This is a genomic window from uncultured Phycicoccus sp. (assembly GCF_947495705.1).
In the GTDB taxonomy this organism is placed as follows: domain Bacteria; phylum Actinomycetota; class Actinomycetes; order Actinomycetales; family Dermatophilaceae; genus Phycicoccus.
Genome location: NZ_CANLZR010000012.1, coordinates 1 through 56,189, shown reverse-complemented (window position 1 = coordinate 56,189; position 56,189 = coordinate 1). Strand labels below are relative to the sequence as shown.

Sequence of the window (56,189 nt, the reverse complement as noted above, 5' to 3'; positions counted from 1 at the left end):
GGGCGAGGGGAGGTAGTCCACGACGGCGTCGAGCATCGGCTGGACGCCGCGGTTCTTGAACGCCGAGCCGCAGAGGACCGGGTAGACCTCGGAGGCGATGGTGAGCTTGCGGATGCCGGCCTTGATCTCCTCCGGGGAGAGCTCGCCACCCTCGAGGTACTTCTCCATGAGGGCGTCGTCGGCCTCGGCGACCCGCTCGATGAGGTGGTGGCGGTACTCCTCCACCTTGTCCATGAGGTCGGCCGGGATCTCCTGGATCTCGTACTTCGCGCCGAGGGTCACATCGCCCTTGGCGTCGCCCTCCCAGACGAGCGCGCGCTTGTAGATGAGGTCGACGACGCCGATGAAGTCGTTCTCGGCCCCGATCGGCAGCTGGAGCACGAGGGGCTCGGCACCGAGGCGGTCCTTGATGGTGTCGACGGTGAAGTAGAAGTCCGCGCCGAGCTTGTCCATCTTGTTGACGAAGCAGATGCGGGGCACGCCGTACTTGTCGGCCTGGCGCCACACGGTCTCGGACTGCGGCTCGACACCCTCCTTGCCGTCGAACACGGCGACGGCGCCGTCGAGGACGCGCAGCGAGCGCTCGACCTCGACGGTGAAGTCGACGTGCCCGGGGGTGTCGATGATGTTGATCTGGTGGTCCTCCCAGAAGGAGGTGACCGCCGCGGAGGTGATGGTGATCCCCCGCTCCTTCTCCTGCTCCATCCAGTCGGTGGTCGAGGCGCCGTCGTGCGTCTCGCCCATCTTCCGGTTGACGCCGGTGTAGAAGAGGATGCGCTCCGTCGCCGTCGTCTTGCCGGCGTCGATGTGCGCCATGATGCCGATGTTGCGGACCTTCGTGAGGTCCGTCAGGACGTCCTGTGCCACGTTCTGTGCTCTCGTCTCGTCGCTTCGGGGGGTGCGGTCCGGTGGCGCCCGTGGGCGGTCACCGGTGGGCCGGGGAGCCGGCCGCCGGTGGGCGGCCGGGCTCCCCGGTGATGGTCACCAGCGGTAGTGCGCGAAGGCCTTGTTCGACTCGGCCATCTTGTGGGTGTCCTCACGACGCTTCACCGCGGCACCGAGGCCGTTGGACGCGTCGAGGATCTCGTTCATGAGCCGCTCGGTCATCGTCTTCTCGCGCCGCTGACGCGAGTAGCCGACGAGCCAGCGCAGCGACAGGGTCGTCGCCCGGTTGGGCTTGACCTCGATCGGGACCTGGTAGGTCGCACCGCCGACGCGGCGGGACTTGACCTCAAGGGTCGGCTTGATGTTGTCGAGCGCGCGCTTGAGCGTCTGCACCGGGTCGGTGCCGGTCTTCTGCTGGCAGCCCTCGAGCGCGCCGTAGACGATGCGCTCGGCGGTGGACTTCTTGCCGTCGAGGAGGACCTTGTTGACGAGCGCGGTCACCAGCGGGGACTGGTGGACCGGGTCGATGACGAGCGGCCGCTTCGGAGCGGGACCCTTACGAGGCATCAGCCCTTCACCTTCTTCGCGCCGTAGCGGCTCCGCGCCTGCTGACGGTTCTTGACGCCCTGGGTGTCGAGGGCGCCGCGGATGATCTTGTAGCGCACGCCTGGCAGGTCCTTCACGCGACCGCCGCGGACGAGCACCATCGAGTGCTCCTGGAGGTTGTGGCCGACACCGGGGATGTAGGCGGTGACCTCGATGCCGCTCGTGAGGCGCACGCGGGCGACCTTGCGGAGGGCGGAGTTCGGCTTCTTCGGGGTGGTGGTGTACACACGCGTGCACACGCCGCGGCGCTGCGGAGAGCCCTTGAGGGCAGGAGTCTTGACCTTGGTGGTCTTGTCCTGCCGGCCCTTGCGCACCAGCTGGTTGATGGTAGGCAACCTGAGTCCTTCGTCTGGTCTGGTCAAGCGGCGGCGTGGGTGCCGTCGCTCCTTGTCATGGCCGCTGCTCGACCCCCGCGTTCGGGTGTGTCGCACCGGCTGCTCTTCCCTGCATTCCCCATGCGCCACCCCCGGGAGGGTGGTGTGGTCGGGGCGCCCGGCAAGAGGTGGGCGAGGCCGCGTCCGGTGCCTCTCGGCGATGTCCGCGACTCCAGGGTCTGGACCTAGCCAGACACGATGACCCAGACTACCGGCCGGTGCGGAGCCCCTCCAAATCGCGGGCGCCCGGGGCCCCTGCTCAGAGGACGATGTACTGGCGGCCGTCGAGGGACTCACGGGCGGCGTCGAGGTGCCCGGCGTGCGTGGCCGTCTCGACGAGGACGTGGAGGACGATGCTGCGCACGTCGGGGAAGTGCATGCCCGCCTCGCTCCACCACGCCTCGGGGCGCGCGGGCGGGGCGTCCAGCGGGGTGGCCGCGAGGATGCCGTCGGAGACGGCGATCGCGGCGCGGTAGGCCTCGACGACGTCGCCGGCGGCTTCGTCGTCCCCGACGTGCCAGTCCGCGTTCTCGCCCTCGGGCCAGTAGTCCAGCGACCCGCCGGCGACGACGACCTCGAACCAGTACCGCTCGTCGGAGAGGGTGAGGTGGCGCACGAGGCCCAGGGGCGTCCAGCCCGACGGCAGCACCGCGGTCCGCAGCTGCTCGTCGGCGAGCCCGTCGAGCTGGGACAGGACGTGCCGGCGCTGGGCCGACAGGTGCCGGGTCAGCAGGGCGCGGTCCGGCTCGTCGGTCACGGCTGCTCCATCCGGTCGAAGGCGGGCGCGTACCGGAACGGGCCGGCGAGGTAGGGCCGCCAGGCCTGGAGGGGTCGCACCTGGAAGAACCGGTCCGGCCAGGGCCCCGGCGCCCCCACTCCCCGCCCGGCGGCGGTCTCGAAGCCGAAGATCGCGTAGTACTCCGGGTCGCCGAGGAGGACGAGGGAGGGCTCCCGGCGCTGGTCGGCGGTGACGACCACCGCGGCGACGAGCGCCGAGCCGATGCCCTGGCCCTGCAGGTCCGGGCGGACGGCCAGCGGCCCGAGGCCCACGGACGGCCCCTCCCCCATCGTCGCCCGGCTGCACACGACGACCCCGGCGACGCCGGCGTCGAGCTCGGCGACGAAGGTCAGCTCGGCCAGCACGTCCCCGTCGGCCCGGAGCCCGTCGACGAGCGCCGCCTCGGCCGACCGGCGCGCGCCCGGCGGCACGGGGAACGCCGCGTCGAGCAGCGCCGCCACGTCGTCGTGGTCGGCTGGGGTCTCGGGGCGGATGACGAGGTCGGGGCGCACCGGGTCATCCTCCCCCGCCGTCGCGCCCGCGCGCCAACGTGTAGAGGGCGTACTCGAAGGTGCGGCCCTCGCGGCTCACCGCGAGCACCTCCTCGTCGGCGACGTCACCGCGTTCCCCGATGCCGGCCAGCCGGTGCAGCAGCTCGGGCGCCCGGTGCGAGGACCACACGACGAGGAGGCCGCCGGGGCGCAGCGCTGCCCGGCAGGACCGGAGCGTGTCGGCCTCGTAGAGAGGGGCGTTCGTGGCGTGGACGAGGAAGCCCGGGCCGTTGTCGACGTCGAGCAGGATCGCGTCCCACGGCCCCTGCGGTGGCACCGTCCCGTCGAGGACCCGGGCGACGTCGCCGACGTGCAGGGCACAGCGTGGCCCCTCCAGGCCCGCGAGCTCCGCGACGACGCCGGCCCGCGCCCAGCGCACGAGGGGCGCGGCCAGCTCGACGACGTCGACGTGCGCGACGCGCGGGTCGTCCAGGACCGCCCGGGTGGTGAACCCGAGGCCCAGCCCGCCGACGAGGACCCGCCGCGGGTCGGGGTGGCGGCGCAGGGTCCCGGCGAGCAGCACCTCGGTCGAGGTGTCGACGGTGTCCATCGCGAAGGCGCCGTCGACGACGAGCTCGAGCACCTCGCCCCGGCGGCGGAGCGCGACCTCGCCGTCCGGGGTGTCCTCGCGCGCCACCGTCACGACCTCGCCCACGTCCCGGACCCTAGGGCGCGGCGCCGCACCGCGCACCCCCCGCAACGCCGACGGGCGGGCACCCGGTGGTCTCCCACCGTGGTGCCCGCCCGTGCGGACGTCAGCGACGTATCAGAGCCGGTCGAGACCGAGCTCGGAGTCGTCGAGGCGCACGGCCTCGCCGGAGCCCGGGCCGAACGAGAACGCGTAGTCCTCGTAGTTCGGCATCGAGTACATCGCCGCCTTGGCCTCCTCGGTGGGCTCGACCGCGATGTTGCGGTACCGGGGAAGGCCGGTACCCGCGGGGATGAGCTTGCCGAGGATGACGTTCTCCTTGAGGCCGAGCAGCGGGTCGGACTTGCCCTCCATCGCCGCCTCGGTGAGGACGCGGGTCGTCTCCTGGAAGGACGCCGCCGACAGCCACGACTCGGTCGCGAGCGAGGCCTTCGTGATGCCCATGAGCTCGGGACGGCCGGAGGCGGGCTTGCCACCCTCGGACACGACCCGGCGGTTCTCGGACTCGAAGCGCCCACGCTCGGCGAGCATGCCCGGGAGCAGGTCGGCGTCGCCCTCCTCGATGATCGTGATCCGGCGCAGCATCTGCCGGACGATGACCTCGATGTGCTTGTCGTGGATCGACACACCCTGCTGGCGGTAGACGCGCTGCACCTCGTCGACGAGGTGCTCCTGCGTCTTGCGCGGCCCGAGGATCCGAAGGACCTGCTTGGGGTCGATCGAGCCCTGGGTCAGCTGGGTGCCGACCTCGACGTGCTGGCCGTCGGAGACGAGCAGCCGCGCCCGCTTGGTGACCGGGTAGGCGTGCTCCTCGGAGCCGTCGTCCGGGGTGACCAGGATGCGCCGTGCCTTGTCGGTCTCCTCGATGGTCACCCGGCCGGAGGCCTCGGCGATCGGCGAGACACCCTTGGGCGTACGCGCCTCGAAGAGCTCGACGACACGCGGCAGACCCTGGGTGATGTCGTCACCGGCCACACCACCGGTGTGGAAGGTCCGCATCGTCAGCTGGGTGCCCGGCTCACCGATGGACTGCGCCGCGATGATGCCGACGGCCTCACCGATGTCGACGAGCTTGCCCGTGGCGAGCGAGCGGCCGTAGCACTTGGCACAGGTGCCGACCTTGGAGTCGCAGGTGAGCACGGAGCGCACCTTGACCGAGTCGACGCCGGCCGCGAACAGCGCACCGATGACGACGTCCCCGAGGTCGATGCCGGCCTGCGCCAGCACCTCCTTGCCCTGGACGACGTCCTCGGCGAGCGAGCGGGCGTAGACCGAGGTCTCGACGTCGTCGTGGACCGTGCGGGTCCCGGTGCGCTCGTCGGTGGCCGCGATCGGCATGGGCAGGCCACGCTCGGTGCCGCAGTCGTCCTCACGGACGATGACGTCCTGCGAGACGTCGACGAGGCGCCGGGTGAGGTACCCGGAGTCGGCGGTCCGCAGCGCGGTGTCGGCCAGACCCTTACGCGAGCCGTGCGTCGAGATGAAGAACTCGAGCACCGTGAGGCCCTCGCGGAAGTTCGCGCGGATCGGGCGCGGGATGATGTCGCCCTTCGGGTTGGACACCAGCCCTCGCATACCGGCGATCTGCCGCAGCTGCATCCAGTTACCACGAGCACCCGAGCTGACCATCCGGTAGATGGTGTTGCTCCGCGGGATGTTGGCTTCCATCTCCTTGGCGACCTCGTTCGTCGCCTGGGTCCAGATCTCGATGAGCTCCTGGCGGCGCTCGTCGTCGGTGATGAGACCGCGCTCGTACTGGGTCTGGACCTTGGTCGCCTTGTCCTCGTAGGCCTCGAGGATCTCGATCTTGCGGGGCGGGGTGACGACGTCGGAGATGGCCACCGTGATGCCCGAGCGGGTCGCCCAGTGGAAGCCGTACTCCTTGAGCGCGTCGAGGCTCGCCGCGACCTGCACCTTGCTGTAGCGCTCGGCGAGGTCGTTGACGATCGTCGACAGCCGCTTCTTGTCGACCTGGTCGTTGACGAACGGGTAGTCCTCGGGCAGCGTCTCGTTGAAGAGCGCGCGGCCGAGGGTCGTCTCGAGCGTCAGGGCCTTCGCGAACCCGGACTCGTCGACCTCGACACCCTCGGGCAGCTCCGACAGCGGGGTCGGGACGAGGTGCTCGAGGCGGATCTTGACGACCGAACCGAGCTCGATCTCGCCCGCGTCGAAGGCCATCCGCGCCTCGGCCGGGCCGCTGAAGTAGCGCCCGGCGCCCTTGCCGTCCTCCACCTCGGAGGTGAGGTGGTACAGGCCAATGATCATGTCCTGGGTGGGCATGGTCACGGGGCGGCCGTCGGCCGGCTTGAGGATGTTGTTCGAGGACAGCATGAGGATGCGGGCCTCGGCCTGGGCCTCCGCCGACAGCGGCACGTGCACGGCCATCTGGTCACCGTCGAAGTCCGCGTTGAACGCGGTGCAGACGAGCGGGTGGATCTGGATGGCCTTGCCCTCGACGAGCTGCGGCTCGAAGGCCTGGATGCCGAGGCGGTGCAGCGTGGGCGCACGGTTGAGCAGCACGGGGTGCTCGGTGATGACCTCTTCGAGGACGTCCCACACGACCGGGCGCTGACGCTCGACCATCCGCTTGGCCGACTTGATGTTCTGGGCGTGGTCGAGGTCGACGAGCCGCTTCATGACGAAGGGCTTGAACAGCTCGAGCGCCATCTGCTTCGGCAGGCCGCACTGGTGCAGCTTGAGCTGCGGGCCGACGACGATGACCGAACGGCCCGAGTAGTCGACGCGCTTGCCGAGCAGGTTCTGGCGGAACCGGCCCTGCTTGCCCTTGAGCATGTCCGAGAGCGACTTCAGCGGCCGGTTGCCCGGCCCGGTGACCGGGCGGCCACGGCGGCCGTTGTCGAAGAGGCTGTCGACGGCCTCCTGGAGCATCCGCTTCTCGTTGTTGACGATGATCTCGGGCGCACCGAGGTCCAGGAGCCGCTTGAGGCGGTTGTTCCGGTTGATGACCCGGCGGTACAGGTCGTTGAGGTCGGAGGTCGCGAAGCGCCCACCGTCGAGCTGCACCATCGGGCGCAGGTCCGGCGGGATGACCGGGATGGCGTCCAGGACCATGCCCGCGGGCTGGTTCGTCGTCGTCATGAAGGCGGAGACGACCTTGAGCCGCTTGAGGGCGCGGGTCTTGCGCTGGCCCTTGCCGGTGGTGATGGTCTCGCGCAGCGACTCCGACTCGGCGTCGAGGTCGAAGGTCTCGAGGCGCTTCTGGATCGCCGCGGCGCCCATGCCGCCCTCGAAGTAGAGACCGAAGCGGTCCCGCATCTCGCGGTAGAGGACCTCGTCGCCCTCGAGGTCCTGGACCTTGAGGTTCTTGAAGCGGTCCCAGACCTGCTCGAGGCGCTCGACCTGGGCGTCGGCGCGGCGGCGGATCGCGTTCATCTCGCGCTCGGCGGAGTCGCGGACCTTGCGCTTGGCGTCGGACTTGGCGCCGTCGGCCTCGAGGGCCGCGATGTCGGACTCGAGCTTCTTGGCGCGGGCCTCGACGTCGGCGTCGCGACGGTTCTCGATCTCCTTCTTCTCGACCTGGATCTGGGCCTCGAGCGAGGGCAGGTCGGCGTGCCGCTGGTCCTCGTCGACGCTCGTGATCATGTAGGCCGCGAAGTAGATGACCTTCTCGAGGTCCTTCGGGGCGAGGTCGAGGAGGTACCCGAGCCGGCTCGGGACACCCTTGAAGTACCAGATGTGGGTGACGGGCGCGGCGAGCTCGATGTGGCCCATCCGCTCACGCCGCACGGCGGCGCGGGTGACCTCGACGCCACAGCGCTCGCAGATGATGCCCTTGAAGCGGACCCGCTTGTACTTGCCGCAGGCGCACTCCCAGTCCCGGGTGGGGCCGAAGATCTTCTCGCAGAAGAGGCCGTCCTTCTCGGGCTTGAGGGTGCGGTAGTTGATCGTCTCGGGCTTCTTGACCTCGCCGTGGCTCCAGGCACGGATGGCGTCGGCCGTCGCGAGGCCGATGCGGAGCTCGTCGAAGAAGTTGACGTCGAGCACGTGGTTCCTTCTCTCGTTATTGCGAAATCTGTGGTCTGACTGAGGTGAGTCGGGCGGGGTCCCCGGCCCGGTCGCTGCTGCGACCGGGCCGGGTCACCTGTCAGACCTCTTCGACGCTGCTCGGCTCGCGCCGGGACAGGTCGATGCCGAGCTCCTCGGCGGCACGGAAGACGTCGTCCTCCGCGTCGTGCATCTCGATCGTGCTGCCGTCGCTGGACAGCACCTCGACGTTGAGGCAGAGGCTCTGCATCTCCTTGATGAGCACCTTGAAGGACTCGGGGATGCCGGGCTCGGGGATGTTGTCGCCCTTGACGATGGCCTCGTACACCTTGACGCGGCCGTTGACGTCGTCGGACTTGATGGTGAGCAGCTCCTGCAGCGCGTAGGCCGCGCCGTACGCCTCGAGGGCCCAGACCTCCATCTCACCGAAGCGCTGGCCACCGAACTGGGCCTTACCGCCGAGCGGCTGCTGGGTGATCATCGAGTACGGCCCGGTGCTGCGCGCGTGGATCTTGTCGTCCACGAGGTGGTGCAGCTTGAGGATGTACATGTAGCCCACGGACACCGGCTCCGGGAACGGCTCGCCGGAGCGGCCGTCGAAGAGGCGGGCCTTGCCGGTGCCGTCGATGAGGCGCACGTCGTCGCGGGTCGGCAGGGTGCTGTCGAGCAGCCCGACGATCTCGTTCTCACGGCAGCCGTCGAAGACCGGCGAGGCGACGCGGGTCCCGGCCGGCGCCTGGCGGGCGTCCTCCGGGATCAGCTCGGCCCACTCCGGGTTGCCCTCGATGTTCCACCCGCGGCTGGCGGCCCAGCCGAGGTGCAGCTCGAGGATCTGGCCGACGTTCATACGACCGGGCACACCGAGCGGGTTGAGCACGACGTCGACGGGGGTGCCGTCCTCGAGGAAGGGCATGTCCTCGACCGGGAGGATCTTGGAGATGACGCCCTTGTTGCCGTGCCGGCCGGCGAGCTTGTCGCCGTCGGTGATCTTCCGCTTGTTCGCGACGTAGACGCGGACCAGCTGGTTGACGCCGGGGGGCAGCTCGTCGCCCTCGTCCTTGTCGAAGACCTTGACGCCGATGACGGTGCCGGTCTCGCCGTGGGGGACCTTGAGGGAGGTGTCGCGGACCTCGCGGGCCTTCTCGCCGAAGATCGCGCGGAGCAGTCGCTCCTCGGGCGTCAGCTCGGTCTCACCCTTGGGCGTGACCTTGCCGACGAGGAGGTCGCCGTCGCGGACCTCGGCACCGATCCGGATGATGCCGCGCTCGTCGAGGTCGGCGAGGACGTCCTCGCTGACGTTCGGGATGTCGCGGGTGATCTCCTCGGGCCCGAGCTTGGTGTCGCGGGCGTCGACCTCGTGCTCCTCGATGTGGATCGAGGAGAGGACGTCGTCCTGCACCAGGCGCTGGCTGAGGATGATCGCGTCCTCGTAGTTGTGGCCCTCCCACGGCATGAACGCCACGAGCAGGTTGCGCCCGAGCGCCATCTCGCCACCCTCGGTCGCGGGACCGTCGGCGATGAGCTGGCCGGCCTCGACCCGCTGGCCCTCGTCGACCCGGACGACCTGGTTGTAGCTGTTGCCCTGGTTCGAGCGGTCGAACTTCGCGATCCGGTAGGTGCGGGTCGTGCCGTCGTCACCGGCGACGGTGACGAGGTCGGCGGAGACCTCGGTGACGACACCGGCCTTCTCGGCGACGACGACGTCACCGGAGTCGACCGCAGCGCGGAGCTCCATGCCGGTCCCGACGAGCGGGGCCTCGGCCCGCACGAGCGGGACGGCCTGACGCTGCATGTTCGAGCCCATGAGGGCGCGGTTGGCGTCGTCGTGCTCGAGGAACGGGATGAGCGCGGTGGCCGCCGAGACCATCTGGCGCGGCGAGACGTCGATGTAGTCGACGTCGTCACCGGGGATGTACTCGACCTCGCCGCCCTTGACCCGGACGAGCACGCGCTCGTGGGCGAAGCGGGTGCCGTCCTCGGTGAGGGTGGCGTTCGCCTGCGCGATGACGTGCTCGTCCTCCTCGTCGGCGGACAGGTAGTGGATGTCGTCGGTGATGCGGCCGTCGACGACCTTGCGGTACGGGGTCTCGATGAAGCCGAAGGAGTTGATCCGCCCGTAGGACGCGAGCGAGCCGATGAGGCCGATGTTCGGACCCTCAGGGGTCTCGATCGGGCACATCCGGCCGTAGTGCGACGGGTGGACGTCACGGACCTCCATGCCGGCGCGGTCACGGGAGAGACCGCCCGGGCCGAGCGCCGACAGGCGACGCTTGTGCGTCAGGCCGGCGAGCGGGTTGTTCTGGTCCATGAACTGGGAGAGCTGGCTGGTGCCGAAGAACTCCTTGATGGACGCCACGACCGGGCGGATGTTGATCAGCGTCTGCGGCGTGATGGCCTCGACGTCCTGGGTCGTCATCCGCTCGCGCACGACGCGCTCCATCCGGGACAGGCCGGTGCGGACCTGGTTCTGGATGAGCTCGCCGACGTTGCGCAGGCGACGGTTGCCGAAGTGGTCGATGTCGTCGGTCTCGACGCGCACGTCGACCGCCTCGCCGCGACGCTGACCCGGGAGGGTCTCCTCGCCGGCGTGGAGGGCGACGATGTACTTGATCGTCGCGACGATGTCCTCGAGGGCGAGCGTCGAGGTCGACAGCTCGGCGTCGACCCCGAGCTTCTTGTTGATCTTGTACCGGCCGACCTTCGCGAGGTCGTAGCGCTTGCCGTTGAAGTAGAGGTTGTCGAGCAGGGTCTGCGCGGCCTCCTTGGTCGGCGGCTCGCCCGGACGCAGCTTGCGGTAGATGTCGAGCAGGGCGTCGTCCTGGTCGGTGGTGTTGTCCTTCTCGAGGGTCAGCCGCATCGACTCGTAGTCGCCGAACTGCTCGAGGATCTCGGCCTCGGACATGCCGAGGGCCTTGAGGAGCACCGTGACCGACTGCTTGCGCTTGCGGTCGACGCGCACGCCGACCATGTCGCGCTTGTCGATCTCGAACTCGAGCCACGCACCGCGGCTCGGGATGACCTTGGCCGTGTAGACGTCCTTGTCGGAGGTCTTGTCGGCGGTGCGCTCGAAGTACACGCCGGGGCTGCGGACGAGCTGGGAGACGACGACCCGCTCGGTGCCGTTGATGATGAAGGTGCCGCGCTCGGTCATGAGCGGGAAGTCACCCATGAACACCGTCTGGCTCTTGATCTCGCCGGTGGTGTTGTTCATGAACTCGGCGGTGACGAACAGCGGCGCCGAGTAGGTCTGGTCGCGCTCCTTGCACTCCTCGATGGAGTACTTGACCTCCTCGAAGCGGTGGTCGCGGAAGCTGAGCGACATGGAGCCGCTGAAGTCCTCGATCGGCGAGATCTCCTCGAAGATCTCCTCGAGGCCGGAGCGCTCGGGGACGTCGTCGCGACCGGCCTCGAGGGCGGCGGCGACACGCTCCTGCCAGCGCTCGTTGCCGAGGAGCCAGTCGAAGCTCTCGGTCTGCAGCGCGAGGAGGTCTGGGACCTCCAGGGGCTCACGGATCTTGGCGAAGGACAGACGGCCCGAAGCCGTCAGAGCGGAGTTCACAGTGTTCGACGTGGTGCGCGAGGCAGCCAAGGAGGGTTCCTTCCACGGGCCTGATGAGCGGTGCGGTCGGCCACTCCCGACCCACCGGACGTCGTGATCCGTGACCGTCGAAGGTCTCCCGGGACAGCCGGGGGCATGGCGACGGACACGGCTCAGCGATGAGCGGAGGAAGGTAGGGGGCAGCGCAAAGAGATAGCATACCCGAAGGAGGCAGCACCGTCCAACCGGGTCAAGCCCCTACGGGCTCCCGGTGCGGCGGCCCGCAGAGCGGGCGACGCAGACAGGATGGCCCCGGACCGGCCCCCCGTCAAGCGATACGGGCTTTTCGGCGCGCCCCGCAGGCCGCGGACCGCGTGGTCAGAAGGCCGACAGCTGCTCGATGAGCCACCGGTCCTGCACCCGCTTCATCGTCGCGATGACCCGGTTCTGGTCGATGGAGGGCTGCTCCTCGCCCTCGGCGGTCTTCGCCTGGTTGACGAACACCTGGACCGTCACGGTGTCGGGCGTCTGGCCCATGACCCCGGCCTCGTAGGACCGCGCCTGCACCACCGCCTTCTCCTTCTCGGCGACCGGGGCGATGGTCTGCTCCATCGTCTCGGCGTACTCGGTGCGGAACTCGCCGGTGAGCAGCGCGGAGTTCTGCCGGGCCTGGTCCGCGAGGGTCCGGTAGTCGTAGGACAGCAGCTGCTCCAGGGCCGCGGTGGCCGCAGCCGTGGCGGCCCGGGCGTCCCGGTCCCGGGCGCCGTGGTCGCGCAGGCCGACCGCGGCCACCAGGGCGAAGGCGAGGAGCGCGACGACGAGGGCCACGAGGGGCGCGCGCAGGTCGGCCGGCGTGAGGGTCCGCGGCGCCTCCGGCCCGGCCTCGACGGCCACCGGTGCGTCCTCGGCACGGTCCGCCGTCAGCGTCCCCACCTGCGGCGATGCATCCGGCTCGGCGCCGACGGCACGACCGTGCCGACGGCGCTGGCCCGCGACCCGGGGCCGGCGACGGTCATCCGACGAACTCAAGGCGCTCCACCTTCCACGTGCCGCCGACCTCGCGCAGGCCGAGCTTGAGCCGGTACGTCTTGGTCTCCCCGTCGGGGATGTTCGTGTTCGTCGTCGGGGCGACCACGCCGACGATCACCTGCGCCGAGTCGCGGTCCCCCGAGACGAGGGCGGCCTCGGCCCGCTCGACCGTCGAGGTGGACTCGTTGTCGACGACGACGGCGCGCAGGTCGGCCAGGCTCGAGGTGTAGCCGTCGAGGAACTCGCCGGTCGCGCCGGCCTTGACCCGGGCGGTGTCCTCGTCGACGGTGCGGTGGTCGAGGGTCGCGAAGTTGACGGCGAGCTGCCGGCCGGCCGCGAGCGCCTCGCGGTGGGCCTGCTCGACCTGCCGCGCGTCGTACCAGGCCCGGCCGCCGGTGGCGGCGACGGCGACGGTGGCGGCGACGACGACGAGGACCAGGGCCCACAGCACGGGTCGCCAGAGGGCACGGACCGGGCGGTTCATCGGGCGGCCTCCTCCATGATCCAGGACCAGTCACCGGTGCCGCTGCCCGCGGGAGCGAGGGGGACCGACACGAAGGCGGCCTCGCCGTAGGCGCTCGTCCCGAGCGGCACCGGGTCCGAACCATAGGCCATCGCCAGGCTGGCGCTGCCGACGGGGCGCCGGCCCGGGGCGTTCTGGGCGCCGCGCACCGACGAGGCCGACCCACGCGGCAGGGTGCAGCGGGCGTCGGTGTTGACCGGGGGCAGGTTGGTCGTCCGGTTGGGGTTGGTCTTCGTCGTCCCGCCGTAGCCGCGGGTGCACGGCGGCGGGTCCTCGTGGAGCTGCATCCCGAAGTGAGCGGTGCCGTCGCCGGGCACGACGGTGAAGCCGCCGGCGACGACGTCCGGGTAGGTGATGAGCAGCTGGTCGATGCCGTCGACGCGGGCGCTCGTCACCTGGCCGACGGTGACGAGGTTGGCGATGAGCGTGCCGAGCGAGTCCCGGTTCTCGCGGACGACGGCCTCGAGCTCGGCGGAGGCGACCGTGCCGCGGTCGAGGATGACCCGCAGGTCCGGGTCGGACGCCTCGAGGGTCTGGGAGATCCGGGCGAGGTTGCCCGAGAAGCTGAGAATCCGGCTCGAGGTGTCGCGCTGGGTGTCGAGCACGGTCTTTCCGGACTTCAGGAGGGCGATCGTGTCGGGCAGGGCCTCGATGGCGCTCTCGGTGAGCAGGTTCCCGTCGTCGATGAGCCGGGCAAGGTCCGGGCCGGTGCCCTCGAAGCCGGTGCCGAGCTCGTCGACGACGGTCACGAGGTCCTCCTTGGGCACCGAGCGCACCGTGCGGTCGATGTCGAGGAGGAGGGTCTCGATCGGCAGCGGCGTCTCGGTGTCGGCGCGGGCGATGACGTCACCGTCCGCGAGGTACGGCCCGCCCGCGGAGCGCGGCTGGAGGTCGAGGTACTGCTCCCCCACCGCCGACCGGTTCTCGACGACCGCCCGGGTGTCCGCGGGCACCTCGGTGCCGCTCTCGAGCCGGGCGTGCACCCGGACCCCGTCGGCGCCCAGGGTCAGCCGCGACACCCGGCCCACCCGCACCCCGCGGTAGGTGACCTCCGCGCCCTCGAAGATGCCGCCGGAGCGGGCCAGGTCGGCGACGACGGTGGGCCCGGTGCCGAAGAGACGCTCGGTGAGGCCCACGTAGTTCGCCGACAGGTAGGACGTCGCGACGACCGTGATGACCGCGAACATGGCGAGCTGGACCTTCGTGAGCCGGCGGATCATCGCATGCCTCCGGTGTACAGAGCCGTCCACGACATGTCCGACCCCGAGGTGCTGCTGCTGAAGCAGACCGGCGGGCACAGCCCGCCCCCGGAGCGGGTGGGCACCGGCAGGCTCGAGGTGGGCACGGGAAGGCTCGGGACCGTGATCGTCGGGACGGGCAGGCTCGGGGTCGGCAGCGACGTCGGCAGGGTGGGCGTCGGCAGCGTCGGCCCGCCGGTGGGGGTCGGCAGGGTGAGCCCGCGCAGGTCGAGGTCGGAGGTGACCCGCAGGTTCGTGTAGTCGCCCTTGATGGTGCCGACCGCGGCATCCGGGAAGGGGTAGGTGAGGAGCAGCTCGAGCGACTGGGGCAGGTCGTCGCCGGCCTTGTTCAGCTGGCTCAGGATCGGCTCGAGGGCGGCGAGGTTGGCCAGCACGTCCTCGCGGGAGGCGCGGATCACCGTGCTCCCGACGTCGCCGAGCCGGCTGAGCGCCGTGAGCATCTCGGTGAGCTGCTCCCGTTGGTCGGCCAGGACCTTCAGCCCCTCGGGGGTCTCGCGGAGCACGGCCTCGAGCTCGTCGGACCGTTCGGCGAGGTCGGCGCTCAGCCGGTCGATGCCCTCGATGGCCCGGATGATGTCGGCCTTCTGCTCGTCGAGCCCGCCGACGAAGGTGTCGAGCTCGGCGATGAGGCTCTTGATGTCCTCGTCGTTGCCGCGCATCGCGTTGTTCAGCTCGGACTCGATGATCTTGAGCTGGCCGACCCCACCGCCGTTGAGGAGCATCGACAGGGCGGCGAGGACCTCCTCGACCTCCGGGTTGCGGCCGGTGCGCTCGAGCGGGATGAGGTCGCCGTCGCCGAGCCGCCCGCTGCCCCCGCCGTCGGGGCGTTCGAGCGCGATGTACTTCTCGCCGAGGAGCGAGGTCTGCTTGAGCTCGGCGCGGGTGTCGTCGGGCAGCTCGGCCGCGTCGGGGATGCGCATCGTCACCCGGGCCGTCCACCCGTCGAGCTCGATGTCGGTGACCTCGCCGATGGTCACCTCGTCGACCTTGACCGACGACCGGGGCACGAGGTCGAGGACGTCGGCGAACTCCGCCCGGACCGTGATGGCCCGGCCCTCGATGCTGGGGCCTCCGGGCAGCGGGAGGTCGGAGACCCCGTCGCAGGCCGTGAGGGCCAGGGCGAGGACCGCCGCGAGGGCGGTGAGGGCGCGGCTGGTGTGGGTCATCCGAGGAGCCCTCCGAGCGTGGGGTCGGCGCTGCGCAGCAGCGGGGCAGCGGCTCCCCCGGAGGTCCGGGACCCGTCCGGGATCTCGAGGTCGAGCAGGCCCGAGCGCTCGCACAGGTCGGAGTTCCCGGTGCCGGTGGGACCGGTGATGAGCGCGCAGAGGAAGAGCCCGGGCTCGTCGGCACCCTGGACCGAGGCGCGGGTGTCGAGGGTCCCGTTGGCGGCGTTGTAGGCGAGCTGGAGGTTCGAGAGCGCGACCGGGCCGGCGTCGAGGGTCTCGGCGAGCGCCGTGCGCTTCTCGGCCACCGCGCCGGTGACGTCGGCCAGGGCCGTGACGTCGTCCTTGAGCACGGCCCGGTTGTCCCGGACGAAGGTCGAGATCTCCTCGAGGGCGACGGCGAGGTTGGCCAGCGCCGCCGAGAGGTCGTCGCGCTCGTCGTCCAGGGCGGTCGAGACCGAGTCGAGGTTCGCGTTCAGCCGGCGGACCTGCTTGTCGTTGGTGGCGAGGGTCTCGGAGAAGGTGTTGAGGTTCTTCACCGTCGAGAAGAGGTCGCCGCGCCCCTGCGAGAAGGTCTGGACCGCGAGGGAGAGGTTCTCGGTGGTGTCGTGCAGCGCCTGCCCGTTGCCGTCGAGGTTCGCGGCGCCGGTGCGCAGGACCCGGGTGAGCGCGCCGTCGGAGTTCGCGCCCTCCGGCCCGAGCGCGACCATGAGGTCGTCCATGCTCTGGCTCACCCGGTCGAGCTCGACCGGCACGGCGGTGCGCTCCAGCGGGATCGTGCTCCCGCTGCGCATCCGGGGGCCGTCGGTGTACACCGGCAGCAGCTGGACGTACCGGTCGCTGACGAGCGACGGGGCGACGACGGCGGCCTGCGCGTCGGCCGGCACGGGGTGTTCGGGGGTGAACTCGAGCTCGACGTGGACGAGGTCGCCGCGGGGCTCGACGCGGGTGACCTCACCGACCTTGACGCCGAGGATGCGCACGTCGGAGCCGGGGAACAGCCCGACGGCCCGGGTGAACTCGGCACTGACGCGCACCGGCTCGGTGCGCGGCCAGAAGACGACGGCGGCGGCGACGAGCGCGACGGCGACCGCCCCGGCGACGAGGGCCGTGGACCGGGGCACGGCGCGCAGCCGGGTCGCGACGGCCGCGGGCAGCTGCGGGCGGCGCACCCAGGAGGGCAGGCTGCGGCTCATCCGCCCACCGTCCCCACCGGAACCGTGAGGTTCTGGATGTAGGTGTCGAACCAGCGGCCGTTGCCGAGGGTGTTGGCGAACAGCCGGGTGAACGGGGCCATCGCCTCGATCGTCGCCTGGAGGTCCGCCTCGTGCTTCTGGAGGGTGGCGAGCACCTTCTTGAGCTCCTCGAGCGCCGGCCGCAGCTCGGCGCGGTTGTCCCGGACCAGGCCGGTCACCTGCTTCGCCAGCGCGTTGGTGTTGGTGAACAGGGTGTGGATCGCCTCGCGGCGCCGGTCGAGCTCGGCGACGAGGAGGTCGGCGTCCTTGATGAGCCGGTCGACGGCCTCGTTCTGCTCGGCGACGGTGCCGGTGACCGAGTTCGCCGAGCGCAGCAGCTCGCGGAGCTTCTCGTCCCGGCTCGCGATGGTGCGCGACAGCCGGCTCAGCCCGTCCAGGGCCGTCCGCACGTTCTCGGGGGTGTCGGCGAACTCGGTCGCGAGGACGTCGAGGGACGCGGCGAGCTGCTCGGTGTCGATCCGCTCGGTGGTCCGGGTGAGGTCGGAGAACGCGGTGACGACGTCGTAGGACGACACGGTCCGCTCGAGCGGGATCTGGGTGCCCTCCTCCATCTGCCCGCTCCCCCGCGGCTCGAGGGCGACGAACTTCTCGCCGAGCAGGGTCTTGATCCGCACGGAGGCGGCGGTGTCGGGGCCGAAGCTCACGTCCTCGGTGACCCGGAAGTCGACCCGGACGTGGGAGCCCTCGAGGTCGACGCCGGTGATGTCGCCGACCTTGACCCCGGCGATCCGGACGTCGTCGCCGTCCCGGAGCCCGCCGGCCTCGGTGAACGCCGCGCTGTACTCGTCGCCGCCGCCGATGAGCGGGAGGCTGGCGGCGTTGAACGCCAGCACCAGGAGGACCGCGATGACGGCGAGGCCGGCGAGGCCGAGCCGCACCGTGTTGCGGTCCCGGGGGGCGCGGGTCAGGACGCGGGGCATCACGAGCACCTCGCAGCCGAGACGTTGTAGCCGAGGTTCCCGGGCGTCGGGCCGGTGGGCAGCACGAGGTTCTCCACGTCGAAGCGGCACAGGTAGAAGTTGAACCACGAGCCGTAGGTGGCGGTGCGGGTGATCGTCGAGATCTTGCCCGGGGCGGTCTCGGCGAACTTCTCGAAGGCGGCCGTGTTCTGCGGCTCGTTGAGGGTCCCCGCGAGCCGGCGCAGGTTCGCCACGTCGCTCTTGATGTCGGGGCGCCCGGCCTGCAGGAGGCTCGCGGTGTCGCCGGTGAGCCGGTTGATGTTGGTCAGGGACGCCCCGATGGCCTCCCGGTCCTGCGCGAGGCCGGAGACGAACCGCTGCAGCTGGGCCAGCAGCTCGGCGAAGGCGGCGTCGTTGGCCTCGACGGTCGTGAGCACCGTCGTGAGGTTGTCGATGGTGCGGCCGATGACCTCGTCGCGGTCGGCGAGCGCCCGGGTGAGCGAGGCGGTCTGGCCGAGCAGGGAGTCGATGTTGCCGCCCTCGCCCTGGAGCACCGAGATGATCTGGGCCGACAGCTCGTTGACGTCGGCCGGGGACAGCGCGGCGAAGAGCGGTTTGAACCCGTTGAACAGCAGCGTGAGGTCGAGTGCCGGGTGGGTCCGGTCGAGCGGGATCGTCCCGTTCTCGGGCAGCGTCGCGGCGTCGCCCGGCTCCTGGGTGAGTGCGATGTACCGCTCGCCGACGAGGTTGCGGTACTTGATCGTGGCGACCGTGCCGCGGGTGAGCGAGGTCCTGCGGAGCACCTCGAACCTCACCTCGGCGTTGGTCCGGTCGCCCGCCACGGTGATGTCCTTGACGGTGCCGACGCGCACGCCGGCGATGCGCACGTCCTGGCCGGACGCCAGCCCGGTGACGTCCTCGAAGACGGCGGTGTAGCTGGCCTTGTCGCCGGGCAGGATGTTCGCGATGGTCGCCGCGAGCACCCCCGTGGCCAGCACGGTGACGACGACGAAGACGACGAGCTTGACCAGGCTCGGGGTGGTCCTCACTGGTTCACCACCTTCCCGCGGAGCATCGGCCCGGCGAGGAGGGTGGTCAGGGCCGAGGGCTCACCCGTCCCGTGGGCGGCCAGGGCGATCGCGACGACCTGCTGCTCCTGGCGCGTGCCGGCGAGGCCCGAGTCGACGCCGGGGACGGCGACACCGGCCCGGGCGAGGAGCGCCGACGGCAGCGCCGAGCCGGAGCCACCGCCGTAGCCGTCGGCGAAGGTGTACCCGGGGCGGGGGTTGCGCTGCCCGGTCTTCGGGGACGGCAGGTCGTAGCACGTCGGCCCGCGGTCGTCGTTCCACGCCGGCTCGTCGCCGGGGCGGTACCCGCCTCGCTGCGGCGGGGTCTCGAGGGTGATGTGGAACTGCGAGTCCGAGAACACCTCGCGGATCCGCGGCAGCCAGGTGACCATGCCGGTCGCCAGGCAGGGGTAGACGGGGGCGTGCTTGGCGAGCACGGCGAGCGTGGGCCGCTGGACCCGGCCGACCTGGATGATCCGGTCGTCGTTCTTCTCGAGGAACTCCGCGGTGGTGTTCGCGAAGCCGGCGGTCCCGGCGAGGAACCCGGCCAGCTGGCCCTTCTTCTCGACGATGGTCGTGTTCGTCGTGCGGAGGGCGTCCATCGCGGTCAGCAGGTCCGGGGCGGCCTCGGCGTAGGTGCTCGCGAGGTCGGCGAGGCCGCTGATGTCGGCCTGGATGAGCGGCATCTGCGGGTTGAGCTCGGTGAAGTACCGGTTCACGAGGACGAGGTTCTGGCCGAGCGTGGTCCCCCGGCCGTCGAGCGCGGTGGCGAGGGCGTTGAGGGTGGCCGCGAGCTTCTCGGGCTTGACCGTGCGCAGCAGCGGGAGGAGCTCCTCGAAGACGCGCTCGAGCTCGATGGCGACGCTGCTGCGGTCCTGGGGGATGACGTCGCCCTCGCGGATCGGGCGCCCGGCCTCCCCTGCGGGGGCCACGAGGTCGACGTACCGCTCACCGAAGAGGGTCTTGGGCAGGAGCCGGGCACTGACGCCGGCGGGGATGAGGTGGACGCGCTCGGGCTGCAGGGCGAGGGTGAGCGTCGCGCCGTCCGGCCCGGAGGCGATCGCGCGGACCTCGCCGACGATGACCCCGCGGACCTTGACGTCGGCGGCCTCCTGCATCTGGTTGCCGATGCGGTCGCTGCGCAGCGTCACCGTGACGACGTCGGTGAACGCCTTCTGGAACGTCGCGATCGACAGGCTGACGAGCAGGGCGAGCACGACGAGGAAGGCGACGCCGTAGGAGCGTTCGCGCAGGCCGGCGAGGAGTCCGCGGGTCATCCGGCGATCCTCACCGTCGTCGTCGCGCCCCAGATGGCGAGGCTCACGAAGAAGTCCACGATGTTGATCGCGACGATCGAGGTCCGCACCGCCCGGCCGACCGCGACCCCGACCCCGGCGGGCCCGCCGCTGGCGGTGTACCCGTAGTAGCAGTGGATCCCGATGATGACGATGGCGAAGATCAGGACCTTGCCGAAGGACCAGAGGATGTCCTCGGGGGGCAGGAACAGCTGGAAGTAGTGGTCGTAGGTGCCCTGGGACTGCCCGAAGTACTCGGTGACGATGAAGCGGGTCGCGGCGTACGAGGACAGCAGCCCGACGACGTACAGCGGGATGACTGCGACGAAGCCTGCGATCATCCGGGTCGTCACGAGGAACGGCAGGCTGGGCACGCCCATGACCTCGAGGGCGTCGACCTCCTCGCTGATCCGCATCGCCCCGAGCTGGGCGGTGAAGCCGCACCCGACGGTGGCCGCGAGCGCCAGCCCGGCGACGAGCGGGGCGATCTCGCGGGTGTTGAGGTAGGCGGACACGAAGCCGGCGAACGCCCCGGTGCCGAGCTGGTCGAGCGCGCTGTAGCCCTGCAGCCCGACCTGCGAGCCGGTGAAGAACGCGAGGAACCCGAGCACCCCGACGGTGCCGCCGACGACGGTGAGCGCGCCGGTGCCGAGCGAGACCTCGGCGAGGAGCCGGACGACCTCCTTGCGGTAGCGCATGAGGGTCCGCGGCACCCAGCGGATCGAGAGCACGTAGAAGCGCATCTGCTCGCTGAGGGAGTCGAGCAGGCGGACGGGGGCCTGGGCGGCGGTGCTGAGTCGGGTCATCGGCGTCAGATCTTCTGGGGGACGACCTGGAAGTAGACCGCGCTGATGACGAAGTTGACGACGAACAGGAGCATGAAGGTGATGACGACGCTCTGGTTCACCGCGTCGCCGACCCCCTTGGGGCCACCCCCCGCGGTCAGGCCCTTGTAGGAGGCGACGAGGGCGGCGATCGCCCCGAAGATCAGCGCCTTGATCTCGGAGGTCACGAGGTCCGCCGTCTGAGCGAGCGCCGTGAACGAGGCGAGGTAGGCCCCCGGCGTGCCGCCCTGGACCTGGACGTTGAAGAAGTAGCCGCCGGCGACCCCGACGACGGAGACGAGCCCGTTGAGCAGGGCCGCGACGAGCATCGTCGCGAGGACGCGCGGGACGACGAGACGCTGGATCGGGCTGATCCCGAGCACCTCCATCGCGTCGATCTCCTCGCGGATCTTGCGCGAGCCGAGGTCGGCGCAGATGGCGGAGCCGCCCGCTCCCGCGACGAGGAGTGCGGTGACCAGCGGCGAGGCCTCGCGCACCACGGCCAGGACGGACGCGGCGCCGGTGAAGGACTGCGCGCCGAGCTGGCGGGTCAGGGTGCCCAGCTGGAGGGCGATGACCGCGCCGAACGGGATCGAGACCAGCGCCGTGGGGACGATCGTCACGGACGCCACGAACCACGCCTGCTGGATGAACTCCCTGAGCTGGAACGGGCGGCGCGGCGTCGCCTTCACGACGTCGACGACGAGCCCGAAGAACGAACCGGCCTCGCGGACCCCCCTCGCCACCGCCGTCATGCGCCGACCCCGGAGCGGACGCCGGGGACCCCCGCGGTGGAGGAGGTGAAGCTGCCCGGGGGCGGGGTGACCCCGTGCTCGCGGCACCACGCGCCGGCCTCGCGCTCGGCCCGCCGGGGCGTGCCGTCGCTTGTCGACAGCTGGAGCGGGATGGGCGGCAGCGGCGGCAGCTCCTGGCCGGACTCGGCGGCGAGCTCGTCGGCGTCCTTCTCCTCGGACATGCCGATCGGGCCGATCGTCTGGGCGTTGAGGAACTGCCGGACGACGGGCTCCTCGGACGACAGCAGCATCTCGCGGGGCCCGAACATCGCGAGGTGCTTGTGGTAGAGCAGCCCGATGTTGTCGGGCACCGTGCGGGCAGTGTTGATGTCGTGGGTGACGATGAGGAACGTCGCGTCGATCTGCGCGTTGAGGTCGACGAACAGCTGGTTGATGTAGGAGGTGCGGACCGGGTCGAGGCCGGAGTCGGGCTCGTCGATGAGGAGGATCTCGGGGTCGAGCACGAGCGCCCGCGCGAGGCCGGCCCGCTTGCGCATCCCGCCGGAGATCTCGCCCGGCAGCTTCGTCTCGGCGCCGGAGAGCCCGACGAGCTCCATCTTCTCGCGGACGACGGCCGCGATCTCCTTCTCGCTCTTGCGGGTGTGCTCGCGCAGCGGGAAGGCGACGTTGTCGAACAGGCTCATCGAGCCGAAGAGGGCGCCGTCCTGGAACAGCACCCCGAACAGCTTGCGGACCTCGTAGAGGGCGTCCCCCCGCAGCTGGACGAGGTCCTGCCCCTCGATGACGATGGACCCGGCCTCGGGGCGGATGAGCCCGACGAGCGTCTTGAGGAACACCGACTTGCCGGTCCCCGAGGGCCCGAGGAGCACGCTGATCTCCCCGGCGGGGAGGGTGAGGGTGACGTCGTCCCAGATGAGCTGGCTGCCGAACTGCTTGGTCAGCCCGCTCACCGCGATCTCGACGCCCATGTCGACCCTTCTTCATCGTCCGGCCACGCGACGCGCCAGGAAGTTACCGATCGGTATCCCCCGGGCGCCGGTCCATCAGACCATGTGGGCGGCTCTGGGGCAGCGTTAGAAACTGACCATTTCCTCGGCACGGAGGTCAGCCACACCCGGCCCGGGACACAGCGATGGGGCCCGACGTGATGTCGGGCCCCACCGGTGGTGTGGCGTCAGTCCCCCGCAGGGGACGGGCTCACTTGAGGGTGACGGTGGCGCCGGCGCCCTCGAGCTGCTCCTTGGCCTTGTCGGCCGCGGCCTTGTCGACCTTCTCGAGGACGGCCTTGGGGGCGCCGTCGACGAGGTCCTTGGCCTCCTTGAGACCGAGGGAGGTCAGCGCGCGGACCTCCTTGATGACGGCGATCTTCTTGTCGCCGGCAGCCTCGAGGACGACGTCGAACTCGTCCTGCTCGGCGGCCTCGGCGGCGTCGCCGCCACCGGCGGCGGGGGCGGCGGCACCGGCGACCGCGACGGGCGCGGCGGCGGTGACGTTGAAGGTGTCCTCGAACTGCTTGACGAACTCGGAGAGCTCGATGAGGGTCATCTCCTTGAAGGCGTCAAGGAGCTCGTCGGTGCTGAGCTTGGCCATGATGGTCCTTTCGTGCTGAATATGCCGTGAGTGGCGGGTTGTGTGGTGGGCCGGCCCGAAGGGTCAGCCCGCGTCGCCACCCTCGGCGACGTCGGTGGCCTCGGCCGCGGGGGCCTCGGCGGGGGTCTCATCCGCAGCCGCGGCCGGGGCGTCGGCGGCAGCAGCCACCGGACCCTCGGTCTCGACCTTCGCCCGCAGCGCGTCGACCGTGCGAGCGGCCTTCGAGAGCGGAGCAGCGAACAGGTAGACAGCCTGGCTGAGCGAGGCGTTCATGGCGCCGGCCAGCTTGGCGAGGAGCACCTCGCGGGACTCGAGGTCCGCGAGCTTGGTGATCTCCGCGGCGGAGAGGGTCTTGCCCTCGAGCACGCCGCCCTTGATCACCAGGAGGGGGTTGGCCTTGGCGAAGTCACGCAGACCCTTGGCAGCCTCCACCGGGTCGCCCTCGACGAAGGCGATCGCGGACGGGCCGACGAGCTGACCGTCGAACGCGGTCACCCCGGCGTCCTTGGCGGCGAGCTCGGTCAGCGTGTTCTTGACCACGGCGTAGGTCGCGTTGCCACGCAGGGAGTTGCGCAGCTCGGTGAGCTGAGCCACCGAGAGTCCCCGGTACTCCGTGAGGACGGCAGCGTTGGAGCTCTTGAACTTCTCCGAGAGCTCGGCGACAGCCGCAGTCTTGTCGGCACGTGACATTCGGGCCTCCTTCCGTCGGGTCGGACCGTCGGGCGAGGGGCCTGCACAAGGGAAGAGCCCCGGCACAGGGCACGGGGCTCGTCAGGTCTCGCGGCTCGCGCAGAGGTGCCTGGGCGATGGCGTTCGTGAACGTCGTGTCCTGCGCTGGCGCCCCACCGGTGGCGGGACCTTCGGTCTCGTGCGGGTGCACGCGACAACCGGCGGTCTTCGGTCGAGCCCAAGGTTACGGGACACGCGGGCCCGTCCCCAAATCGGCCCGGCGACCCTGCGGACGGCACGAGCCCGCCGCCCCGTGACGGGGCGGCGGGCTCGGGTGCGGTGGCGTCGCCTCAGGCGTCGACCGGCTCCTCGGTGAGGTTCTTGGTCTTCGTCGCGTCGAGCGGGATGCCCGGGCCCATCGTCGTCGACAGCGTCGCCTTCGTGATGTACCGGCCCTTGGAGGAGGCCGGCTTGAGCCTCAGGACCTCCTCGAGGGCGGTCGCGTAGTTCTCGACGAGCGACTTCTCGTCGAAGGACGCCTTGCCGATGATGAAGTGGAGGTTCGCGTGCTTGTCGACGCGGAACTCGATCTTGCCGCCCTTGATGTCGGTCACGGCCTTGGCGGTGTCCATCGTGACGGTGCCGGTCTTCGGGTTCGGCATGAGGCCGCGGGGACCGAGGACCTTGCCGAGCCGGCCGACCTTGCCCATGAGGTCCGGGGTCGCGACGACGGCGTCGAAGTCGAGCCAGCCGCCGGCGACCTTCTCGAGGAGCTCGTCGGAGCCGACGTAGTCCGCGCCGGCCTCCTTGGCCGCCTCGGCCTTGTCACCGTTGGCGAAGACGAGGACGCGGGCGGTCTTGCCCGTGCCGTGCGGGAGGTTGACGGTGCCGCGGACCATCTGGTCGGCCTTGCGGGGGTCGACCCCGAGGCGCATGGCGACCTCGACGGTCTCGTCGTACTTCGCCGACGCGACGTCCTTGGCGATCCGGACGGCCTCGAGGGGGGTGTAGACCTTGTCCGCGTCGATCTTGTCGCTGGCGGCGCGGTAGGACTTGCTGCGCTTCATGTGCTGCTCCTGGTGTGTCGTGGTGGAGTCGTGGTCGTCGGGCCAGCGCCGGCCCTGCCACATCGGGTGAGCCGGGCTCAGAGCTCGGTCTCGATGCCCATCTGCCGGGCCGTGCCGGCGATGATCTTCATCGCGGCGTCGACGTCGTTGGCGTTGAGATCGGGCATCTTGGTCTCGGCGATCTCGCGGAGCTGGTCGTTGCTCAGCTTGCCGGCCTTGGTCTTGTGCGGCTCGCCCGAGCCCTTCTGGACGCCGGCGGCCTTCTTGATGAGCTCGCTGGCCGGCGGGGTCTTCGTGATGAAGGTGAAGGACCGGTCCTCGAAGACGGTGATGACGACCGGGATGATGTTGCCGCGCTGGTGCTCGGTCGCCGCGTTGTACGCCTTGACGAACTCCATGATGTTGACGCCGTGCTGACCGAGGGCGGGGCCGACGGGGGGCGCCGGCGTCGCGGCACCGGCCTGGATCTGCAGGCTGATGTAGCCGGAGACCTTCTTGCTCTTGGGGGGCATTGACTAGTCCTCTTTCGGTGGTGATGGGCCGACGCCGTGGGCGATGACCCCTTTGCAGTGTCCTCGGGCCTCGAGGAGAGGCTCCTTCGCTCAGATCTTGGCGACGTCGCTGAAGGAGAGCTCGACCGGGGTCTCCCGGCCGAAGATGGAGACGAGCACCTTGAGCTTCTGCGTCTCGGCGTTGATCTCGGAGATCGTCGCCGGCAGCGTCTCGAAGGGGCCCGACATGACGGTGACGGACTCGCCGACCTCGAAGTCCACGACCGTGGACTCGGAGGCGGACGCCCCCGACGAGGAGGGCGCGCCGCTGGTACCGGCCGGGGCAGGGGTCGTGAGGTCGGCGGGCTTGAGCATCGTGAAGACCTCGTCGAGGGTCAGCGGCACCGGCTGGTGCGCGTTGCCGACGAACCCGGTGACGCCGGGGGTGTGCCGCACGGCGCCCCACGACTCGTCGGTGAGGTCCATCCGGACCAGGACGTACCCGGGCATCCGGACCCGGCGGACGAGCTTGCGCTGCCCGCCCTTGATCTCGGTGACCTCCTCCATCGGCACCTCGACCTCGAAGATGTAGTCCTCCATGTTGAGGGACTGCGTCCGGTTCTCGAGGTTGGCCTTCACGCGGTTCTCGTAGCCCGCGTAGGAGTGGATGACGTACCAGTCGCCGAACTTGCCGGCGAGGTCGTCCTTGAACGCCTGGACGGGGTCGACGGCCTCGAGGACGTCGCCGTCCTCGTCGGTGACCGGCGCGTCGGAGTCGGCCTCGGCCTCGGCGGTCTCGGGCTCGACGTCGGCCTCGGTCTCGGGCTCGACGTCGGCCTCGGCGGCCTCGGTCTCGTCCGCGGCCTGGGCGGCGTCGAACGCCTCAGCGGCGTCGGCGTCGGCCTCCTGCACCGGGGTGTCGTCGACCGGCGCCTCGGGCGCGGGCTGCTCGGGGGCAGCGTCGGGCGTCACCTCGGGGGCGTCCTCGGACGCCTGCGCGGGGGTGTCGGTCCACTGGTCGGACACGGATGACCTCTTCCTTCGTGATGCGGGATGCCAGGTGGCGGGCTCGGGCGCGGGGTGCGCGTCAGGAGCCGAGGACGAACCCGACGAGCTTGCTGAAGCCGAAGTCCATGCCCGACACGAACGCCATCATGACGACGACGAAGACGATGACGACGATCGTGTACTGCCACAGCTCGGCGCGCGTCGGTCGGACGACCTTGCGCAGCTCGTCGAGGATCTGGCTGACGAACAGCGCGAGCGCACGGAACCACCGGGACACGGGGTTGCCGCCCTTCTCCGAGCCCTTGGCGGGCTTGGAGGGGGTCCTGGTCTGACCTACGTCAGTCACGGTGCCTCTTCACGTCGGAGCTGCTCTGTCGGTTGCCTTCGGCGCGGCACGCCCGCGAAGGCAGCCCGAGGAGCGGGCCGCGTTTCGTGGACGTACCACACGTGCGACGCAGGGCAGGAGGGACTCGAACCCCCAACCGCCGGTTTTGGAGACCGGTGCTCTACCAATTGAGCCACTGCCCTGTGGAGTCCCAGGTTGGGGCGGGACCCCGGACGGACTGACCGGTCCCGGGCAGGCCGGAATGGTTCAGCGCCGAACGGACAGCATACGTGACGGGCGGCGTCCCGCGCGAACCCGGTAGCGCCGCCCGATCCGCGAACCGGCAGGGGCCCGCCGGCGGTGCCTCTGCCACGATGGGAGCCGTGAGCACCGCAGCCGAGTCCCGTGTCCCCCTGGCCGAGCGCTCCCCCGAGGAGCTGCGCACCTTCCTGTCCGGGCAGCGCGACGCGTACGCGGCCCTCGTGGGCCGGGGGCTGAGCCTCGACCTCACCCGCGGCAAGCCGAGCGCCGAGCAGCTCGACCTGTCGGCGGCGCTGCTGTCACTGCCCGACGGGCACCGCGACGGCGCCGGGACCGACGTGCGCAACTACGGCGGCCTCGAGGGCCTCCCCGAGCTCCGGGAGATGTTCGCCGAGCTGCTCGGGGTCGACTCCGAGCAGATCGTCGCCGGCGGCAACGCGAGCCTGACGATGATGCACGAGGTGCTCGTCTACCACCTGCTCCACGGCGGGGTCGACTCGCCGAGGCCGTGGAAGGACGAGGAGAAGGTCACCTTCATCTGCCCGGTGCCCGGCTACGACCGGCACTACACGATGCTCGAGTCGTACGGGATCCACATGGTCACGGTGCCGATGCTCCCCGACGGCCCGGACGTGGCCGCGGTCGAGGCCATCGTCCGGGACGACCCGAGCGTCAAGGGGATGTGGATCGTCCCCACGTACGCCAACCCGGCCGGCTCCGTGGTCACCCAGGAGGTCGCGGCCCGGCTCGCGGCGATGCCGGCGGCCGCCCCCGACTTCCGGCTCTTCTGGGACAACGCCTACGCCCTGCATCACCTCACCGAGGACGAGGCGAAGTCCGCCGACATCGTGTCGCTGGCGGCCTCCGCGGGGCATCCGCACCGCCCGGTCGTCTTCGCGTCGACGAGCAAGATCACCTTCGCCGGGGCCGGTGTCGCCTTCCTCGCCGGGTCCCGCGAGACGGTCCGGTGGTACCTCGGCCACCTCAAGTTCGCCTCGATCGGGCCGGACAAGGTCAACCAGCTGCGCCACGTCCAGTTCTTCGGGTCCCCCGACGGCGTGCGCGCCCACATGGCCAGGCACCGCGACATCCTCGCCCCGAAGTTCGCGGCCGTCGACGCGGCCCTGACCGCCGAGCTGGCGGGCCTCGGGGTCGCCGAGTGGACCCGCCCGCGCGGCGGGTACTTCGTGAGCCTCGACGTCCCCGACGGGTGCGCGTCGCGGGTCGTGCAGCTGGCCAAGGAGGCGGGCATCGCCCTCACCCCGGCGGGCGCGTCCTTCCCGCACGGCACCGACCCCCGCGACCGCAACATCCGGCTCGCCCCGTCGTTCCCGGTCCTGGCGGAGGTCGAGACGGCGATGGCCGGGGTCGCGACGTGCGTGGCCCTCGCCGCCGCGGAGCAGCTCGCCGGCGACGAGGGCGTCGTAGGCTGAGGACATGTCCGAGTCCCCCGAGCGCCCCGAGCCCCTCGAGCCCATCGACGGTGACCAGCTGCAGCCCGAGGACACCCTGATCCAGGAGGACGTCGACGACGTGCTCGACCGCGGCTACTCCCCGCCGGACGTCGACCGGTCGCGGCGGCACGGCCTGACGGTCGAGGAGCAGCACGCCGGCGAGACCATCGACGAGCGCATCGCCCAGGAGGAGGTCGACCCGGCCTCCGCGTACGGGGCGCCGCACAACGAGTCGGGCCTGGACGAGGACCGGGTCGGCGGTGACGACCCCGACGCGATCGACGCCGAGGACGACTGGCTCGGCGACGGTGAGGTCGGCGATGTGCGCGCGGGCCGTCTCGTGGCCTCCGACCGGGGCACCGGCGAGGACGAGGAGAAGGACCTCGTCGGCGAGGACGTCGGTGTCGACGGCGCCGCCGCCTCGGCCGAGGAGGCCGCCGTGCACGTCATCGACGAGGGCACCATCCGGGAGTGAGCACGGCAGCCGGCGGCGCCACCCCCGCGCCGCGCCCGGTGGGCACTCTGCCCAAGGCGCACCTGCACCTGCACTTCACCGGCTCGATGCGGGTCGAGACGGTCCGTGAGCTGGCCGAGCAGCACGGGCTGCGACTGCCGGCGGCGCTGCACGAGGACTACCCGCCACGGTTCGAGACCGCCGACGAGCGCGGCTGGTTCCGGTTCCAGCGGCTGTACGACATCGCGCGGGCCTGTGTGCGTGGCGAGGCCGACATGCGCCGCATCGTGCGCGAGGCCGCCCTCGACGACGGCGCCGAGGGGTCGCGGTGGCTCGAGATCCAGGTGGACCCGACCTCGTACGCCCCGTTCGTCGGGGGCATCACCCCGGCGCTCGAGATCGTCCTGGACGAGGCCGCCGCGGTGTCGCGGGAGCCGGGGGCGGCGCAGGTCGGGGTGGTCGTGGCGGCGTCGCGGATGCGGCATCCGCTGGAGGCCCGCACGCTGGCCCGGCTCGCGGCCCGCCACGCGGGGTCCGGGCCGGGGACGGTCGTCGGGTTCGGGCTCTCCAACGACGAGCGCCGGGGCGACACCGTGGAGTTCGGGGCGGCGTTCCGGATCGCCCGCCGGGCCGGGTTGGCCTCGGTGCCGCACGCCGGTGAGCTGCTGGGGCCGGAGGCGGTGGCGGCGACGCTGGCGTCGATGGCGCCGGACCGGCTGGGGCACGGCGTCCGCTCGGTCGAGGACCCGTGGGTGCTCGAGCGGGTGGTGACGAGCGGGGTGGCGCTGGAGGTGTGTCCCGGGTCGAACGTGTCCCTCGGGGTGTACGACGAACCCGGCGACGTGCCGCTGCGGCGGCTGCTCGAGGCCGGCGCGACCGTGGCCCTCGGTGCGGACGACCCCCTGATCTTCGGGTCGCGGCTCGCCGCGCAGTACGACATCGCTCGCGAGGTCCACGGGATCGACGACGCGGGGCTCGCGGGTCTGGCCCGGGCGTCGCTGGCGGCGAGCCGGGCGCCGAGCGATCTGCGGGCCGCGGCGGAGCGGGCCATCGACGCCTGGCTGGCGTAGCCGCCGCGCCGGGGAAGAACCACTCCCCCGCGTCCTCTCGTTCGCCCCACCATCCGGGGCAACCGACAGCCGTTCGCCCCAGCACTCTCGTTCGCCCCACCATCCGGGGCAACCGACAGCCGTTCGCCCCAGGACTGTCGCCAGCCCCAGGGGGTGGGGCAGATGAGAGTGGCGGAGTGGGTACCGATGACCGGGGGTGGTTGGTCGCCCACAGGGCCGCCCCGGGCCGGGCCATGGTCCACAGATCGCGGATCGTCCCTGTGCTGCGTGCCTCGGCGTCGCCACGCTCCCAGGCATGCCGACACCGCCTCCACTCACCTATCCGACCTTCGCCCTGGACCTCCTCCGCGCCCGGGCGGCGCTCACCGTCGCCGACCACGTCGGGCTGGCACTGCGGGCGCACCGGCGCGTGCTGCGGATGAGCCAGCGGGCCTACGCCCGCCACCGCGGCTGGTCCAAGGGGCATCTCTCGCGGCTGGAGGCCGACGCCGGCCGCCTCCGGCTCTGCGACGTCGCCGCAGCGCTCCGCGGCACCGGCTACATCCTGGCCCTGTGCCGCGAGCCGGCACCACCACGCGGGCCGGACGAGCCGGCGCCGGCCGCGGCCGTGGTCCGGCCCGAGCACTGGTCCCGCACCGAGCTCCTCGCCCGGGTGCGCGACGGCAGTCGCCGCTTCCCCGCCCACCACCGCACCCGGCAGGTCACCTACCCGCCCTCGTGGTGGTGGGCCACCGAGGCGACGTACGTGCATTCGGTCGCCCCGGACTGGTACGCCCCGCGCCCCGCGCCGGGACTCGACCCCGACGCCGACGCCGACACCGACGCCACCGGCGGCCGCGCCAGCGGCGCCGCCTGACCGGCGCTCCGGGACTAGAGCGTCTCCCCGAGCAGCACCGGCTCGTTGACGAGGTCGACACCGAACGCGGCCCGGACCCCGTCACGCACCTCACGGGCCAGCGCCACGACGTCCGCCGCCCGCGCCTCCCCCCGGTTCGTCACGGCCAGCGTGTGCTTCGTCGAGAGCGCGGCCGGGCCCGGCAGGCCGTACCCCTTGCCGAAGCCGGCGCGCTCGATGAGCCACGCCGCCGACGTCTTGACGTTGCCGTCGGGGTCGGCGAACCGCGGCGGCGTCGGGGTGTCGGGCCCGAGCCGCTCGACCACCCGCGCCTCGAGCGCGGCGAAGTCGTGAGCCCCGAGCACCGGGTTGGTGAAGAACGACCCGCAGGACCAGGTGTCGTGGTCGGAGGCGTCCAGGACCATCCCCCGGCGCCGCCGCTGCTCGAGCACCGCGGCCCGGGCGTCGGCCAGCGGCACCGTCGCCCCCACCTCGACGCCGAGCTGGGAGGCGAGGTCCGCGTACCGCACCGGCCGCGACATCGTGCCGGGCACCAGCTGGAACATGACGTCGAGCACGACGTACCGGTCGTGGCCCTTGAACACCGAATGGCGGTACGTGAAGTGGCAGTCCAGCGAGGTCATCGTGCGGACCCGCTGCTCGGTGCGGTCCCACACCCGGACCCGGGCGATCGTCTGGGCGACCTCCTGGCCGTAGGCGCCGACGTTCTGGATCGGGGTCGCCCCGGTGGACCCGGGGATCCCCGAGAGCGCCTCGACCCCCGCCCAGCCCTCCGCCACGGCCCGCTCGACGAACGGGTCCCACGGCTCGCCCGCCGCCACGACGACGTTGGCCCCGCCGCACGAGTCGGACGAGTCGACGGCGACCCCGGTCGTCGCGACCTTGACGACCGTCCCGGCGAACCCCTCGTCGGGCAGGACGAGGTTGGAGCCGCCCCCGAGGACGAGCAGCGGCTCGTCGGCGTCGTCGACCTCACGGACGGCGTCGACGAGCTCGTCGGTGGTCTCGGCGAGGACCATCCGCGCGGCCGGGCCCCCGACCCGCATCGTCGTGTGCCCCGCGAGGGGCTCGTCGGCGAGCTCGCGCATCAGTCGAGACGCACGACGGCCACGCAGCGCCCGAGCACCTTCTGCCCCTCGCTCGTCGCCAGGACGTCGACCGTGACCCGACCGGTGTCGGCGTCGACCGCCTTGACGGTGCCCTCGACGACCACCTCGGCGCCCGAGGAGGGGACGACGATCGGCTTGGTGAAGCGGGTGCCGTACTCGACCACCCGGCCGGCGTCCCCGGCCCACGCGGACACGACGGACCCGACGGCCCCCATCGTCCACATGCCGTGCGCGATGACGTCGGGCAGCCCGACCGAGCGGGCGAAGTCCTCGTCCTGGTGGATCGGGTTCTGGTCCCCGGAGGCGTTCGCGTACGCGACGAGGTCCGCACGGGTGACGGGGACCGTCACCGGTCCGATGGTGTCGCCGACGGTGACCTCGGCGAGCGGGCGGGCGGCCATCAGTCCTCCCCTCCCCGGACCACGATGGTCGAGGTGCAGGTGGCGAGGGCCTCCCCGCCGGTGGTCGAGAGCTCGGTACGGGTCGTCACCATCGCGTGGCCGCCGGCCTGGCGGACCTGGTCGACGGTGAGGGTGCCCAGCACCTCGTCGCCGGCGGTGATCGGCCGGTGGTGGACGAAGCGCTGCTCGCCGTGGACGACCCGGCTGTAGTCGATGCCGGCCTCGGGGTCCTCGACGTAGGCGCGGTCGGCGGCCTGCGCGAACCGCACGGCCAACGTCGGGGGCGCGATGACGTCGCCGTACCCGGCGGCCCGCGCCGCGTCGGGGTCGGTGTGGACCGGGTCCTGCGAGCCGACCGCGGCCGCGAAGGCGGCGATGAGCGCGGCATCGACGGGATACGGCCCGCTGGGCGGGTAGGTACGTCCGACGAAGTCGGGGTTCACGGCCATGTCGCCCACTCTAGGGGCGGGCCCGCACCGGGCCCCAACGCCGGACACGCGCGAGGCCGCCGGCACCATGCGGTGCGGGCGGCCTCGTCGTGCGACGCGCTGGGGTCAGCGGGTCTCGCGGTGCGCGGTGTGCGACTTGCAGCGCGGGCAGAACTTCGCCAGCTCGAGCCGGTCAGGGTCGTTGCGGCGGTTCTTCTTCGTGATGTAGTTGCGCTCCTTGCACTCCGTGCACGCCATGGTGATCTTGGGGCGGACGTCGGCGCTCTTGCTGGCCACGGGGCAACCTGCTCTCGGAAAACGTTGGGTGGATCTCGGGCGGCGGCGCGGGCGCGGGACAGCCCACGCGCGACACCAGCACAACAGGGTACGCGACCCCGGCATTCCCGGGAAATCGCGACTCGTGCGTAGCGGGAGCGGGGCTCGATCCCGCGACCTCACGATTATGAGTCGTGCGCTCTAACCAGCTGAGCTACCCCGCCTTGGGGATCGACCGGGGACCCTCTCGGGGAGCGGGCTCCGGCCGGACCAGAGCCCCCTGTCGGAATCGAACCGACGACCTTTTCCTTACCATGGAAACGCTCTGCCGACTGAGCTAAGGGGGCGGGCGAACCGGGGTGGAAACCACCCGGCAGCGCGACCGAGACATTACACGGTCAGTCTCGATCCAGTGAAATCCGGGAGTCGACCAGGGCCGGTCCGTACCAGGTGAGGAGCCGCCCGGACACCAGCCGGGTCGGCACCCGGGTGAACGCCTCGGGCCCGTCCTGCGCGGTGAACTCGTACGGCTCGTCCGGCAGGAGCACGACATCGGCCCGCTCCGGGTCGTCGAGGTCGCCGACCTCGGCGCCCGGGTAGCGCCCGTCCCCTCCCCCGTCGACGACGTCGTAGCCGAGCCGCGCGAGCAGGTCGGCGGTGAAGGTCGGCCGGCCGACGACCATCCAGGGGTCCCGCCAGATCGGCACGACGGCCCGGGTGTGCGGCGTGGGCACCGGCCCGGACCAGGCTGCGGTGGCGGCGCGGAGCCAGCCCGGCTCGGCAACCCCCAGCGCGTCCGCGAACAGCCGCCGCATCGACGCCAGCGCCTGCGGCACCGTCTCGATGTCGGTGACCCACACGGCCACCCCGCGCTCGCGCAGGCGACGCACGTCGAGCTCGCGGTTCTCCTCCTTGTTGGCGACGGCAAGGTCGGGGCCGAGGTCCGCGACGGCGGCGAGGTCCGGATTCTTCGTCCCCCGCACCCGGGTCACGTCGAGGTCCGCCGGGTGGGTGCACCAGTCGGTGGCGCCGACGAGCCGGTCCGGGCAGGTGGCCGCCAGCGCCTCGGTGAGGGACGGGACGAGCGAGACGACACGGCGCGCCGGCCCCGCGAGGGGCACCGGCGCGCCGAGGTCGTCGAGGAGCACGGTCAGCGTGGCGCCATCCGGAGCGCGCCGTCCATCCGGATGACCTCCCCGTTGAGGTAGTCGTGCTCGATGATCGCCAGCGCGAGCCGCGCGTACTCCTCGGGGTGCGCGAGACGCTGCGGGAACGGGACGCCGGCCGCGAGCCCGGCCCGGAACTCGTCGGAGACGGTCGCGAGCATCGGGGTCTCGACGATGCCGGGGGCGATCGTCATGACCCGGATGCCGGACTGGGCGAGGTCGCGGGCCGCGGGGAGGGTGAGGCCGACGATGCCGCCCTTGGACGAGCTGTAGGCCGCCTGGCCGACCTGGCCGTCGTACGCGGCGATGCTCGCGGTGTTGACGACGACCCCGCGCTGGCCGTCGTCGTCCGGCTCGGTGGCGGCGATGGCCTCGGCGGCCACCGTCATCACGATGAAGGTGCCGACGAGGTTGATCTCGACGACCTTCCGGTAGAGGTCGATGGAGTGGCTGCCCTTGCGGCCGAGGATGCGCGCGGACGGCCCGATCCCGGCGCAGTTGACGACGACCCGCAGCGGCCGCTCGGGGTCGTCCGCGGCCACGCCGACGGCGGCCCGGACGTCGGCCTCGGAGGTGACGTCGGTGGGGACGTACTCGACCCCCGCGACCTCGGGCGCGTCGGCGCACGCGTCGGGCAGGTCGAGGGCGAGGACCCGGGCACCGCTCCCGGCGAGGGCGGCGGCGGTGGCCGCGCCCAGGCCGGAGGCGCCCCCGGTGACGATGGCGGAGATGTCAGCGGTCTGCATGCGCGTCATCCTGCCACCGACGCCGCCGTGTCCCGACGGGGCCGTGGCGTCGGTGCGCGGTCGTACCGTGGGCGCATGGCACTGCGCATCGGAGCACACGTCGACCAGGAGGACCCGGTGGCCGAGGCCGCCGCCCGTGGGGCCGGCCTCAGCCAGATCTTCCTCGGCGACCCGCAGAGCTACAAGGGCCCGGTGGTCCGCTACGAGGGCGGTGCGGGGGCCCTGCGGGCGGCGGCCGAGGCCGCCGACGTGCACCTGTACGTGCACGCGCCGTACCCGATCAACGTCGCCTCGACGAACAACCGCATCCGCATCCCGGGCCGCAAGCTGCTCCAGCAGCACCTCACGGCGGCGGCCGAGATCGGGGCGAAGGGGGTGATCGTGCACGGCGGCCACCTCGGCGTCGACGAGGACCCCGGCATCGGTGCCGACAACTGGCGCAAGTGCGTCGACGGCCTCGACATGCCCGTCCCCCTCCTCATCGAGAACACGGCCGGCGGCGACAACGCGATGGCGCGGCGGCTCGAGGCCATCGAGCGGCTCTGGGAGGCCGTCGGCCGCGCCGAGGGCGGCGACACCGTCGGCTTCTGCCTCGACACCTGCCACGCGCACGCCGGGGGCGTCGACCTCGGCAGCGTCGTCGACAAGATCCGGGCCGTCACCGGGCGCATCGACCTCGTCCACTGCAACGACAGCCGCGACGACTTCGACAGCGGCGCCGACCGGCACACCAACCTCGGGTCCGGGCACGTCGACGGCGCCGACCTCGCCGACGTCGTCCGGGCGGCCGGCGCCCCCGTCGTCGTCGAGACCCCCGGGGGCGTCGGCGGCCAGGCCGCCGACATCGCCTGGCTCCGCGAGCGCCTCTGATGCCCGAGTTCGGCTGGCGGCCGGCCAACGAGGCGAGCCCCGACGACGTCGAGGCGGTCTTCGACGCCGGGGGTGCCCGCCAGTGCCGCTGCCAGGCGCTCAAGGTGCCGGGCTGGATCTGGCGTGACACCACCCAGGAGCAGCGGGACGCCGCGCTGCTGGAGCAGACCGGCTGCGGCACCGACGGGCCCACCTCCGGCCTCATCGGGTACGTCGACGGCGAGCCGGCCGGCTGGGTCGCGGTCGAGCCGCGGGAGAACTACCCGCGGATCTGGGCCCGGCAGAAGTCGTGGATGCGCAGGGACCCCGAGCTCGAGGGTGTCTGGTCGGTCACCTGCTTCGTCGTGCGCAAGGGCTTCCGCCGCGAAGGCCTGATGTACGAGCTGGCCGCCGCCACCGTCGAGTACGGGCGGCAGGCGGGCGCACGCGTCCTCGAGGGCTACCCCACCGAGCCGCCGCCGGGGAAGACCGTGATCTGGGACGAGGCGTCGGTCGGGCTGCTCCAGGTCTTCCTCGCGGCCGGGTACGAGGTGGAGGCCTCGCCCACCCTGCGCCGTCGGGTGGTGCGCCACCGGCTCGGCGGGTAGCGCAGGTCGGTCCCGGTCAGACGTTGCGGCGGTACTGCCCGCCGACCTCGAAGAAGGCCTCGGTGACCTGCTGGAGCGAGCAGACCCGGGCGGCGTCCATGAGCACGGCGAAGACGTTCTCGCCCGAGGTCGCGGCCTGCTTGAGGCGGGCCAGCGCCTGCTCGGCCTCCTCGCGGTGGGTCTCGCGGAACGCCTGGACCCGGGCCAGCTGGGACTCCTTCTCGGCGTCGGTGCCCCGGGCCAGCTCGACCTCCTTGGGCGAGGCGTCGGCGTCGGGGCGCACGAAGGTGTTGACCCCGACGACGGGCAGCGAGCCGTCGTGCTTGCGGTGCTCGTAGAGCATCGACTCGTCCTGGATCTTGCCGCGCTGGTAGCCGGTCTCCATCGCCCCGAGGACACCGCCGCGCTCGGAGATGCGGTCGAACTCGGCGAGCACCGCGGCCTCGACGAGGTCGGTCAGCTCGTCGACGACGAAGGAGCCCTGGAGCGGGTTCTCGTTCATCGCCAGCCCCCACTCCTTGCCGATGATGAGCTGGATCGCCAGCGCCCGGCGCACGGACTCGGCCGACGGCGTGGTCACCGCCTCGTCGTAGGCGTTGGTGTGCAGGCTGTTCGCGTTGTCGTAGATCGCGATGAGCGCCTGGAGCGTCGTGCGGATGTCGTTGAAGTCCATCTCCTGGGCGTGCAGCGAGCGTCCCGACGTCTGCACGTGGTACTTCAGCTTCTGGCTGCGCTCGTTGGCGCCGTACTTCTCGCGCATCGCGACGGCCCAGATGCGCCGGGCGACCCTGCCGATGACGGTGTACTCGGGGTCCATCCCGTTGCTGAAGAAGAACGACAGGTTGGGGGCGAAGTCGTCGATGTCCATGCCCCGCGCCAGGTAGGCCTCGACGTAGGTGAAGCCGTTGGCGAGGGTGAACGCGAGCTGGCTGATGGGGTTCGCCCCGGCCTCGGCGATGTGGTACCCGCTGATCGAGACCGAGTAGAAGTTGCGGACCTTGTTCTCGATGAACCACTCCTGGATGTCGGCCATCATCCGCAGGGAGAACTCGGTGGAGAACAGGCAGGTGTTCTGGCCCTGGTCCTCCTTGAGGATGTCGGCCTGCACCGTCCCGCGCACCGTCGCCAGGGCGCGGGCCCGCACCTCGTGGCGCTCGTCGTCGGTGGGCTCCCGGCCCGTCTCGGCCGTCCACTTCTCGACCTCGCGGTCCATGACGGTGTTGAGGAAGAACGCGAGGATCGTCGGCGCCGGCCCGTTGATCGTCATCGACACGCTCGTCGTCGGCGCCGTGAGGTCGAACCCGTCGTAGAGCGCCATCATGTCGTCGAGCGTCGCGACCGACACCCCGGAGGTGCCGACCTTGCCGTAGACGTCGGGGCGCGGGTCGGGGTCGCGGCCGTACAGCGTGACGGAGTCGAAGGCGGTCGAGAGGCGGGTCGAGGGCAGCCCCTCGGACACGAGCTTGAACCGGCGGTTCGTGCGGAACGGGTCGCCCTCGCCCGCGAACATCCGGGCCGGGTCCTCGCCGTCCCGCTTGAACCGGAACACCCCGGCCGTGAACGGGAACCAGCCGGGGAGGTTCTCGCGGCGGAGGAAGGACAGCAGGTCGCCCGCGTCGCGGTAGCGCGGCAACGAGACCCGGCGGATCTGGTTGCCGGACAGTGACTCGCGCACGAGCGCGGTGTGGATCTCGCGGTCGCGCACGGTGACGACCTGCTCGTTGCCCGAGTACGCCTCGACGACCTCCGGCCACTGCTCGAGCTCGCGGGCGAGCGGCGCGGGCAGGTCGTGCCGGGCCTCGTCGACGAGGGCGTCGAGGTCGGCGGTGTCCTTACCGGCCGCGGCGAGCGCGTCGCGCGCGTCGGTGAGCCGCTGCACGCGGCGGGCGAGGTCCGCCCAGCGCTCGGTGTCGGCGTGGTAGCCGCGCACGGTCTCGGTGATCTCGGACAGGTACCGGACCCGCTGCGGCGGGACGACCTGGCGCAGCACGGTGGAGTGCCGGACCTCGACCGGGGCCAGGGTGCCCTCGTCGAGGGCCAGGCCCTGCTCGCCGAGACGGGCGCGCAGCTCCTGGTAGAGCGCGGTGACGCCGTCGTCGTTGAAGGTCGCGGCCGAGGTCCCGAAGACGGGCATCTCGTCCGGGCGCTTGCCGAAGGCCCCGCGGTTGCGGACCAGCTGGCGGCCGACGTCGCGCAGCGCGTCCATGGCGCCGCGGCGCTCGAACTTGTTGACGGCCACGACGTCGGCGAGGTCGAGCATGTCGATCTTCTCGAGCTGGCTCGCGGCGCCGAACTCGGGCGTCATGACGTAGAGGTTGACGTCCGCGTACGACGTGATCGCCGCGTCGCCCTGCCCGATCCCGGGCGTCTCGACGATGACGAGGTCGTGGCCGGCGGCCTTGAGGATCGTCACGACGTCCTCGAGGGCCTCGGGCACCTCGTGCCCGCCCCGGGTCGCGAGGGACCGGAAGAAGATCCGGTCGCCGTCGAGGGCGTTCATCCGGATCCGGTCGCCGAGCAGGGCCCCGCCCCCGCGCCGGCGGGTGGGGTCGATGGCGACGCACGCGACGCGCAGCTTGTCCTGCTGGTCCACGCGCAGGCGCCGGACGAGCTCGTCGGTGAGGCTCGACTTGCCCGAGCCGCCGGTGCCGGTGATGCCGAGCACCGGCACCCGCCGGGCGCCGGCCGCCTGCCGCAGCGCCGCCCGCATCGTGGCGTCGAGGTGCCCGGTCTCGGCCCCGGTGATGGCCCGCGCGACGGCCGCCCGGTCGCCGGAGAGCACCGCCTCGACGGTGGTCGGCTGCTGCTCCCACAGGTCGGTGTCGCAGGCGGCGACGACCTGGTTGACCATGCCGGGCAGGCCGAGCCGCTGGCCGTCCTCCGGGCTGAAGATCGTGACCCCGGCCGCGCGCAGCCGCTCGACCTCGGCGGGCACGATGACCCCGCCGCCGCCACCGACGACCTTGACGTGCGGCGCCCCGGCCTCGCGGAGCAGCTGGACGAGGTACTCGAAGTACTCGACGTGCCCGCCCTGGTACGAGCTGACCGCGACGCCCTGGGCGTCCTCCTCGAGGGCGGCGTCGACGACCTCCTGGACCGAGCGGTTGTGCCCGAGGTGGACCACCTCCGCGCCCTGGCTCTGCATGATCCGCCGCATGATGTTGATCGAGGCGTCGTGGCCGTCGAAGAGGCTCGACGCGGTGACGATGCGGACGGGGTGGACGGGGACGTGGAGCCCCTGCTCGGTCGGCTGCGCTGCCATGACGGGTCCTTCGGTCGGGGTCTGCCGAGATACTAGGACGTCCTAGTACTTACCGGGAAGTCACGAACCCCCCGTCGCCTCGGCGTACGGATCCTCGGCCGCCGCGATGCGGAGCCACTCCACGACGGCGTGCACGTAGTCCTCGTCGACCACGCTCACCGGGACGTCGGCCTGGAGCCGGCGCCACGACTCGGCCCGGTGCAGGCACGAGATGCGCTCGGCCTCGGGCAGGAGCCGGCGCAGCGCGGCGGGGTCCGCGACGTCGGCCCACGGGGCGAGGTACGCGGCCTCGGCCGCGGCCAGCTCGCCGGGGCCGGAGCCCAGCCGGTGGCGCAGAACCCACAGCGGGATGCGGGCGGAGGTCAGCGGATGCGCCCACAGGGCGTCGCCGAGGTCGATGACGGCGAACCCGCCGTCGGGTCTGCGCATCGCGTTGCCCAGGTGGAGGTCGTTGTGCTGGAGCGACGGCGGCACCACGCCGCCGGCCAGGAGGTCCGCGGCGTCCGCGATCCGGTGCAGACCCGCGTCGATGACCGCGCAGTCCTCGTCGGTGGCCCGCCGCGGGTCGTCCTCGGGCAGCCCGGCGAGCCACGCGAGCACCTCGCCCACCCACGCGAGGACCGCGTCGGCCGGTTCCGGGAAGCGCGGCACCCCGGCGGCCAGCACCTCGGCCCCGTGCTCGGCGAGCGCCACCTGGCACCGCGCCCACGCCCCGAGGACCTCGACCCAGTCACGGACCGGGGGGACGTCGTCGTCCCAGAGCGGCGGCCCGAGGTCGGCGCTCGCGAGCAGCCCCCGTTCGGCCGACACCGCGAGCGGGGTGGCCACGACCCCGGGCACGCGGGCGTGGACGACCTCGGCGAGAGCCGCCTCGAACGCCTGGGAGGGCGCGTTCTGCTTGACCCACACCCGCCCGGCGTCGGTCTCGACGTGGAGCACGGTGGACCAGAAACGCACCCGGTCCTGGACGACCGGCCCGGTCGGGGTCAGCCCCGCGGCGGCGAGGGCCGGAACGAGCCAGCCCTGGAGATCGGCCTGCCACTGCGGGCTCGACCAGAGCGCCGGGAGGTCACGCACCGGACCGGCGCGCGGCGAGCCAGGTGATCGCCTCGGCATAGCCGGCGACCCCGTGGCCGACGACGTGGTGGTCGCACACGTCGGCGAGGTAGGAGAAGCGCCGGAACTCCTCGCGGGCGGAGATGTCGCTGATGTGCACCTCGACCTTCGGCACCCGGCAGGCCGAGAGGGCGTCCCGCACGGCGACCGAGGTGTGGGTGTACCCGGCCGCGTTGACGACGATGCCGGCGATGCCGGCCCGGCCCTCCTGCACCCAGTCGACGAGCGTGCCCTCGTGGTTGGTCTGCCGGAAGTCGACGGTGAGCCCGTGCTCGGCCGCCGTCTCGCCACAGAGCCGCTCGACGTCGGCGAGGGTGTCGTGCCCGTAGACCTCCGGCTCGCGCTCGCCGAGGAGGTTGAGGTTGGGCCCGTTGAGCACGAGCACGGTGCGGTCGTCCATGCCGACGGAGCATGCCACCTCCCGCGGTCGCGGTCACCCGGGTTCGGCTCAGCGTCGGTACTCGTTCGTCACGGCTCCGGAGCAGTCCGGGGCGAGGCCGGGCACCGCGTCGGACGCCGACCGGGCCCGGGCCCGCCCGAGGTTCCAGGCGAGCCAGCCGTCGTCCTCGGTGCGGTAGGTCGCGGTGAGGCAGGGCCCGAGGTCGGCCGGGAGCCGGTCGAGGATCACCGGGGTCGCGTCCTGCGACAGCCGCGAGAGGTACTCGGTGTCGAGGGTGCCCGTCGCGGCGAAGCGGTCGATGTTCTGCCCGGCGACCCAGGCGTCCGGGTTCATCCCGGCGAAGCCGAGGGTGAAGACCGCCCCGGAGACCAGGACGGCGCGGGGCACCCAGTCGACCCGGAGCAGCATGACCCCGACGAGGAGCAGAACGACCACGAGCCCGAGCCACAGCTCGAAGCCGTCGACCCACACCCGCAGGACCGTGTACCCGAACGCGTCCTGGTAGAGCGACATCCGGTACAGCGCCGAGGCGACGACGGCCAGCGTGAAGACCCCGAGGGCGCCGAGCAGGACGCGGGTGACGAGCCGGTCGCGGGCCAGGGTCCGGCCGGCGACCCGGAGGGTGACGGCCATGACGAGGACGGTCAGCGCCGTGGCGGTCGTCATCTGGCCGAAGCCCTGGTGCACGTACTCGGCGTGGGTGAGCCCGACGGTCCGCCGAAGGTAGTCGGCCCCGCCGAACAGGGCGGCGGCCTGGGCCGCGAGGAAGGCGGCGAACAGCGCGACGACGACTCCCACGGGGACGGCCCATTCCCACACGGGCCGGGACCGTTCGGACCGGCCGGGCGCCAGCGCGTCGACGGCCGGGGGGTTGAGCGCGAGGTAGGCGCCGGTGAGCACCACGCCGCCGACGAGGACGAAGGTGAACGTCCGCGCGACGATCGAGTCCCAGCCGAGGTCGGGGACGAGCGCGGCGGCCCACGAGCCGAAGACCGCGTCCCCGGTGGCGAACAGGCCCCCGAAGACGACGAGGAGCACGACGGTGAGCAGGGCGGTGCGCAGGACCGGCCACAGCCTGCCCATCCGGCTCGTCGCGGCGACGGTCCGGCCGAGCAGGGGCAGCCCCCGCAGCGCCGACAGCGGCCAGGCAAGGCCGCTGGCCAGCATCGCGAGGAGGCCGTGCGCCCGGGTCAGCCCGGTGGCCGCGACGACGACCGCCGCGAGGACCGAGAGCACCACGACCCCCTCGGCGTCGCGGACCGTGGCGACCGTGACGAGCAGCGCGGCGAGGACACCGCAGAGGACCGTCCACGGGGCGCGGCGGTGACGCGCGACCGCCCACATGAGGCCGCCGGCCGCGAGCATCACGGCCGAGGTCGCGAGGCCGAGCCCGTGGCCCGGCCAGGTCACGGCCGCGAGCGCGCCGACACCGAGCGCGCCGGCGACGACGCCGACCCGAGGCCGCCGGTCGGGCTCCGGCCAGTAGCGGTCCAGGCCCGTCGCGGCGGGCGGCGGCGGGGACACGGCCGGCGGTGCGAGGGCGGCTGGGGCAGGGGGCGTCGTCATCGCGGTCTCCTCGCGCAGGTGGGTCGGGCGGTGCGGGCTCGGGGCGGTGGGCAGGGTGACGCGCAGGTGGGCGCCGGTGGCGTCCGGCTCGGGAGGGACGGCCTCGACCCGGCCGCCGTGGAGGTCACAGACCCAGCGGACGATGGCGAGCCCGAGGCCCGTCCCGCCGCCGGAGTCCGACCCGGTGCCGAACCGCTCGAAGACGCGCTCGGCCTGGTCGGCCGGGATGCCGGGCCCGTCGTCGCGGACGTCGAGGACCCACTGCTCGGCGCCGTCGAGCCGCGCTGTCAGCCGTACCTCCCCCGACGGCGGGGTGTGCCGGACGGCGTTGTCGACGAGGTTCGCGACGAGCTGGGCGAGCCGGGCGGGGTCGGCGACGACGGTGAGGTCGGCCGGCTCGACGTCGTGGGTGACCCGCACCGGGCGGGTCGCCACCCCTGCCTCGGCGGCGCCCCGGGCGAGCAGGTCCGCGACCCGCACCTGCGCGAGGTCCAGAGGCGCCACCCCCGCGTCGATCCGGGAGAGGTCCAGGAGGTCGCCGACGAGCGTGCTGAGCCGCTCGGCCTGGTCGAGGGCCCCGCCGAGGCTGGCGGCGTCGGGGGTGACGACACCGTCGACGAGGTTCTCCAGCAGGGCCCGCTGGGCGGTCAGCGGCGTGCGGAGCTCGTGCGAGACGGTCGCGACGAGCCGGCGGCGCTCCAGGTCGGCCCCGGCCAGGTCGGCGGCCATCGCGTTGAACGCGCGGGCGAGCGCCCCCACCTCGTCCGAGGACGTCGCGGTGACCCGCTGCCCGTAGTCCCCGCCGGCCATCCGCTGGGCGGCCGTCGTCATCTCCCGCAACGGCGAGGTCATGCCGCGCGCCAGCCACTGCGTCACCCCGAGGGCCGCGGCGATCGTCACCGGCACGCTGGTCCACCACGGGACGCCGGCCCCGTCGGCGACGCCGGCGACGACGACGGCCGCGACGACGCTGGCCCCGACGAGGAGACCGAGCTTGACCTTGATCGACGTGATGCCGTCGAGGGGGCGGTCGGTGTTCACCGGCCGTCCTCGAGGGCGTAGCCGACGCCGTGGACGGTGCGGACCCTCGCCGGCCCGATCTTCGCGCGGAGGGCCTTGACGTGGCTGTCCAGGGTCCTGGTGCCGGACGCGTCACCCCACCCCCAGACCTCGCGCATGAGGGCCTCGCGTGAGCGCACCGTGCCCGGCGCGACGGCGAGTGCGCACAACAGGTCGAACTCGAGCGGGGTCAGGTGCACCGCCGTGCCGTCGACGCTCACCCGGCGGGTCCCGGGGTCGACGACGAGCCCCGCGACGTCCATCCGCCCGGTCGTGCGGGCCAGCGCCTCGGCCCGCTCGACCCGACGGAGCAGGGCCCGCAGCCGGGCGACCACCTCGCGCATCGAGAAGGGCTTGGTCACGTAGTCGTCCGCGCCGACCCCGAGACCGACGAGGACATCGGTCTCGTCGTCGCGGGCGGTGAGCATGAGGACCGGCACCGGGCGGATCGCCTGGATGCGCCGGCACACCTCGAGGCCGTCGAAGCCGGGCAGCATGATGTCGAGGAGCACCGCGTCCGGGGCGTGCTCCTCGAAGGCCGCGACCGCCCCCGGGCCGTCGACGGCCGAGACGACGACGAAGCCCTCGGCGCGGAGCCGGTCGGTCACGGCCTGGTTGATCACGGGTTCGTCCTCGACGACGAGGACGGTGCGTGCGGTGGGGGTCCCCTCGGTCATGTCGACGAGCGTAGGGAGGTCGGTGTGCGGGCCGCTCGCGGTCGGTGTGGAGATCGTGTGAAGGTCCGCGACCGGGGGCGGGAGCCGGTCAGGCGGAGCGGCCGTGCTGGCGACGGAACGTGGTCGGGGAGACCCCGGTGCACCGGCTGAAGTGGTGCCGCAGCAGGGCCGAGGTCCCGAACCCGGCCGCGCGGGCGACGTCCTCGATCGACAGGTCGCTCTCCTCCAGCAGCTCACGCGCCCGCAGGACGCGCTGGTCCGTGAGCCACTGGTGGGGGGTGGTCCCCGTCTCGGCGACGAAGCGGCGGGCGAAGGTGCGCGGCGACATCGCCGCGCGACGGGCGAGGTCGGGGACGGTGTGGGTCTCGTCGAGGGTCGCGCTCATGAACTCGAGGACGCCGCCGAGCGACTCGGCCGTCGTCACGGGGACGGGCCGGTCGATGAACTGCCGTTGCCCGCCGTCGCGATGTGGCGGGACGACCATCCGCCGGGCGATCCGGGTCGCGACGGCGGCGCCGTGCTCGGTGCGGACGAGGTGGAGGCAGGCGTCGATGCCAGCCGCGGTCCCGGCGCTGGTGATGACGGTGCCGTCCTGGACGTAGAGGACGTCGGGGTCGACGTCCGCCAGGGGGTGCCGGCGGGCGAGCTCGGCGGCGTACCGCCAGTGGGTGGCGCAGCGTCGCCCGTCGAGGAGGCCGGCCGCGCCGAGCGAGAAGGCCCCCGAGCACACCGACAGCACCCACGCGCCACGGTCGACCGCGTCCTGGAGCACGGCGACGACGGCGGCGCTCGGCTCCCCCGCGGCCGGGGACGCCGGCACGGCCACGAGGTCGGCGTCCCGGGCCGCGTCGAGCCCGTGGGCGGCGGTCACCGTGGTGCCGTTACCGGCGTCGAGCGGGCCGGGCCGCTCGGCGCAGACCCGGTAGTCGAACGCGGGCACCCCGTCGTCGGTGCGGTCCGTCCCGAACACCTCGGCGAGCACCCCGTACTCGAAGAGCTGGACGGGGTCCTGGAGCACGACGGCGACGGAGCGGAGAGCCACGCCTCCCATTATGGCGGTTTCTTGACGGATGTCGACGTTTCTGCCACTGGTGGCGGAGTATGAACGGACCGCAAGATCATGCCATGAGCATCTCCGACATCACCCAGGTCCTTCTCACCATCGCGGGCATCGTCGTCGTCCTCGGCCCGGTCGTCGTCCTCGTCGAGCTCGCCCACCACCGGGCCCAGGCCGAGGGCCGGTCGGTCCGCGGCTTCCCGGCCGACCCCGACGACGCCGACGCCCGCCGGGTCGCCGGCGAGCTGCGGGCGCGGACACAGGCGACGACCCCGCAGCACGAGTTCCGGGGCCGCCGTCGGGGCCGGGTCAGCGGCGCCCGATGAGCCATCCGATGACGATGCCGACGACGCCGACCGCGACGTAGGGCCCGTAGGTCCTCAGCAGCACGGGCAGCACCGTCGAGCCGAGGTCGAGCGAGTCGTCCGAGGGCCTGCTCGGCACCGGCGCCGGCGCCGGTCGCGGCACCGGGGCCGGGGTGGTCGCCGGGGTCGGCTCCGCGACCTCGGCCGGCGCCTCGGCGGGGGCCTCGGGCTCGACAGCCTCCGGCCCCGCGAGCTCGGCCTCGATGCAGCTGACGAACTGGCCGAGCAGCTTGTCCGAGACGTCCTGCATGACGCCGCGGCCGAACTGCGCCGGCTTGCCGGTGACCGTGAGGTCGGTGACGACGTTGACGGCGGTGCCGGTGCCCGCGGGCTCCAGCCGGATCCTGACGGTGGCCCCGGCCGTGCCGTTGCCCCGCTTGTCCTTCCCCTTGGCCTCGATGACGGCCTGGTGGGCGGCGTCGTCCTTCTCGACGAAGGTGCCCGACCCCGAGTACTGCAGCGCGATCGGCCCGAGCTTGACCTTGACGGTGCCGCTGAAGCTCTCGCCGGTCGCCTCCGTGACGGTCGCGCCGGGGAAGCAGCTGCCGACCCGCTCGAGGTCCATGAACGTCTGCCAGGTCGTGTCGACGTCGGCGGGGACGGTGAAGTCGTGCGTCAGCTCCATCGGGCGGTCAGCCGCCCATCGCGCGCTGGACGGCCCGGCGGGTGAGCACCGCGGCGAGGTGGCGCCGGTAGTCGGCGTCGCCGTTGAGGTCGCTCGGCGGGTTGGTGCCGTCGGCCGCTGCCGCGCAGGCGCTCTCCAGGTCGGACAGACCCTTGCCGACGAGGGCCTGCTCGACGGCGCTCGCGCGCAGCGGCGTCGAGCCCATGTTCGTCAGGCCGACCCGGGCCTCGGCGATGCTGCCGCCCTCGAGCCGCACCGTCGCCGCGACCGCGACGATCGACCACTGGTGCGACACCCGGACGAACTTCTCGTACGCCGAGCCCCACCCGGTGTGCTTCGGGATGCGGATCTCGGTGAGCAGCTCGCCGTCGCCGACCGCGGTCTCGAAGAGGTCGCGGAAGAACTCCCCGGCCCCGACCGTCCGCTCACCGCCCGGCCCCACGACGACCATCGTCGCGTCGAGCGCGAGCACCGGTGCCCCGACGTCGCCGGCGGGGTCGGCGTGGACCAGGGCCCCGCCGACGGTGCCCCGGTGCCGGATCTGCGGGTCGGCGACCGTCTCGACGGCCTTCGCGAGCAGCCCGGCGTGCTCCTGCACGAGGGCGTCGGTGACGACGTCGCTGTACGGGGTCATCGCGCCGATGGCGATGTGGTCGCCCCCGTCCCGGATGCCCCGCAGGGCCTCGATCCGGCCGAGGTCCACGACCTTCTCGGGGGCGTTGAGGCGCATCCGCAGGATCGGCAGGAGGGACTGGCCGCCGGCGAGCACCTTGGCGTCGTCGCCGGCCTCGGCCAGCGCCGCCAGCGCGTCGTCGAGGCTCGTCGGGGACACGTAGTCGAAGGCTGCGGGGATCACTGGCCTGCTCCGTCCGTCGTTCCGGCCGCGGGATCCTGGTTGGGTGCGCCCTCGTCGAAGTGGGCCTGGGCGTCGGCGACGGGTGCGGCGTCCGTCGTCCCGCCTGCGCTCTGGATGGCCTTCCACACCCGCTCGGGCGTGCACGGCATCTGGATGTCGTCGATGCCGAGGTGCCGGACGGCGTCGACGATCGCGTTGACGACCGCCGGGGTGGAGGCGATGGTGCCCGCCTCGCCGACTCCCTTGGTGCCGAGCGAGTTCGACGTCGAGGGCGACGTCGTGTGGTCGGTGACGAAGCTGATCGTGTCGGCCGCCGTGGGGAGGGTGTAGTCGACGAACGACCCGGACACCAGGGTGCCCTGCTCGTCGTACTCCGCGCCTTCCCACAGGGCCTGCCCGATGCCCTGGACGAGCCCGCCGTGGACCTGACCCTCGACGATGAGCGGGTTGATGATGGTGCCGATGTCGTCGACGCACACGTACTTGCGCATCGTGGTGGCGCCGGTCTCGGTGTCGACCTCCATCGCGCACAGGTGGGTGCCGTGCGGGAAGGAGAAGTTCACCGGGTCAAAGGTGGCGTCGGCGTCGATGCTCGGCTCCAGGCCCTCCGGGTAGTCGTGGCCGGTCCAGATCCCGAGGGCGATGTCGGTGAGCCCGATGCCCTTGTCGGTGCCCTTGACGGTGAACCTCCCGGCCGCGAACTCGAGGTCGTCGACCCCCGCCTCGAGCATGTGGGCCGCGAGCGGCTTCGCCTTCTCGATGACCTTGTCGGCGGCCCGCACCAGCGCCTCGCCGCCCACGACGAGGGACCGCGACCCGTAGGTGTCCATCCCCTTCGGCGCGATCTGGGTGTCCCCGTGCAGGACCTCGACGTTCTCGAAGGGGACCCCGAGCCGGTCGGCGACGATCTGGCTCCACGCCGTCTCGTGCCCCTGCCCGTGCGCGGACGCGCCGGTGATGACCTCGACCGTGCCGGTGGTGAGCATCCGGATCGAGGCGCTCTCCCAGCCGCCGGCGCCGTAGTTGAGCGACCCGAGGACCCGCGAGGGGGCCAGGCCGCACATCTCGGTGAAGGTCGAGATGCCGATGCCCAGCTGGACGGGGTCGCCGGACTCACGCCGGCGCTGCTGCTCGGCGCGGAGCTCGTCGTAGCCGAAGAGCCCGAGTGCCTTCTCGGTCGCGGCCTCGTAGTCGCCCGAGTCGTACGTCATGCCCGCGACCGAGGCGAACGGGAACTCGTCGTGGGTGATCCAGTTCTTGCGCCGGATCTCCATCGGGTCGACCCCGACCTCGGCGGCGAGCTCGTCCATGAGCCGCTCGATCGCGTACGTGGCCTCGGGGCGGCCGGCGCCGCGGTAGGCGTCGACCCACGTCTTGTTCGTGTAGTAGTTGGTGCAGTTGAACTGGTAGGCCCCGAACTTGTAGATGGAGTTGAACATCCACGCGCCGAGCACGGGGACCCCGCCGCCGACGAGCCCTGCGTAGGCGCCGAGGTCGCACATGAGCTCGACCTTGAGGCCGGTGACGGTCCCGTCCTTCTCGGCGGCCAGGGTCAGCTTCTGCCACTGGTCGCGCCCGTGGTGGGCAGAGACCATCGACTCGGAGCGGGTCTCGGTGTACTTGCACGGCTTGCCGAGCGTGCGAGCGACGGCCAGCGTGACGAACTCCTCCGGAGTCGTCTGCAGCTTGCCGCCGAAGCCGCCGCCGACGTCGGGGGCGATGACCCGGATCTTGGACTCGGGCAGGCCGGTCGTCGCGGCGATGCCGAACCGGACGAGGTGGGGGACCTGGGTGGAGGACCAGAGGACGACCTGGTCGCCGGTGGGGTCGACGACGGTGGAGCGCGGCTCCATGAACGACGGGATCAGCCGCTGCTGGCGGTACTCACGCTCGATGAGGATGCCGCCCTCTCGCGCCGTCGCGATCGCCTCCTCGATGTCCCCGCCGGTGCCACCCGCCTTGGAGTCCAGCTGCCAGAACGCGCTCTTGTTCGTCCCGAGCGACGGGTGGGCGAGGACCGCGTCGGTGGCGGCCTCCTTGAGGTCGAGGACCGCGGGCAGCTCCTCGTAGTCGACATCGACGAGCTCGGCCGCGTCGCGCGCGACGGCGGCACTACGGGCGGCGACGACGGCCACGATCTCCCCTGCGCAGGCGACGTGGTCGACCACCATCGGGAGGTGGTCGGGCGCCTTCTGGTCGGTCGTGATCGGCCACGCCGTGATGTTCAGGCCCTGGATGTCCGCGATGTCGGAGCCGGTGAGGACGGCGATGACCCCCGGCAGCGCCTTGGCCTCGGCCGTGTCGATGCCCGAGACCCTTGCGTGGGCGAAGGGGCTGCGGACCATCGCGAGATGCACCATGCCGGGGAGCTGGATGTTGTCGGTCCACTTGGTGCGGCCGGTGATGAGCCGCTGGTCCTCCTTGCGCAGGCGGGCGGAGCCGATCTCGGTGGTCGGACGGTCGTCGACGGCGGTCATCGGGCCTCGGTCCTCTCGCTCGACATCGAGCCGGCGGCGGCCGCCACGGCCTTGACGATGTTGTGGTAGCCGGTGCACCGGCAGAGGTTGCCCTCGAGGCCGACCCGGATCTCCTCCTCGGAGGGGTTCGGGTTCTCGGTGACCAGGTCGACGGCCTGCATGATCATCCCCGGGGTGCAGTAGCCGCACTGGAGCGCGTGGTTCTCGTGGAACGCCGCCTGCATCGGGTGCAGCTCGCCGTTGCTCGACAGGCCCTCGATCGTCGTGACGTCGTGCCCGTCGGCCTGGACCGCGAGCACGTTGCACGACTTGACGCTCCGACCGTCGAGATGGACGGTGCAGGCGCCGCAGTTGCTGGTGTCGCACCCGACGACCGTGCCGACCTTGCCCACGACCTCGCGCAGGTAATGGACGAGCAGCATCCGGGGTTCGACCTCGTCGGTACAGGAGACGCCGTCGACGTTGACGGTGATCCGAGTCATCCTTGACTCCTTCGCGGGGGGACCGTGTCGTGTCCGTGATCCTGCTTCACCGCCGCCCCTGGGGCAAGGGCTGGGCGACGGGCCGTCGAACCCCGGTGGTCCCCAACGGCGGTCGCGGGGCCGCGCGCCCTTTCCTCCGGGGCAAGCCCGCCGTGGCGGGCTCAGTCCGGGTGGTGGTGGATCGGGCCCGCCCCGTCCTGGAGTCGGCTTCCGCCGCCACCCCACTGGAGGGCGACGATCTCGGCGGCGATGGACACCGCGGTCTCCTCGGGCGTCCGGGCCCCGAGGTCGAGGCCGATCGGGCTCGAGAGCCGCCCCAGCTCCTCCTCGGTGACCCCCGCCTCACGGAGCCGCTCCAGGCGGTCCTCGTGGGTCCGGCGGCTTCCCATCGCGCCGATGTAGCCCACCTCCGGGAGCCGCAGGGCCCGTTCGAGGAGGGGCACGTCGAACTTCGGGTCGTGGGTGAGGACGCAGACGACGGTGCGGCCGTCGATGCGTCCCGCGGCCGTCTCGCGCTCGAGGTACTGGTGCGGCCACTCGACGACGACCTCGTCGGCGGCCGGGAACCGGCTCGTCGTCGCGAACACGGGTCGCGCGTCGCACACCGTCACGCGGTAGCCGAGGAAGGACCCCACGTGGGCGACGGCGGCGGCGAAGTCGATCGCGCCGAAGACGAGCATCCGCGGCCTCGGCGCGAACGCCGACACGAACACCCGCATCCCCTCGCCCCGGCGCTCGCCGTCGGGGCCGTAGGTCAGCGTCTCGGTGCGGCCGGCCGCCAGGAGGCCGCGGGCGTCGTCGGTGACGGCGGCGTCCGCCCGCTGCGACCCGAGCGTGCCCGCCGGCTCGGTGCTCCCCGCGTCCTCGGGGCGGACGACGACGCGTCGGCCGACCCAGGACGGGTCGGGGTGCTCGATGACGGTGGCGACCGCCACGGGGCGCCCGGCCGCGACGTCGGCGGCGACGTCGCCGAGCTCGGGGAACGTCCGCTGGGACACCGGCTCGACGAAGACGTCGAGGATGCCGCCGCAGGTGAGCCCGACCGAGAACGCGTCGTCGTCGGAGACGCCGTAGCGCTGGAGCACCGGCGTGCCGTCCTCGACGACCTCCTGCGAGAGCTCGTAGACCGCCCCCTCGACGCAGCCACCCGAGACGGACCCGACGGCCTCGCCCCCGGGTCCCACGAGCATCGACGCACCGGCAGGGCGCGGCGCGGAGCGGAAGGTCGCGACGACGGTGCCGACGCCCACGGTCTCGCCGGCTCGCCACCAGCCCATCAGCTGGTCCAGGACGTCACGCACGCGCCACCACCTCCGTGAGCCGCTCGAACGCGGCCATCGAGTGGCCGGCGACGAAGTCGTCGACATGCGGCAGGACAGCCATGATGCCTCCCTGGACCGGCTCGTACCCCGCCCGGCCGCGGTGCGGGTTGGCCCACACCACCCGGTGCGCCACCTGGGACAGCCGGCGCACCTGCTCGCCGAGCGCCTCGGGGGCGTCCCGCTCCCACCCGTCGCTGAAGATGACGACGACGGCACCGCGCGCCATGCCGCGGCGCCCCCACCGGTCGAGGAAGACCTTGAGCCCCTCGGCGAGCCGGGTGCCCCCGGACCAGTCCGGGATCGCCTGGCCGGCCGCGACCATCGCCCGGTCCGGGTCGCGCTGGTGCAGCGGCCGGGTGATGTGGGTGAGCCGGGTCCCGAGGGTGAACACCTCGGTGGGGACCCCGGCCGCGCAGTACGCGTGGGCCAGCCGCACGAGGGAGTCGGCGTAGGCGCTCATCGAGCCCGAGACGTCGATGAGGAGCACGACCCGCCGCGGCCGGGTGGTGCGGCGGCGCCATTGCACCTCGCCGGGCTCGCCCATCCGCCGCAGCGTCGCGCGTAGCGTGCGGCGGGCGTCGACGACCCCCCGCGGTGAGCGCTGGTACCGGTGTGCCCGGCGGCGGGGGGCCCGCGGCCGCAGCGCCCCGAAGAGCGCGGCCAGCTGCTCGCGTTCGGCCCGGGACAGGTCCGCGACGTCACGCCGACGCAGCACCTCCGTGGAGCTGGCGGTCGCCTTGACGACGTCGGGGTCGTCCTGGCCCGCCCCGGACGGGGCGTCCTCGCCGGTGAGCCCGGCCTGGGCGACCTGGCGGCGCACGGGGTCGCGCGCCTTGGTCCCCGCCCGGGTGCCCCCGAACCACTCCGCGAACACCTGGTCGTGCCGCTCGAGGTCGGCCGGCGACCCGCACAGCGTGCCCCGGCCCGCGTGGTAGACCCCGCCCGGGTCCTCCAGCCCCACAGCGGCGACGGCGTCGAGGTAGGTGCGTTCGCGGTCGGCGGTCACCTGCACCCCGGCAGCGCGCAGGGCCCGGGCGAACCCGAGGAGCACCTCGTCCGGGGTCCGCACGTGCTCGGCCGGGTCGAGCCGCTGCCGCGCGACGCTCACCGGGGCTCCGGGGACGTCATGGCGTGAGCATCGCGTCGAGGGCCTTCTTGACCCGCTCGGCGTCCTCGCGGTACTTGACCGCGACCCCGAGCGTGGCGGCGGCGGTCGCGGTGTCGAGGGTGCGGGTGCCGAGCTCGTGCAGCGCCCGTGCCCAGTCGAGGGTCTCGGCGACCCCGGGCGGCTTGAGCAGCTCGCGGTCGTCACGGATCCGGTGGACGGTGCGGACGACCTGCTCGGCGAGCGCCGCGGAGACCTCGGGTGCGCGGGTGCGGACGATCGCGAGCTCACGCTCGATCCCGGGGTGCTCGAGCCAGTGGTAGAGGCAGCGCCGCTTGAGCGCGTCGTGCAGCTCGCGGGTGCGGTTCGAGGTGAGGACGACGACCGGGGGCGTGGCCGCCGCCACCGTGCCGAGCTCGGGGATGGTCACCTGCCACGTCGAGAGCACCTCGAGGAGGAACGCCTCGAACTCGTCGTCGGCGCGGTCGACCTCGTCGACGAGGAGCACGGCCGGGGACTCGCGCAGGGCCCGCAGCACCGGCCGGGCCAGGAGGAACCGCTCGTCGAAGAGGTCCGCCTCCAGGGACTCGACGTCGCGCGGGGCGCCGGAGGCGGCCTCGAGGGCGCGGACGTGCAGGATCTGGCGGGGGAAGTCCCAGTCGTAGAGGGCCTGGCTGGCGTCGATGCCCTCGTAGCACTGGAGCCGGATGAGCGGGAGGTCCATCGTCTCGGCGAGCGCCTCGGCGAGGGCCGTCTTGCCGGTGCCCGGCTCGCCCTCCATGAGCAGGGGGCGCCCGAGGCGCAGCGACAGCCACGTGACGGTCGAGAGGGCGTCGTCGGTGAGGTAGCCGACGGCCTCGAGAGCGCCCGCGAGGTCGATGGCCGAGTCGAACGTCGTCCGGGGGTCCATGCCGACAGCATCACCCACGGACGGGGCGGACGGAAGGAGGACCGTCACACCGGTCGGCGCGACCGCGAGCCGCGGGCGTCAGAGGAGGCGGGAGACCGCGGCCGAGACCTCGGCCACGGCGAGGGTCCCCAGCACGACCGTGACGACCCCCGGCAGCCGTCCGTCGGCCAGGACCGAGAAGGACGGCTCCCCCGGGTGGGGCCGCGCCAGGCGCCGGGCCCGGAGTGCGGTCACGACCACCCACCCGGCGAGGACGGCGACGATGACGGTGGGGACGACGACGACGGGGCCGAGCGAGTCGAGGGTGAGCCGGCCGATGGTGACGGCGGCGACGACGAGCGCCAGCCCGGTCCGCCGCCACGCGAGAGCCGTGCGCTCCTGCTGCGCCCCGGGGTCGCGCTCGGTGCGGTGGCTCACGAGCCGAGGCCGCGCAGCAGGCTCGACACCCCGATCGCAAGCCCCACGACGGCCACCGTCGCGATGACGACGACCATCGCCGGGTTCGAGGGCAGGGCCGTGCTCTCGCGCATCGCCCGCTCGGTGCGGGCCCAGCCGCGGTAGGCCGTGAGCGAGACGAGCAGCCCGGCGAGGCCGAGCAGCGCCGCGAGCAGGTACTGCACGGTGTCGTCGAGAGGGAGGTCGAGCGCGTCGAGGGCCGCCGCGCCCGCGAGCAGCGCGAGCCCGGTGCGCACCCACGCGAGGAAGGTCCGCTCGTTGGCGAGCGAGAACCGGGGGTCGGGCTCGCTGCCGTGGTCGTAGACGCTGCCCGGCCACCGCCGCTTGGGTTCGCTCACCGGGTCATCATGGCGAACCGGCCGCCAGCCCGTCCGGGGTGTCGACGTCGTGTCCCGTCGCGAGGTCCCCGCACTCGACGGGGAGCGGCGGGTGCTCGACGAGGTAGTCGCGGGCGCCCCGGTCGCCGGCCGCCGACGCGACGACGCCGGCCCAGTGGTCGCGACCGATGAGCACCGGATGCCCCGGACGGCCCGCGAACTCGGCCCGCAGCAGGACGCCCGCCCCGACCCCGCGCCCGGCGCCGAGGACCCGCCGGTGGACCCGGGTGCCGACGTCGGGGAGGTCGACGAGGGTGACGAGTGCTGCGTCGACATCGGCCGGCGCGGTCGCCGCGAGATGGTCGAGGCCGGCCCGCAGCGAGGCGCCCATCCCCTCGTCCCAACCCGGTGCGACGACGGCCATAGCACCCGCCGACTCCGCGAGGGGGGCCGTCTCCTCGGCAGCGGCCCCGACGACGGCCACGACCCGCTCGAGGCCGGCGTGCAGGAGCCGGTCCAGGGTGGTCTCGAGCATCGTGGGCCCACCCGGGTCGGGGCGCACGAGGGCCTTCGGGCCGCCCATCCGGCGACCGGCCCCGGCGGCGAGGAGCAGGCCGACGGTCGTCACGCCGCCAGCCTGCCACGCGCGAGCGCACCCCCGGGGCCCGACCCGCTCGCTACCGTCGGTGCGTGGTCCACCACCTGTCACCCCGCGACGCCCGCCGGGTCGCGGTGCGGGCGCAGCTGCTCGGCCGGTCCCGGCCCACCGACGCCCTCGCGACCGTGCGGCACCTGACCCTGCTCCAGATGGACCTCACGGCGTACGTCGCGCCGAACGCCGACCTCGTGCTGTGGAGCCGGCTCGGGTCGGGGTACGCCCCTCAGGTCCTCGACGACCTCCTGGAGTCGCGGGCGCTCGTCGAGGTCCAGGGCATGCTCCGCCCGGCCGAGGACGTCGCGCTGTTCCGTGCCGAGATGGACGCGTGGCCCGGCCCCGGACCCCTGACGGACTGGCAGGAGTCCCTGGAGCACTGGGTCGAGGCGAACCGGGCGTGCCGCGACGACATCCTCACCCGGCTGCGGTCCGAGGGCCCGCTCCCCGCTCGCGAGCTCCCGGACACGTGCGTCGTGCCGTGGCGCTCGTCGGGGTGGACGAACAGCAAGAACGTCCAGAAGCTGCTGGACCTGATGGAGGCCCGCGGTGAGGTGGCGGTGTCCTCGCGCGAGAACCGTGAGCGGAACTGGGACCTCGCCGAGCGGGTGTACCCCGCCGTCGAGGCGCTCCCGGTGGCGGAGGCTCGCATCGAGCGGGACCGGCGGCGCCTCGTGGCGCTCGGCATCGCCCGGGCCACGGCCACCCAGCCGCCGGGTGAGCCGAACCACGTCGGCGCCGCCGGCGAGGAGGCCGTGGTCGACGGTGTCCGCGGCACGTGGCGGGTCGACCCGGCCCTGCTCGACGTCGCCGCCGAGGGGCGGACCGCCCTGCTGTCGCCGCTGGACCGCCTGGTCTTCGACCGCAAGCGGATCAGCGAGGTCTTCGGGTTCGACTACACGCTCGAGATGTACAAGCCGGCCGCATCCCGACGCTGGGGCTACTTCGCCCTGCCGGTGCTGCACGGGGACCGGCTCGTCGGGAAGGTCGACGCCCAGAGCGACCTCGACGCGGGCCTCCTGCGGGTGCATGCCGTGCACTGGGACGACGAGCCGAGCGGTGCGATGCGTGACGGGGTCGAGCGTGAGCTCCGCTCCCTCGCCGCGATGGTCGGCGTCGACCTACGCGTCGAGTAGCCCGCCGGAGCCGCGCGTCAGACCGTGCGGTGTTGGGGTTCGGTGGTGCGGATGGTCCCGGTGGG

Annotated in this window: 55 protein-coding genes and 3 tRNA genes (1 of these 58 running past the window's edge); 8 read left to right on the top strand and 50 right to left on the bottom strand. The window is 72.4% G+C overall.

Annotated features, from left to right (window positions below):
* From fusA to Q0963_RS14800, 26 genes are all read right to left on the bottom strand, one after another.
* Positions 1-867, bottom strand: the start of a protein-coding gene (gene fusA, locus Q0963_RS14925; protein ID WP_299447522.1) for an elongation factor G. It extends 1,248 nt beyond the left edge of the window; the window shows 867 of its 2,115 coding nt (coding positions 1-867); the start codon lies at positions 865-867; the stop codon falls past the left edge of the window.
* Between the two features lie 114 nt (positions 868-981).
* Positions 982-1,452, bottom strand: a complete 471-nt coding sequence (gene rpsG / locus Q0963_RS14920) for a 30S ribosomal protein S7 (RefSeq protein WP_299447520.1) — start codon at positions 1,450-1,452, stop codon at positions 982-984.
* Positions 1,452-1,826, bottom strand: coding sequence for a 30S ribosomal protein S12 (rpsL, locus tag Q0963_RS14915; protein ID WP_299447518.1), 375 nt, complete (start codon positions 1,824-1,826; stop codon positions 1,452-1,454). The genes rpsG and rpsL overlap by 1 nt, the downstream gene beginning before the upstream one ends.
* Before the next feature lie 298 nt (positions 1,827-2,124).
* Positions 2,125-2,622, bottom strand: a complete 498-nt coding sequence (locus Q0963_RS14910; protein ID WP_299447516.1) for a DinB family protein — start codon at positions 2,620-2,622, stop codon at positions 2,125-2,127.
* Positions 2,619-3,155: a GNAT family N-acetyltransferase gene (locus tag Q0963_RS14905; RefSeq protein WP_299447514.1), complete on the bottom strand. Its 537-nt coding sequence runs from the start codon at positions 3,153-3,155 to the stop codon at positions 2,619-2,621. The genes Q0963_RS14910 and Q0963_RS14905 overlap by 4 nt, the downstream gene beginning before the upstream one ends.
* 4 nt (positions 3,156-3,159) lie before the next feature.
* On the bottom strand, positions 3,160-3,849 hold the full coding sequence (locus Q0963_RS14900) for a spermidine synthase (protein ID WP_299447512.1): 690 nt from the start codon (positions 3,847-3,849) through the stop codon (positions 3,160-3,162).
* A 111-nt stretch (positions 3,850-3,960) separates the two neighbouring features.
* Positions 3,961-7,848 carry a DNA-directed RNA polymerase subunit beta' gene (locus tag Q0963_RS14895; RefSeq protein ID WP_299447509.1) on the bottom strand — a complete coding sequence of 1,296 codons (3,888 nt, stop codon included), beginning with the start codon at positions 7,846-7,848 and terminating at the stop codon, positions 3,961-3,963.
* A 100-nt stretch (positions 7,849-7,948) separates the two neighbouring features.
* Complete coding sequence (gene rpoB, locus Q0963_RS14890) at positions 7,949-11,437, bottom strand: DNA-directed RNA polymerase subunit beta (RefSeq protein ID WP_299447507.1); 3,489 nt, start codon at positions 11,435-11,437, stop codon at positions 7,949-7,951.
* A 327-nt stretch (positions 11,438-11,764) separates the two neighbouring features.
* Entirely contained in the window at positions 11,765-12,415 is a 651-nt protein-coding gene (locus tag Q0963_RS14885; RefSeq protein ID WP_299447505.1) for a hypothetical protein, read from the bottom strand.
* Positions 12,399-12,899, bottom strand: a complete 501-nt coding sequence (locus Q0963_RS14880) for a hypothetical protein (protein WP_299447503.1) — start codon at positions 12,897-12,899, stop codon at positions 12,399-12,401. Before Q0963_RS14880 ends, Q0963_RS14885 begins: the two co-directional genes overlap by 17 nt.
* The gene (locus Q0963_RS14875; protein WP_299447501.1) at positions 12,896-14,158 is read right to left on the bottom strand and encodes an MCE family protein; all 1,263 of its coding nucleotides are present in this window, start codon (positions 14,156-14,158) and stop codon (positions 12,896-12,898) included. Before Q0963_RS14875 ends, Q0963_RS14880 begins: the two co-directional genes overlap by 4 nt.
* Positions 14,155-15,363 carry an MCE family protein gene (locus Q0963_RS14870; protein WP_299447499.1) on the bottom strand — a complete coding sequence of 403 codons (1,209 nt, stop codon included), beginning with the start codon at positions 15,361-15,363 and terminating at the stop codon, positions 14,155-14,157. Before Q0963_RS14870 ends, Q0963_RS14875 begins: the two co-directional genes overlap by 4 nt.
* A complete protein-coding gene (locus Q0963_RS14865; protein WP_299447497.1) occupies positions 15,360-16,556 on the bottom strand; it encodes an MCE family protein in 1,197 nt (398 codons plus the stop codon). Before Q0963_RS14865 ends, Q0963_RS14870 begins: the two co-directional genes overlap by 4 nt.
* Entirely contained in the window at positions 16,553-17,536 is a 984-nt protein-coding gene (locus tag Q0963_RS14860) for an MCE family protein (protein ID WP_299447495.1), read from the bottom strand. Before Q0963_RS14860 ends, Q0963_RS14865 begins: the two co-directional genes overlap by 4 nt.
* Entirely contained in the window at positions 17,536-18,564 is a 1,029-nt protein-coding gene (locus Q0963_RS14855; protein WP_299447493.1) for an MCE family protein, read from the bottom strand. Before Q0963_RS14855 ends, Q0963_RS14860 begins: the two co-directional genes overlap by 1 nt.
* On the bottom strand, positions 18,561-19,859 hold the full coding sequence (locus Q0963_RS14850) for an MCE family protein (protein WP_299447492.1): 1,299 nt from the start codon (positions 19,857-19,859) through the stop codon (positions 18,561-18,563). The genes Q0963_RS14855 and Q0963_RS14850 overlap by 4 nt, the downstream gene beginning before the upstream one ends.
* Positions 19,856-20,683, bottom strand: a complete 828-nt coding sequence (locus tag Q0963_RS14845) for an ABC transporter permease (protein ID WP_299447490.1) — start codon at positions 20,681-20,683, stop codon at positions 19,856-19,858. Before Q0963_RS14845 ends, Q0963_RS14850 begins: the two co-directional genes overlap by 4 nt.
* Positions 20,684-20,688: 5 nt before the next feature.
* Entirely contained in the window at positions 20,689-21,456 is a 768-nt protein-coding gene (locus tag Q0963_RS14840; protein ID WP_299447488.1) for an ABC transporter permease, read from the bottom strand.
* Entirely contained in the window at positions 21,453-22,424 is a 972-nt protein-coding gene (locus Q0963_RS14835; protein WP_299447486.1) for an ABC transporter ATP-binding protein, read from the bottom strand. Before Q0963_RS14835 ends, Q0963_RS14840 begins: the two co-directional genes overlap by 4 nt.
* A gap of 229 nt (positions 22,425-22,653) precedes the next feature.
* Positions 22,654-23,046: a 50S ribosomal protein L7/L12 gene (gene rplL / locus Q0963_RS14830; RefSeq protein ID WP_299447484.1), complete on the bottom strand. Its 393-nt coding sequence runs from the start codon at positions 23,044-23,046 to the stop codon at positions 22,654-22,656.
* Positions 23,047-23,109: 63 nt separating this feature from the next.
* Positions 23,110-23,736 carry a 50S ribosomal protein L10 gene (gene rplJ / locus Q0963_RS14825; RefSeq protein WP_299447482.1) on the bottom strand — a complete coding sequence of 209 codons (627 nt, stop codon included), beginning with the start codon at positions 23,734-23,736 and terminating at the stop codon, positions 23,110-23,112.
* Positions 23,737-24,065: 329 nt separating this feature from the next.
* Entirely contained in the window at positions 24,066-24,782 is a 717-nt protein-coding gene (gene rplA, locus Q0963_RS14820) for a 50S ribosomal protein L1 (protein ID WP_299447480.1), read from the bottom strand.
* 77 nt (positions 24,783-24,859) lie between these two features.
* Positions 24,860-25,294, bottom strand: a complete 435-nt coding sequence (gene rplK / locus Q0963_RS14815) for a 50S ribosomal protein L11 (RefSeq protein ID WP_299447478.1) — start codon at positions 25,292-25,294, stop codon at positions 24,860-24,862.
* A gap of 90 nt (positions 25,295-25,384) precedes the next feature.
* A complete protein-coding gene (gene nusG / locus Q0963_RS14810; RefSeq protein WP_299447690.1) occupies positions 25,385-26,185 on the bottom strand; it encodes a transcription termination/antitermination protein NusG in 801 nt (266 codons plus the stop codon).
* 175 nt (positions 26,186-26,360) lie between these two features.
* On the bottom strand, positions 26,361-26,627 hold the full coding sequence (gene secE / locus Q0963_RS14805) for a preprotein translocase subunit SecE (protein ID WP_299447476.1): 267 nt from the start codon (positions 26,625-26,627) through the stop codon (positions 26,361-26,363).
* Positions 26,628-26,736: 109 nt separating this feature from the next.
* Positions 26,737-26,809 (bottom strand) — tRNA-Trp (locus tag Q0963_RS14800).
* A 171-nt stretch (positions 26,810-26,980) separates the two neighbouring features.
* On the opposite strand from Q0963_RS14800, the gene Q0963_RS14795 reads away from it, so the two are divergent.
* The 4 genes from Q0963_RS14795 (at position 26,981) to Q0963_RS14780 (ending at position 30,701) form a co-directional block, all read left to right on the top strand.
* Positions 26,981-28,300, top strand: a complete 1,320-nt coding sequence (locus tag Q0963_RS14795) for an aminotransferase class I/II-fold pyridoxal phosphate-dependent enzyme (RefSeq protein ID WP_299447474.1) — start codon at positions 26,981-26,983, stop codon at positions 28,298-28,300.
* Positions 28,301-28,304: 4 nt separating this feature from the next.
* Positions 28,305-28,796, top strand: a complete 492-nt coding sequence (locus Q0963_RS14790; protein ID WP_299447472.1) for a DUF5709 domain-containing protein — start codon at positions 28,305-28,307, stop codon at positions 28,794-28,796.
* Complete coding sequence (locus Q0963_RS14785) at positions 28,793-29,845, top strand: adenosine deaminase (protein ID WP_299447470.1); 1,053 nt, start codon at positions 28,793-28,795, stop codon at positions 29,843-29,845. Before Q0963_RS14790 ends, Q0963_RS14785 begins: the two co-directional genes overlap by 4 nt.
* 295 nt (positions 29,846-30,140) lie before the next feature.
* Positions 30,141-30,701 carry a hypothetical protein gene (locus Q0963_RS14780; RefSeq protein ID WP_299447468.1) on the top strand — a complete coding sequence of 187 codons (561 nt, stop codon included), beginning with the start codon at positions 30,141-30,143 and terminating at the stop codon, positions 30,699-30,701.
* Positions 30,702-30,715: 14 nt separating this feature from the next.
* On the opposite strand, the gene Q0963_RS14775 is transcribed toward Q0963_RS14780, so the two are convergent.
* From Q0963_RS14775 to Q0963_RS14740, 8 genes are all read right to left on the bottom strand, one after another.
* Positions 30,716-31,789: a UDP-N-acetylmuramate dehydrogenase gene (locus Q0963_RS14775; protein ID WP_299447466.1), complete on the bottom strand. Its 1,074-nt coding sequence runs from the start codon at positions 31,787-31,789 to the stop codon at positions 30,716-30,718.
* Positions 31,789-32,211, bottom strand: coding sequence for a MaoC family dehydratase (locus Q0963_RS14770; protein WP_299447464.1), 423 nt, complete (start codon positions 32,209-32,211; stop codon positions 31,789-31,791). Before Q0963_RS14770 ends, Q0963_RS14775 begins: the two co-directional genes overlap by 1 nt.
* On the bottom strand, positions 32,211-32,660 hold the full coding sequence (locus Q0963_RS14765) for a MaoC family dehydratase N-terminal domain-containing protein (protein ID WP_299447462.1): 450 nt from the start codon (positions 32,658-32,660) through the stop codon (positions 32,211-32,213). The genes Q0963_RS14770 and Q0963_RS14765 overlap by 1 nt, the downstream gene beginning before the upstream one ends.
* Before the next feature lie 105 nt (positions 32,661-32,765).
* A complete protein-coding gene (gene rpmG / locus Q0963_RS14760) occupies positions 32,766-32,936 on the bottom strand; it encodes a 50S ribosomal protein L33 (RefSeq protein ID WP_299447460.1) in 171 nt (56 codons plus the stop codon).
* 129 nt (positions 32,937-33,065) lie between these two features.
* Positions 33,066-33,139 (bottom strand) — tRNA-Met (locus Q0963_RS14755).
* 50 nt (positions 33,140-33,189) lie between these two features.
* A tRNA-Thr gene (locus Q0963_RS14750) sits at positions 33,190-33,262 on the bottom strand.
* A 51-nt stretch (positions 33,263-33,313) separates the two neighbouring features.
* The gene (locus Q0963_RS14745) at positions 33,314-34,069 is read right to left on the bottom strand and encodes a helical backbone metal receptor (protein WP_299447688.1); all 756 of its coding nucleotides are present in this window, start codon (positions 34,067-34,069) and stop codon (positions 33,314-33,316) included.
* Entirely contained in the window at positions 34,066-34,827 is a 762-nt protein-coding gene (locus Q0963_RS14740) for an SDR family NAD(P)-dependent oxidoreductase (RefSeq protein WP_299447458.1), read from the bottom strand. Before Q0963_RS14740 ends, Q0963_RS14745 begins: the two co-directional genes overlap by 4 nt.
* A gap of 75 nt (positions 34,828-34,902) precedes the next feature.
* Here Q0963_RS14740 and Q0963_RS14735 point away from each other — a divergent pair, with 75 nt between their 5' ends.
* Complete coding sequence (locus Q0963_RS14735) at positions 34,903-35,697, top strand: deoxyribonuclease IV (RefSeq protein ID WP_299447457.1); 795 nt, start codon at positions 34,903-34,905, stop codon at positions 35,695-35,697.
* On the top strand, positions 35,697-36,284 hold the full coding sequence (locus Q0963_RS14730) for a GNAT family N-acetyltransferase (protein WP_299447455.1): 588 nt from the start codon (positions 35,697-35,699) through the stop codon (positions 36,282-36,284). The genes Q0963_RS14735 and Q0963_RS14730 overlap by 1 nt, the downstream gene beginning before the upstream one ends.
* Before the next feature lie 16 nt (positions 36,285-36,300).
* On the opposite strand, the gene icmF is transcribed toward Q0963_RS14730, so the two are convergent.
* From icmF to Q0963_RS14700, 6 genes are all read right to left on the bottom strand, one after another.
* A complete protein-coding gene (gene icmF / locus Q0963_RS14725; protein ID WP_299447453.1) occupies positions 36,301-39,546 on the bottom strand; it encodes a fused isobutyryl-CoA mutase/GTPase IcmF in 3,246 nt (1,081 codons plus the stop codon).
* Positions 39,547-39,606: 60 nt separating this feature from the next.
* A complete protein-coding gene (locus tag Q0963_RS14720; RefSeq protein WP_299447451.1) occupies positions 39,607-40,623 on the bottom strand; it encodes a phosphotransferase in 1,017 nt (338 codons plus the stop codon).
* Complete coding sequence (gene aroQ / locus Q0963_RS14715) at positions 40,616-41,062, bottom strand: type II 3-dehydroquinate dehydratase (protein WP_299447449.1); 447 nt, start codon at positions 41,060-41,062, stop codon at positions 40,616-40,618. The genes Q0963_RS14720 and aroQ overlap by 8 nt, the downstream gene beginning before the upstream one ends.
* A gap of 48 nt (positions 41,063-41,110) precedes the next feature.
* Entirely contained in the window at positions 41,111-43,669 is a 2,559-nt protein-coding gene (locus Q0963_RS14710) for a DUF4153 domain-containing protein (RefSeq protein WP_299447447.1), read from the bottom strand.
* The gene (locus Q0963_RS14705; RefSeq protein WP_299447445.1) at positions 43,666-44,364 is read right to left on the bottom strand and encodes a response regulator transcription factor; all 699 of its coding nucleotides are present in this window, start codon (positions 44,362-44,364) and stop codon (positions 43,666-43,668) included. The genes Q0963_RS14710 and Q0963_RS14705 overlap by 4 nt, the downstream gene beginning before the upstream one ends.
* An 88-nt stretch (positions 44,365-44,452) precedes the next feature.
* Positions 44,453-45,415 carry a GlxA family transcriptional regulator gene (locus Q0963_RS14700; protein ID WP_299447443.1) on the bottom strand — a complete coding sequence of 321 codons (963 nt, stop codon included), beginning with the start codon at positions 45,413-45,415 and terminating at the stop codon, positions 44,453-44,455.
* Between the two features lie 74 nt (positions 45,416-45,489).
* Between Q0963_RS14700 and Q0963_RS14695 the strand changes: the two genes are divergently transcribed.
* A complete protein-coding gene (locus Q0963_RS14695) occupies positions 45,490-45,747 on the top strand; it encodes a hypothetical protein (RefSeq protein ID WP_299447441.1) in 258 nt (85 codons plus the stop codon).
* Here Q0963_RS14695 and Q0963_RS14690 read toward each other — a convergent pair.
* The 10 genes from Q0963_RS14690 to Q0963_RS14645 all read right to left on the bottom strand — a co-directional run bounded on the left by Q0963_RS14690 (position 45,731) and on the right by Q0963_RS14645 (position 54,964).
* A complete protein-coding gene (locus tag Q0963_RS14690) occupies positions 45,731-46,411 on the bottom strand; it encodes an SRPBCC family protein (protein WP_299447439.1) in 681 nt (226 codons plus the stop codon). The two genes, Q0963_RS14695 and Q0963_RS14690, sit on opposite strands and share 17 nt — an antisense overlap.
* Positions 46,412-46,418: 7 nt before the next feature.
* Positions 46,419-47,267, bottom strand: coding sequence for a xanthine dehydrogenase family protein subunit M (locus Q0963_RS14685; protein WP_299447437.1), 849 nt, complete (start codon positions 47,265-47,267; stop codon positions 46,419-46,421).
* A complete protein-coding gene (locus Q0963_RS14680) occupies positions 47,264-49,744 on the bottom strand; it encodes a xanthine dehydrogenase family protein molybdopterin-binding subunit (RefSeq protein WP_299447435.1) in 2,481 nt (826 codons plus the stop codon). The genes Q0963_RS14685 and Q0963_RS14680 overlap by 4 nt, the downstream gene beginning before the upstream one ends.
* Positions 49,741-50,226, bottom strand: a complete 486-nt coding sequence (locus Q0963_RS14675) for a (2Fe-2S)-binding protein (protein ID WP_299447433.1) — start codon at positions 50,224-50,226, stop codon at positions 49,741-49,743. The genes Q0963_RS14680 and Q0963_RS14675 overlap by 4 nt, the downstream gene beginning before the upstream one ends.
* 161 nt (positions 50,227-50,387) lie before the next feature.
* The gene (locus Q0963_RS14670) at positions 50,388-51,527 is read right to left on the bottom strand and encodes an XdhC/CoxI family protein (protein WP_299447431.1); all 1,140 of its coding nucleotides are present in this window, start codon (positions 51,525-51,527) and stop codon (positions 50,388-50,390) included.
* Positions 51,520-52,656: a VWA domain-containing protein gene (locus tag Q0963_RS14665; RefSeq protein WP_299447429.1), complete on the bottom strand. Its 1,137-nt coding sequence runs from the start codon at positions 52,654-52,656 to the stop codon at positions 51,520-51,522. Before Q0963_RS14665 ends, Q0963_RS14670 begins: the two co-directional genes overlap by 8 nt.
* 16 nt (positions 52,657-52,672) lie before the next feature.
* Entirely contained in the window at positions 52,673-53,563 is an 891-nt protein-coding gene (locus tag Q0963_RS14660; RefSeq protein ID WP_299447427.1) for a MoxR family ATPase, read from the bottom strand.
* Between the two features lie 78 nt (positions 53,564-53,641).
* The gene (locus Q0963_RS14655) at positions 53,642-53,980 is read right to left on the bottom strand and encodes a DUF202 domain-containing protein (RefSeq protein WP_299447425.1); all 339 of its coding nucleotides are present in this window, start codon (positions 53,978-53,980) and stop codon (positions 53,642-53,644) included.
* Positions 53,977-54,357, bottom strand: coding sequence for a YidH family protein (locus Q0963_RS14650; protein ID WP_299447423.1), 381 nt, complete (start codon positions 54,355-54,357; stop codon positions 53,977-53,979). Before Q0963_RS14650 ends, Q0963_RS14655 begins: the two co-directional genes overlap by 4 nt.
* Before the next feature lie 7 nt (positions 54,358-54,364).
* A complete protein-coding gene (locus Q0963_RS14645; protein ID WP_299447420.1) occupies positions 54,365-54,964 on the bottom strand; it encodes a nucleotidyltransferase family protein in 600 nt (199 codons plus the stop codon).
* A gap of 62 nt (positions 54,965-55,026) precedes the next feature.
* Between Q0963_RS14645 and Q0963_RS14640 the strand changes: the two genes are divergently transcribed.
* Positions 55,027-56,124 (top strand): DNA glycosylase AlkZ-like family protein, encoded by a 1,098-nt coding sequence (locus Q0963_RS14640; RefSeq protein WP_299447418.1) that lies wholly within the window; start codon positions 55,027-55,029, stop codon positions 56,122-56,124.
* Positions 56,125-56,189: the final 65 nt, after the last annotated feature.

Bases quoted from the DNA above. Each gene is read 5' to 3' on its own strand.
- aroQ (WP_299447449.1), bottom strand. From the start codon at position 41,062: ATGGACGACCGCACCGTGCTCGTGCTCAACGGGCCCAACCTCAACCTC.
- Q0963_RS14775 (WP_299447466.1), bottom strand. From the start codon at position 31,789: ATGCGCGAGCTCGCCGACGAGCCCCTCGCGGGGCACACGACGATGCGG.
- Q0963_RS14860 (WP_299447495.1), bottom strand. From the start codon at position 17,536: ATGCCCCGCGTCCTGACCCGCGCCCCCCGGGACCGCAACACGGTGCGG.
- Q0963_RS14680 (WP_299447435.1), bottom strand. From the start codon at position 49,744: ATGACCGCCGTCGACGACCGTCCGACCACCGAGATCGGCTCCGCCCGC.
- icmF (WP_299447453.1), bottom strand. From the start codon at position 39,546: ATGGCAGCGCAGCCGACCGAGCAGGGGCTCCACGTCCCCGTCCACCCC.
- Q0963_RS14835 (WP_299447486.1), bottom strand. From the start codon at position 22,424: ATGGGCGTCGAGATCGCGGTGAGCGGGCTGACCAAGCAGTTCGGCAGC.
- Q0963_RS14865 (WP_299447497.1), bottom strand. From the start codon at position 16,556: ATGAGCCGCAGCCTGCCCTCCTGGGTGCGCCGCCCGCAGCTGCCCGCG.
- Q0963_RS14790 (WP_299447472.1), top strand. From the start codon at position 28,305: ATGTCCGAGTCCCCCGAGCGCCCCGAGCCCCTCGAGCCCATCGACGGT.
- Q0963_RS14660 (WP_299447427.1), bottom strand. From the start codon at position 53,563: ATGGACCCCCGGACGACGTTCGACTCGGCCATCGACCTCGCGGGCGCT.
- Q0963_RS14740 (WP_299447458.1), bottom strand. From the start codon at position 34,827: ATGCAGACCGCTGACATCTCCGCCATCGTCACCGGGGGCGCCTCCGGC.
- Q0963_RS14705 (WP_299447445.1), bottom strand. From the start codon at position 44,364: ATGACCGAGGGGACCCCCACCGCACGCACCGTCCTCGTCGTCGAGGAC.
- Q0963_RS14875 (WP_299447501.1), bottom strand. From the start codon at position 14,158: ATGATCCGCCGGCTCACGAAGGTCCAGCTCGCCATGTTCGCGGTCATC.
- Q0963_RS14695 (WP_299447441.1), top strand. From the start codon at position 45,490: ATGAGCATCTCCGACATCACCCAGGTCCTTCTCACCATCGCGGGCATC.
- Q0963_RS14840 (WP_299447488.1), bottom strand. From the start codon at position 21,456: ATGACGGCGGTGGCGAGGGGGGTCCGCGAGGCCGGTTCGTTCTTCGGG.
- rplA (WP_299447480.1), bottom strand. From the start codon at position 24,782: ATGAAGCGCAGCAAGTCCTACCGCGCCGCCAGCGACAAGATCGACGCG.
- rplL (WP_299447484.1), bottom strand. From the start codon at position 23,046: ATGGCCAAGCTCAGCACCGACGAGCTCCTTGACGCCTTCAAGGAGATG.
- Q0963_RS14795 (WP_299447474.1), top strand. From the start codon at position 26,981: ATGGGAGCCGTGAGCACCGCAGCCGAGTCCCGTGTCCCCCTGGCCGAG.
- Q0963_RS14765 (WP_299447462.1), bottom strand. From the start codon at position 32,660: ATGGCCGTGAACCCCGACTTCGTCGGACGTACCTACCCGCCCAGCGGG.
- rplJ (WP_299447482.1), bottom strand. From the start codon at position 23,736: ATGTCACGTGCCGACAAGACTGCGGCTGTCGCCGAGCTCTCGGAGAAG.
- Q0963_RS14730 (WP_299447455.1), top strand. From the start codon at position 35,697: ATGCCCGAGTTCGGCTGGCGGCCGGCCAACGAGGCGAGCCCCGACGAC.
- Q0963_RS14690 (WP_299447439.1), bottom strand. From the start codon at position 46,411: ATGGAGCTGACGCACGACTTCACCGTCCCCGCCGACGTCGACACGACC.
- rplK (WP_299447478.1), bottom strand. From the start codon at position 25,294: ATGCCCCCCAAGAGCAAGAAGGTCTCCGGCTACATCAGCCTGCAGATC.
- Q0963_RS14770 (WP_299447464.1), bottom strand. From the start codon at position 32,211: ATGGCCGCCCGCCCGCTCGCCGAGGTCACCGTCGGCGACACCATCGGA.
- rpsG (WP_299447520.1), bottom strand. From the start codon at position 1,452: ATGCCTCGTAAGGGTCCCGCTCCGAAGCGGCCGCTCGTCATCGACCCG.
- Q0963_RS14850 (WP_299447492.1), bottom strand. From the start codon at position 19,859: ATGACCCGCGGACTCCTCGCCGGCCTGCGCGAACGCTCCTACGGCGTC.
- Q0963_RS14780 (WP_299447468.1), top strand. From the start codon at position 30,141: ATGCCGACACCGCCTCCACTCACCTATCCGACCTTCGCCCTGGACCTC.
- Q0963_RS14700 (WP_299447443.1), bottom strand. From the start codon at position 45,415: ATGGGAGGCGTGGCTCTCCGCTCCGTCGCCGTCGTGCTCCAGGACCCC.
- Q0963_RS14735 (WP_299447457.1), top strand. From the start codon at position 34,903: ATGGCACTGCGCATCGGAGCACACGTCGACCAGGAGGACCCGGTGGCC.
- Q0963_RS14845 (WP_299447490.1), bottom strand. From the start codon at position 20,683: ATGACCCGACTCAGCACCGCCGCCCAGGCCCCCGTCCGCCTGCTCGAC.
- Q0963_RS14870 (WP_299447499.1), bottom strand. From the start codon at position 15,363: ATGACCCACACCAGCCGCGCCCTCACCGCCCTCGCGGCGGTCCTCGCC.
- Q0963_RS14880 (WP_299447503.1), bottom strand. From the start codon at position 12,899: ATGAACCGCCCGGTCCGTGCCCTCTGGCGACCCGTGCTGTGGGCCCTG.
- Q0963_RS14675 (WP_299447433.1), bottom strand. From the start codon at position 50,226: ATGACTCGGATCACCGTCAACGTCGACGGCGTCTCCTGTACCGACGAG.